Source organism: Streptomyces sp. NPDC058469 (assembly GCF_042721125.1).
Classification (GTDB): Bacteria; Actinomycetota; Actinomycetes; order Streptomycetales; family Streptomycetaceae; genus Streptomyces.
Window position 1 is genome coordinate 1 of the sequence record NZ_JBHXME010000026.1, and the last position, 54,302, is coordinate 54,302.

The 54,302-nt window shown below is 69.6% G+C and carries 59 protein-coding genes and 1 riboswitch (1 of these 60 running past the window's edge); of the genes, 28 read left to right on the top strand and 31 right to left on the bottom strand.

Annotated elements, in window-relative coordinates; genetic code table 11:
• Positions 1–55: 55 nt before the first annotated feature.
• The 4 genes from ACFWP5_RS14845 to ACFWP5_RS14860 all read right to left on the bottom strand — a co-directional run bounded on the left by ACFWP5_RS14845 (position 56) and on the right by ACFWP5_RS14860 (position 2,175).
• Positions 56–922, bottom strand: a complete 867-nt coding sequence (locus ACFWP5_RS14845; RefSeq protein WP_384155139.1) for a CbtA family protein — start codon at positions 920–922, stop codon at positions 56–58.
• Between the two features lie 36 nt (positions 923–958).
• Positions 959–1,174: a CbtB domain-containing protein gene (locus ACFWP5_RS14850; protein ID WP_384155141.1), complete on the bottom strand. Its 216-nt coding sequence runs from the start codon at positions 1,172–1,174 to the stop codon at positions 959–961.
• Positions 1,175–1,231: 57 nt separating this feature from the next.
• Positions 1,232–1,305, bottom strand: a riboswitch (cobalamin riboswitch).
• 124 nt (positions 1,306–1,429) lie between these two features.
• The gene (locus tag ACFWP5_RS14855; protein WP_384155143.1) at positions 1,430–1,774 is read right to left on the bottom strand and encodes a hypothetical protein; all 345 of its coding nucleotides are present in this window, start codon (positions 1,772–1,774) and stop codon (positions 1,430–1,432) included.
• Between the two features lie 65 nt (positions 1,775–1,839).
• Positions 1,840–2,175 (bottom strand): plasmid stabilization protein, encoded by a 336-nt coding sequence (locus ACFWP5_RS14860; protein ID WP_384155145.1) that lies wholly within the window; start codon positions 2,173–2,175, stop codon positions 1,840–1,842.
• Positions 2,176–2,512: 337 nt separating this feature from the next.
• Here ACFWP5_RS14860 and ACFWP5_RS14865 point away from each other — a divergent pair, with 337 nt between their 5' ends.
• Positions 2,513–3,673 carry a hypothetical protein gene (locus ACFWP5_RS14865; RefSeq protein WP_384155147.1) on the top strand — a complete coding sequence of 387 codons (1,161 nt, stop codon included), beginning with the start codon at positions 2,513–2,515 and terminating at the stop codon, positions 3,671–3,673.
• An 11-nt stretch (positions 3,674–3,684) separates the two neighbouring features.
• Here ACFWP5_RS14865 and ACFWP5_RS14870 read toward each other — a convergent pair whose 3' ends face one another.
• Both ACFWP5_RS14870 and ACFWP5_RS14875 read right to left on the bottom strand, forming a co-directional pair.
• Positions 3,685–4,506 (bottom strand): hypothetical protein, encoded by an 822-nt coding sequence (locus ACFWP5_RS14870; protein WP_384155149.1) that lies wholly within the window; start codon positions 4,504–4,506, stop codon positions 3,685–3,687.
• Positions 4,507–4,639: 133 nt separating this feature from the next.
• Positions 4,640–5,464, bottom strand: a complete 825-nt coding sequence (locus ACFWP5_RS14875) for a DUF427 domain-containing protein (protein WP_384155150.1) — start codon at positions 5,462–5,464, stop codon at positions 4,640–4,642.
• Between the two features lie 241 nt (positions 5,465–5,705).
• Here ACFWP5_RS14875 and ACFWP5_RS14880 point away from each other — a divergent pair, with 241 nt between their 5' ends.
• The 3 genes from ACFWP5_RS14880 (at position 5,706) to ACFWP5_RS14890 (ending at position 8,183) form a co-directional block, all read left to right on the top strand.
• Positions 5,706–6,194 (top strand): beta-class carbonic anhydrase, encoded by a 489-nt coding sequence (locus tag ACFWP5_RS14880; protein WP_384155152.1) that lies wholly within the window; start codon positions 5,706–5,708, stop codon positions 6,192–6,194.
• 579 nt (positions 6,195–6,773) lie between these two features.
• The gene (locus tag ACFWP5_RS14885; protein ID WP_384155154.1) at positions 6,774–7,211 is read left to right on the top strand and encodes a sigma factor-like helix-turn-helix DNA-binding protein; all 438 of its coding nucleotides are present in this window, start codon (positions 6,774–6,776) and stop codon (positions 7,209–7,211) included.
• A gap of 165 nt (positions 7,212–7,376) precedes the next feature.
• Positions 7,377–8,183 carry an SAM-dependent methyltransferase gene (locus ACFWP5_RS14890; RefSeq protein WP_384155156.1) on the top strand — a complete coding sequence of 269 codons (807 nt, stop codon included), beginning with the start codon at positions 7,377–7,379 and terminating at the stop codon, positions 8,181–8,183.
• 32 nt (positions 8,184–8,215) lie between these two features.
• Here the strand turns inward: ACFWP5_RS14890 and ACFWP5_RS14895 are convergent, their stop codons facing one another.
• Together ACFWP5_RS14895 and ACFWP5_RS14900 are read right to left on the bottom strand one after the other, a co-directional pair.
• Positions 8,216–9,187: a helix-turn-helix domain-containing protein gene (locus ACFWP5_RS14895; RefSeq protein WP_384155158.1), complete on the bottom strand. Its 972-nt coding sequence runs from the start codon at positions 9,185–9,187 to the stop codon at positions 8,216–8,218.
• An 83-nt stretch (positions 9,188–9,270) separates the two neighbouring features.
• On the bottom strand, positions 9,271–9,618 hold the full coding sequence (locus ACFWP5_RS14900; RefSeq protein WP_384155160.1) for a DUF397 domain-containing protein: 348 nt from the start codon (positions 9,616–9,618) through the stop codon (positions 9,271–9,273).
• Positions 9,619–9,854: 236 nt separating this feature from the next.
• On the opposite strand from ACFWP5_RS14900, the gene ACFWP5_RS14905 reads away from it, so the two are divergent.
• Complete coding sequence (locus ACFWP5_RS14905; protein WP_384155162.1) at positions 9,855–10,682, top strand: DUF1684 domain-containing protein; 828 nt, start codon at positions 9,855–9,857, stop codon at positions 10,680–10,682.
• Positions 10,683–10,890: 208 nt separating this feature from the next.
• Positions 10,891–11,871, top strand: a complete 981-nt coding sequence (locus ACFWP5_RS14910; protein WP_384155164.1) for an ArsR/SmtB family transcription factor — start codon at positions 10,891–10,893, stop codon at positions 11,869–11,871.
• 202 nt (positions 11,872–12,073) lie between these two features.
• Here the strand turns inward: ACFWP5_RS14910 and ACFWP5_RS14915 are convergent, their stop codons facing one another.
• Both ACFWP5_RS14915 and ACFWP5_RS14920 read right to left on the bottom strand, forming a co-directional pair.
• Positions 12,074–13,459 carry an NtaA/DmoA family FMN-dependent monooxygenase gene (locus tag ACFWP5_RS14915; protein ID WP_384155166.1) on the bottom strand — a complete coding sequence of 462 codons (1,386 nt, stop codon included), beginning with the start codon at positions 13,457–13,459 and terminating at the stop codon, positions 12,074–12,076.
• Complete coding sequence (locus tag ACFWP5_RS14920) at positions 13,456–14,556, bottom strand: LLM class flavin-dependent oxidoreductase (protein WP_384155168.1); 1,101 nt, start codon at positions 14,554–14,556, stop codon at positions 13,456–13,458. The genes ACFWP5_RS14915 and ACFWP5_RS14920 overlap by 4 nt, the downstream gene beginning before the upstream one ends.
• 456 nt (positions 14,557–15,012) lie before the next feature.
• Here ACFWP5_RS14920 and ACFWP5_RS14925 point away from each other — a divergent pair, with 456 nt between their 5' ends.
• Positions 15,013–15,810 carry an alpha/beta hydrolase gene (locus tag ACFWP5_RS14925; RefSeq protein WP_384155170.1) on the top strand — a complete coding sequence of 266 codons (798 nt, stop codon included), beginning with the start codon at positions 15,013–15,015 and terminating at the stop codon, positions 15,808–15,810.
• A 12-nt stretch (positions 15,811–15,822) separates the two neighbouring features.
• On the opposite strand, the gene ACFWP5_RS14930 is transcribed toward ACFWP5_RS14925, so the two are convergent.
• Positions 15,823–17,058: a 4-hydroxybenzoate 3-monooxygenase gene (locus ACFWP5_RS14930; protein WP_384155172.1), complete on the bottom strand. Its 1,236-nt coding sequence runs from the start codon at positions 17,056–17,058 to the stop codon at positions 15,823–15,825.
• Positions 17,059–17,115: 57 nt separating this feature from the next.
• Complete coding sequence (locus tag ACFWP5_RS14935; protein ID WP_384155174.1) at positions 17,116–17,550, bottom strand: hypothetical protein; 435 nt, start codon at positions 17,548–17,550, stop codon at positions 17,116–17,118.
• A 341-nt stretch (positions 17,551–17,891) separates the two neighbouring features.
• Here ACFWP5_RS14935 and ACFWP5_RS14940 point away from each other — a divergent pair, with 341 nt between their 5' ends.
• From ACFWP5_RS14940 to ACFWP5_RS14955, 4 genes are all read left to right on the top strand, one after another.
• Positions 17,892–20,087 (top strand): MMPL family transporter, encoded by a 2,196-nt coding sequence (locus ACFWP5_RS14940; protein ID WP_384155176.1) that lies wholly within the window; start codon positions 17,892–17,894, stop codon positions 20,085–20,087.
• Positions 20,088–20,317: 230 nt separating this feature from the next.
• A complete protein-coding gene (locus ACFWP5_RS14945) occupies positions 20,318–20,854 on the top strand; it encodes a CocE/NonD family hydrolase C-terminal non-catalytic domain-containing protein (RefSeq protein ID WP_384155178.1) in 537 nt (178 codons plus the stop codon).
• A 300-nt stretch (positions 20,855–21,154) separates the two neighbouring features.
• A complete protein-coding gene (locus ACFWP5_RS14950; protein ID WP_384155180.1) occupies positions 21,155–21,424 on the top strand; it encodes a DUF5133 domain-containing protein in 270 nt (89 codons plus the stop codon).
• On the top strand, positions 21,421–21,843 hold the full coding sequence (locus ACFWP5_RS14955) for an SsgA family sporulation/cell division regulator (RefSeq protein ID WP_384155183.1): 423 nt from the start codon (positions 21,421–21,423) through the stop codon (positions 21,841–21,843). The genes ACFWP5_RS14950 and ACFWP5_RS14955 overlap by 4 nt, the downstream gene beginning before the upstream one ends.
• 23 nt (positions 21,844–21,866) lie before the next feature.
• Here ACFWP5_RS14955 and ACFWP5_RS14960 read toward each other — a convergent pair whose 3' ends face one another.
• Both ACFWP5_RS14960 and ACFWP5_RS14965 read right to left on the bottom strand, forming a co-directional pair.
• Positions 21,867–22,661, bottom strand: coding sequence for a maleylpyruvate isomerase family mycothiol-dependent enzyme (locus ACFWP5_RS14960; RefSeq protein ID WP_384155185.1), 795 nt, complete (start codon positions 22,659–22,661; stop codon positions 21,867–21,869).
• Positions 22,662–22,739: 78 nt separating this feature from the next.
• Entirely contained in the window at positions 22,740–23,102 is a 363-nt protein-coding gene (locus ACFWP5_RS14965) for an STAS domain-containing protein (protein WP_384155188.1), read from the bottom strand.
• A gap of 184 nt (positions 23,103–23,286) precedes the next feature.
• Between ACFWP5_RS14965 and ACFWP5_RS14970 the strand changes: the two genes are divergently transcribed.
• The gene (locus ACFWP5_RS14970; protein ID WP_384155191.1) at positions 23,287–23,778 is read left to right on the top strand and encodes an ATP-binding protein; all 492 of its coding nucleotides are present in this window, start codon (positions 23,287–23,289) and stop codon (positions 23,776–23,778) included.
• Between the two features lie 60 nt (positions 23,779–23,838).
• On the opposite strand, the gene ACFWP5_RS14975 is transcribed toward ACFWP5_RS14970, so the two are convergent.
• The 3 genes from ACFWP5_RS14975 to ACFWP5_RS14985 form a co-directional block, all read right to left on the bottom strand.
• Positions 23,839–24,582, bottom strand: a complete 744-nt coding sequence (locus ACFWP5_RS14975) for a class I SAM-dependent methyltransferase (protein ID WP_384155194.1) — start codon at positions 24,580–24,582, stop codon at positions 23,839–23,841.
• A 378-nt stretch (positions 24,583–24,960) separates the two neighbouring features.
• On the bottom strand, positions 24,961–26,436 hold the full coding sequence (locus tag ACFWP5_RS14980) for a sensor histidine kinase (RefSeq protein WP_384155197.1): 1,476 nt from the start codon (positions 26,434–26,436) through the stop codon (positions 24,961–24,963).
• Positions 26,423–27,103: a response regulator transcription factor gene (locus tag ACFWP5_RS14985; RefSeq protein WP_384155200.1), complete on the bottom strand. Its 681-nt coding sequence runs from the start codon at positions 27,101–27,103 to the stop codon at positions 26,423–26,425. The genes ACFWP5_RS14980 and ACFWP5_RS14985 overlap by 14 nt, the downstream gene beginning before the upstream one ends.
• 226 nt (positions 27,104–27,329) lie before the next feature.
• On the opposite strand from ACFWP5_RS14985, the gene ACFWP5_RS14990 reads away from it, so the two are divergent.
• Both ACFWP5_RS14990 and ACFWP5_RS14995 read left to right on the top strand, forming a co-directional pair.
• Positions 27,330–28,739: a hypothetical protein gene (locus ACFWP5_RS14990; RefSeq protein ID WP_384155203.1), complete on the top strand. Its 1,410-nt coding sequence runs from the start codon at positions 27,330–27,332 to the stop codon at positions 28,737–28,739.
• Between the two features lie 51 nt (positions 28,740–28,790).
• On the top strand, positions 28,791–29,918 hold the full coding sequence (locus tag ACFWP5_RS14995; protein WP_384155206.1) for a hypothetical protein: 1,128 nt from the start codon (positions 28,791–28,793) through the stop codon (positions 29,916–29,918).
• Here ACFWP5_RS14995 and ACFWP5_RS15000 read toward each other — a convergent pair.
• The gene (locus ACFWP5_RS15000) at positions 29,878–30,774 is read right to left on the bottom strand and encodes an alpha/beta fold hydrolase (RefSeq protein ID WP_384155209.1); all 897 of its coding nucleotides are present in this window, start codon (positions 30,772–30,774) and stop codon (positions 29,878–29,880) included. The two genes, ACFWP5_RS14995 and ACFWP5_RS15000, sit on opposite strands and share 41 nt — an antisense overlap.
• 241 nt (positions 30,775–31,015) lie before the next feature.
• On the opposite strand from ACFWP5_RS15000, the gene ACFWP5_RS15005 reads away from it, so the two are divergent.
• The 4 genes from ACFWP5_RS15005 to ACFWP5_RS15020 all read left to right on the top strand — a co-directional run bounded on the left by ACFWP5_RS15005 (position 31,016) and on the right by ACFWP5_RS15020 (position 34,744).
• Positions 31,016–31,843, top strand: coding sequence for an alpha/beta fold hydrolase (locus ACFWP5_RS15005; RefSeq protein WP_384155212.1), 828 nt, complete (start codon positions 31,016–31,018; stop codon positions 31,841–31,843).
• A gap of 119 nt (positions 31,844–31,962) precedes the next feature.
• Complete coding sequence (locus ACFWP5_RS15010; protein ID WP_384155214.1) at positions 31,963–32,142, top strand: hypothetical protein; 180 nt, start codon at positions 31,963–31,965, stop codon at positions 32,140–32,142.
• Between the two features lie 129 nt (positions 32,143–32,271).
• The gene (locus ACFWP5_RS15015) at positions 32,272–34,074 is read left to right on the top strand and encodes a thiamine pyrophosphate-requiring protein (RefSeq protein WP_384155217.1); all 1,803 of its coding nucleotides are present in this window, start codon (positions 32,272–32,274) and stop codon (positions 34,072–34,074) included.
• Positions 34,075–34,171: 97 nt separating this feature from the next.
• A complete protein-coding gene (locus ACFWP5_RS15020) occupies positions 34,172–34,744 on the top strand; it encodes a Dps family protein (RefSeq protein ID WP_384155220.1) in 573 nt (190 codons plus the stop codon).
• 220 nt (positions 34,745–34,964) lie between these two features.
• Here ACFWP5_RS15020 and ACFWP5_RS15025 read toward each other — a convergent pair whose 3' ends face one another.
• Entirely contained in the window at positions 34,965–35,450 is a 486-nt protein-coding gene (locus ACFWP5_RS15025) for a MarR family transcriptional regulator (protein ID WP_033280983.1), read from the bottom strand.
• A gap of 160 nt (positions 35,451–35,610) precedes the next feature.
• Between ACFWP5_RS15025 and ACFWP5_RS15030 the strand changes: the two genes are divergently transcribed.
• Together ACFWP5_RS15030 and ACFWP5_RS15035 are read left to right on the top strand one after the other, a co-directional pair.
• A complete protein-coding gene (locus tag ACFWP5_RS15030; RefSeq protein ID WP_384155340.1) occupies positions 35,611–36,762 on the top strand; it encodes a PP2C family protein-serine/threonine phosphatase in 1,152 nt (383 codons plus the stop codon).
• A gap of 66 nt (positions 36,763–36,828) precedes the next feature.
• Positions 36,829–38,022, top strand: a complete 1,194-nt coding sequence (locus ACFWP5_RS15035; protein ID WP_384155224.1) for a PP2C family protein-serine/threonine phosphatase — start codon at positions 36,829–36,831, stop codon at positions 38,020–38,022.
• Between the two features lie 9 nt (positions 38,023–38,031).
• Here the strand turns inward: ACFWP5_RS15035 and ACFWP5_RS15040 are convergent, their stop codons facing one another.
• The 6 genes from ACFWP5_RS15040 to ACFWP5_RS15065 form a co-directional block, all read right to left on the bottom strand.
• The gene (locus tag ACFWP5_RS15040; protein ID WP_384155227.1) at positions 38,032–38,520 is read right to left on the bottom strand and encodes a MarR family winged helix-turn-helix transcriptional regulator; all 489 of its coding nucleotides are present in this window, start codon (positions 38,518–38,520) and stop codon (positions 38,032–38,034) included.
• Between the two features lie 112 nt (positions 38,521–38,632).
• Positions 38,633–39,259, bottom strand: a complete 627-nt coding sequence (locus ACFWP5_RS15045) for a PAS and ANTAR domain-containing protein (protein WP_384155230.1) — start codon at positions 39,257–39,259, stop codon at positions 38,633–38,635.
• Positions 39,260–39,315: 56 nt separating this feature from the next.
• A complete protein-coding gene (locus tag ACFWP5_RS15050) occupies positions 39,316–39,765 on the bottom strand; it encodes a response regulator (protein WP_384155233.1) in 450 nt (149 codons plus the stop codon).
• Positions 39,762–41,441, bottom strand: a complete 1,680-nt coding sequence (locus ACFWP5_RS15055; RefSeq protein ID WP_384155236.1) for an ATP-binding protein — start codon at positions 41,439–41,441, stop codon at positions 39,762–39,764. Before ACFWP5_RS15055 ends, ACFWP5_RS15050 begins: the two co-directional genes overlap by 4 nt.
• Positions 41,442–41,526: 85 nt before the next feature.
• Positions 41,527–42,753: a PP2C family protein-serine/threonine phosphatase gene (locus tag ACFWP5_RS15060; RefSeq protein WP_384155239.1), complete on the bottom strand. Its 1,227-nt coding sequence runs from the start codon at positions 42,751–42,753 to the stop codon at positions 41,527–41,529.
• A gap of 426 nt (positions 42,754–43,179) precedes the next feature.
• Entirely contained in the window at positions 43,180–43,971 is a 792-nt protein-coding gene (locus ACFWP5_RS15065) for a SigB/SigF/SigG family RNA polymerase sigma factor (protein ID WP_384155242.1), read from the bottom strand.
• A 306-nt stretch (positions 43,972–44,277) separates the two neighbouring features.
• On the opposite strand from ACFWP5_RS15065, the gene ACFWP5_RS15070 reads away from it, so the two are divergent.
• Positions 44,278–44,676 (top strand): DUF2795 domain-containing protein, encoded by a 399-nt coding sequence (locus ACFWP5_RS15070; RefSeq protein WP_384155245.1) that lies wholly within the window; start codon positions 44,278–44,280, stop codon positions 44,674–44,676.
• A gap of 214 nt (positions 44,677–44,890) precedes the next feature.
• Here the strand turns inward: ACFWP5_RS15070 and ACFWP5_RS15075 are convergent, their stop codons facing one another.
• Positions 44,891–45,238 (bottom strand): helix-turn-helix transcriptional regulator, encoded by a 348-nt coding sequence (locus tag ACFWP5_RS15075; RefSeq protein ID WP_384155248.1) that lies wholly within the window; start codon positions 45,236–45,238, stop codon positions 44,891–44,893.
• A 191-nt stretch (positions 45,239–45,429) separates the two neighbouring features.
• Between ACFWP5_RS15075 and ACFWP5_RS15080 the strand changes: the two genes are divergently transcribed.
• Positions 45,430–46,140 carry an ANTAR domain-containing protein gene (locus ACFWP5_RS15080; RefSeq protein ID WP_384155251.1) on the top strand — a complete coding sequence of 237 codons (711 nt, stop codon included), beginning with the start codon at positions 45,430–45,432 and terminating at the stop codon, positions 46,138–46,140.
• Positions 46,141–46,162: 22 nt separating this feature from the next.
• On the opposite strand, the gene ACFWP5_RS15085 is transcribed toward ACFWP5_RS15080, so the two are convergent.
• The 3 genes from ACFWP5_RS15085 to ACFWP5_RS15095 all read right to left on the bottom strand — a co-directional run bounded on the left by ACFWP5_RS15085 (position 46,163) and on the right by ACFWP5_RS15095 (position 48,553).
• Complete coding sequence (locus ACFWP5_RS15085; RefSeq protein ID WP_384155254.1) at positions 46,163–47,194, bottom strand: Ppx/GppA family phosphatase; 1,032 nt, start codon at positions 47,192–47,194, stop codon at positions 46,163–46,165.
• A 70-nt stretch (positions 47,195–47,264) separates the two neighbouring features.
• Entirely contained in the window at positions 47,265–48,206 is a 942-nt protein-coding gene (gene ligD, locus ACFWP5_RS15090) for a non-homologous end-joining DNA ligase (protein WP_384155256.1), read from the bottom strand.
• Positions 48,206–48,553, bottom strand: a complete 348-nt coding sequence (locus ACFWP5_RS15095; RefSeq protein WP_384155259.1) for a DUF6479 family protein — start codon at positions 48,551–48,553, stop codon at positions 48,206–48,208. The genes ligD and ACFWP5_RS15095 overlap by 1 nt, the downstream gene beginning before the upstream one ends.
• A 135-nt stretch (positions 48,554–48,688) precedes the next feature.
• Between ACFWP5_RS15095 and ACFWP5_RS15100 the strand changes: the two genes are divergently transcribed.
• From ACFWP5_RS15100 to ACFWP5_RS15125, 6 genes are all read left to right on the top strand, one after another.
• On the top strand, positions 48,689–49,276 hold the full coding sequence (locus tag ACFWP5_RS15100; protein ID WP_384155262.1) for a carboxymuconolactone decarboxylase family protein: 588 nt from the start codon (positions 48,689–48,691) through the stop codon (positions 49,274–49,276).
• Positions 49,273–50,139 carry an RNA polymerase sigma-70 factor gene (locus ACFWP5_RS15105; protein ID WP_384155264.1) on the top strand — a complete coding sequence of 289 codons (867 nt, stop codon included), beginning with the start codon at positions 49,273–49,275 and terminating at the stop codon, positions 50,137–50,139. Before ACFWP5_RS15100 ends, ACFWP5_RS15105 begins: the two co-directional genes overlap by 4 nt.
• A gap of 84 nt (positions 50,140–50,223) precedes the next feature.
• The gene (locus tag ACFWP5_RS15110; RefSeq protein ID WP_384155267.1) at positions 50,224–50,910 is read left to right on the top strand and encodes a hypothetical protein; all 687 of its coding nucleotides are present in this window, start codon (positions 50,224–50,226) and stop codon (positions 50,908–50,910) included.
• A gap of 172 nt (positions 50,911–51,082) precedes the next feature.
• Positions 51,083–51,370 (top strand): hypothetical protein, encoded by a 288-nt coding sequence (locus ACFWP5_RS15115; protein ID WP_384155270.1) that lies wholly within the window; start codon positions 51,083–51,085, stop codon positions 51,368–51,370.
• Positions 51,367–51,861, top strand: coding sequence for an ABC transporter substrate-binding protein (locus ACFWP5_RS15120; protein WP_384155273.1), 495 nt, complete (start codon positions 51,367–51,369; stop codon positions 51,859–51,861). The genes ACFWP5_RS15115 and ACFWP5_RS15120 overlap by 4 nt, the downstream gene beginning before the upstream one ends.
• Positions 51,862–51,879: 18 nt before the next feature.
• Complete coding sequence (locus ACFWP5_RS15125; RefSeq protein ID WP_384155276.1) at positions 51,880–52,890, top strand: MerR family transcriptional regulator; 1,011 nt, start codon at positions 51,880–51,882, stop codon at positions 52,888–52,890.
• A gap of 88 nt (positions 52,891–52,978) precedes the next feature.
• Here the strand turns inward: ACFWP5_RS15125 and ACFWP5_RS15130 are convergent, their stop codons facing one another.
• Complete coding sequence (locus ACFWP5_RS15130) at positions 52,979–53,986, bottom strand: ABC transporter substrate-binding protein (protein ID WP_384155279.1); 1,008 nt, start codon at positions 53,984–53,986, stop codon at positions 52,979–52,981.
• 14 nt (positions 53,987–54,000) lie between these two features.
• Positions 54,001–54,302 carry the final stretch of an ABC transporter ATP-binding protein gene (locus tag ACFWP5_RS15135; protein WP_384155282.1) on the bottom strand. It continues 475 nt past the right edge of the window, so 302 of the gene's 777 nt are visible here — the last part of the coding sequence; its start codon lies off the right edge, out of view; it ends in the stop codon at positions 54,001–54,003.

Sequence of the window (54,302 nt, forward strand, 5' to 3'; positions counted from 1 at the left end):
ACCCCATCGATCCCCGCCCTCGCCGTAGAAGAGGTGGAAAAGACAGAAGAGCCGGCTACGCCGGGACGGGGTCCGGCTCCTGCGACGGCGTGGTGGCGTCCGGGTGCGCGGGGTTGAGGAGGCGTTCGGCGAGGGGGGCGAAGATCAGGCCGAGGGCCGTCCAGAGGATGAGCTGCGCGGCGACCGAGTAGAAGCGGAAGTTGAACAGCACGTCTGCGGGGAAGCCCGGGTAGACGATGGTGCCCTTGGAGTCCTTCAGCGGCAGTGGTGTCTCGGTGGCCTGGTTGCCGAAGTTGGCCTTGTTGTACGAGAGATGACCCAGCTGCGGCAGGAGCAGCATGACGATCCCGATCGCGACGACGAACGCGGCGCCGGCCAGCAGGGTCGCGTTCCAGTTGCCGAAGCGCGCCTGGAGGTGCTTGCCGAGATAGACGGCTCCCGCGAGGAAGGCGACGGAGCACACGACCATGATCAGGTACAGGGCGCCGCGCTGCTGGATGGTCTCTTCGTGACCGATCGCGGGCGGGTTGGCCGGGTACTTCAGGAACGGCACCAGGTACATGCCGAGGAACCCGCCACCGGCGACGAGGAGCGCCAGGTTGCGCGCCCGCAGCCCGCCGGTGCGGCCCAGGCAGACGGCGTAGGCGACGGCGAACAGGGCGCCCATCGCCATCCCGAAGAAGACCATGCCGACGCCGATGCCCAGGTTGGCCTGGACGGTCCGGCTGAACAGGTCGTGCCCCGCTGCTTCGACGGGCAGGCCGGCCGCCTTGTCCAGGGCGTTCTGGGCGGCGTCACGGCCGCTCTCGTAGTCGATGGCCTTGGCGATCTGTGGCTCGGCGAATATGCGCGCGAACACGAACGCGAGCAGGCCCGCGACTGCGCCGGCGAGGATGCCGCGCAGTATGAGCTTCTTTTCCATGTCGAGTTGTCCGTACGTCCAGGTGCCGGCGGAGGGTCAGTGGCAGGGGAAGCCCAGGAAGTGGCGGGCGTCGTGGACGAACTCGTGGACGTGCATGTCGTTGCCGAACACCGACACGGCGCCCTGGTCGACACCGACGAAGTAATAGATGGCCAGCGCGATCAGCGCGGTGCCGACCAGCCAGACGATCGCCTTGGAGACCGGCAGGACAACCGGCGTGGACACCGGACGGGATGTGGAAATGCTGCTCAAGGTGAGCCCTCCTTCGGGATCGTGCGTCCCTTGCGTGTACGGGCGAGTGAGGGTTCAGTGTCTGACTCGCCTGCCACCTTCCGGCGGCGGGCTCACAGTGGCGCGACCGTGCTGGAATTCCACCAGCTTCCTTATGCCATCACTACAGGGGGAGAGTACGGCGCGTCTCTCCAGGCCGTCAATCAGGCCCGTTCCCCGTACGGCTCCTGACAGAACCGTCTGCGTACCGGGAGTTGCAGGGCGGCGCCCCTCTCGTCACCGCTTCGTCGTGAGCCTCAGGTCGACCTCCTGTTCCTGGTCTCCCGACGCCGTGCCCTGCTCGTCCACGGCGAACGCGACGCTGAGTGCCTCACGAAGCTGGTCCACGGCGACGTAGCCGCCCTGGAGCGTGGCGGAGACCGAGCCCTCCAGAGGGATGGGATCGGTCGGGATCCACTCCTGCGTCGGCTCGAACTCCGCGGTCCATACGGCGGCGCGGTCGCCCGCCAGCTCCTGGGGTACGTCGTCGGAGAGCCGGTCGGTGGGGAACGCCGTCCGTAGGACGCCGAAGACGGTGGCGGCGTCCTCCTTGGACGCTCCGGTGAGGGACACGGTGGCCATCGGGGTCACTCTCCTTGAGTTCCTTGGGTTGCTGAGTTCCTTGGGTTTCTTGGGTACGGCGGCGGTCAGGCGGACCGGTGGCCGAGAGCCCGGGCCAGTTGCTGCTTGTTCATCGACGAACGGCCGTCGATACCGCGCTTCTTCGCCTCCGCGTACAGCTGGTCCTTCGTCGGTCCCTGCGCCCCGCTGTGGGAACGCTCACCGCCGCGCTGCGGGGCGGACTTCCGGTCCTTGGTGGATGTCTTGCTGGCGGTCTCGGACTCACCGGCGCGGGCGCGCTCCTTGTTCACGGTGCGCGCGGCGATCTCCTTCGCCCGGCGCTCGGAGGTACCGCGTTTCTCGGCGCCTTCCTTGATGTGCTCGTACTGACGCTCACGCTTCGCGCTGGAACCTCGCGGCATGGCGCTCACCTTCCCTTTCCCTACCGGTGCGGCCCGGCTCGGCCGTACCCGATCCGTTTTCCGACGATTTCCCAGGTACCCGGCGTCCGCCGCTTCTCACACGGCCCCCCGGAACGCGCTGATCCCATCTCATGCACGGCCCGCGCCCTGTGCGAGCAGACAGCCACCGAACGGATGAGCGCGCGGGCCCCGCGAAGGCCCGGGCGGCGGGCCGGGGTCACACGGGTGGCGTATTCGCGTGGCGGGGTGGCGGGTGGCCGCCTAGTAATGGACGGGATCAGCTTGTTCATCGCGCTTCGGGGGGCGATAGCAGCAACACCTCTTCATGGAGCCGAGCATGACCACCCGCTCTTTCTCGCCCAGCCCGGACCAACCCGCCATACCTCACGGCACCGCGGCCCATCCGCTCGTGCCCTCCGGCGGAGGGCCGGCCGACGGATCGCCGCCGACGTCACGTCCGTCGCAAGACGGTCCCGCCCAGACGGGCCCCGAGGACGAGAACGTCGACCCGATGCACCGCCTGGTGCACGCAGCCGTCGCCGACCGGCCGCTCGAGGAGGTCCTCCAGCTCATCACCTTGCTGGAGCAGTCACCGAAGTACGCGCAAGCCACCGTCGACGCACTGCGGGCGGTCGGTGTGGACCGGTCCGTGGAGGACGTCACGCGTCTTGTGACCCTGCTGACCCAGCCGCCGCGCAACCCCGACTCCGCCGACGAGGCGATCCGAGCGGCCGCCGAACGCCGGCCCGTGGAGGAGGTCACCCGGCTGATGGCCCTGTTGCAGCGGGCTCCTCTGGAGCCGCACTGCGGCGAGGAGGCGGTACGGGCCGCGGCCGGCAGGCCCGTCGAGGAACTCGTCCAGTTGATCGGCCGCCTGACCGAGGAACAGGACGCGTCCGCCCGGGCGCCGGGACCGGCGGCGGAGATGGCCATGGCTCCGCTGTACGAGACGCACGGACGTACCCCGGCGGACAGCCACTATCCAGAACGCGCGGGCGACCGTCCGGCTGCTCGTCAGCGCCGTCCACGGCGTCCGCGTACGACGACACGGCGCACCGCTCCCCCGGTCTGGCCGAGGCTGATCGCGGCGGCGGCACTCGTGCTGTGCGGGCTGTCGTACTTCCCGCTGCACCGTGACGGAGCCTCCGGCACCGCCTACGGGTTCGCGCTCGGTGTCTCGGTCCTATGCGTCCTGCTGGCACCGGCGCTGATCCTCCACGGCGGTCTGTTCGTGCTCGGCGTGTCCATGGTGGTGCCGGCCGCGCTGGCCGCCCTCCAGCTGTTCGACGGGCGGTTCCACTCCTCGCGCCTCTCCCAGGCGCTGCGGATCACTGCCGCGCCGACCTGGTTCGCGGGGTTGATGGCCGTACTCGCCGCGCTGGCGGCGCTGACGGCACTGCTCGCGCTGCTCGCCTCGCGGCGGTTCGGCCGGCAGCTGGACCTGCCCGGCCATCCCGATCACCGGGCGCTGGCCGACGCGAACCAGACGCCTCAGTAGGGTCGGCCCGCTCAACGAGCGGTGGCGCCGGAGCTGTTCACGGCGTCACCGCTCGCGGACGGCACGGCCGATGCCGAGGCCTCGGGGCTGGAGGCGGCGCTGTGGCTGGGTTCGGCACCGGAGCCGGCGCTGGTCTCCGGCTCCGCGCTCGCGGACGGCGAGGCGGTCCCGTCCGAATGTGACCCCGCGCTGCTGGACGTCAGCGGCGTGGGTGTCGGGCTCTGTGCGGGAGCGTGCGGTCCGGCCGAACCGCCGCCCATCGAAGTCCCCTTGCCCGATTCGTTTCTGACCACGGCCGCTATCGGCTTGCCCATGATGAGTTCGCCCGCGGTCAACGTGACCATCGCCAGGGCGAACACCAGGCCTGTCGCCAGGGCGTACTTCTTCCAGCCGATGGACCTCCAGAAGGAGCCGGCCCGATAGGTAGTCACCGACTCGTCGTCGGCGGGGGCATCGGAGTCGGCATCGGAGTCGGCATCGGACGGTGGCGCAGCACCGCCCGAGGTGCCGTCCCGTAACGCGAACGCCGCCCGGGCGTCCGCGCGTTGGACCGCCCGCTCCTCACTCGGCGTCAGCGCCATCGCCACCGACGGCACCCTTCTGCGGATCCCCTCGCCCGTCCGTCGGAAGGCGTGCTGGAAGACCGCCGCGCCGGTGGTGGCGCTGGTACTGACCACGGCGGCGCCGATGATCGTCCCGGTCACCCCCAGCAGGGACGCGAGCACCGCGCCCACCACGGTGGCAAGCGCACTCGCCACCACCTGCACAGCGGTCAGATCGAGCACCTTGCGCTTCGGCGCCTGCTTCTTCTCATCCTTTTGGTGACTCTCCATCAATGTCCTTCAACATCCTTTGACAGTTCCGGAGCACGACAGCCATCGAAGAGGCATGTGCAAGGTGTCGACTGCCCGGTTGGCGGTGTTTCACCTCAACTCACATCAACAGGGCTGGACTTCACCGGTACCGTCACGTCGACGACTGCTCCGAGAGGGCCTTTGTGAACGGAGTGACAGGGCGCTCCACGATCTCGCCGTCCACAAAGATGTCGACCGCTTCGTTGTAGAAGGCGAGGAGATCCTTCACGGCGCCGACCGCGGGCAGCGGCTCCGGATAACTCCAGACGATGTTCGGCGGCACACCGGGAACGCCGGCCTCGCCCTGCCACGACCAGTACGTGGCGGTGCCCTTGTAGGGGCATCCTGTGCTGTGGTCGGTCGGTTCGAACAGGTCCAGGCGGACGTCTTCGCGCGGGATGTAGTACCGGGTCGGCAGGCCGGTCTCGAAGAGCAGCACCGGGCGGTGGGTGTCGGCGACGACCGTGCCGTTGATCTCGACCTTGACGTGACGGCTGCTGGGGAGGGCGTCGACTCGTTTGTGCGGGTCACGGGGGTGGATGAAGATCTCTTCCTCCTCCTCGTACCAGTGGTCCAGGCCCCGGCCGACCCGCCGGAACCACTCGAAGGCGATGTGCCCGGCCAGGTCGTCGGCGGGGTAGGTCCAGGCCGCGTTCTCCACCGACTCGCCGCCGATGTCGAGGTCGTAGAAGACGCGTGATCCGGTGTGCGTGCCGGTCGGGGGGTTCTTCGCCGGGCGGAGCAGGTCTTGGCGGACCTCGTCGTGCGGGAAGGCGTACGTCGGTACCGGTACGCCCGGCTCCCATACGAGGACGGGGTGCCTGCTGTCCACGACGGTGGTGTCGCCCTTGCGTCCGCGTACCCAGCGTGGGCTCGGCTCCCACAGGAGTCCTTCGGGGGTGGTCCTGACGTCTCGTGCGGTCGGGAAGGTGCTCATGACCGTTGCTCCGTGATTCGTAGGTTGTGCGGCGGCCCGGGAGGCCGCTGCGGCTGACCGTTGCTTGCCAGTGTCCGGTGGTGGAGGGTTCACTGGTCGGGTGCAGACCTTCGCCACCACGCTGACGGGCTTCTGGCCCTCGCGTCGTGTCCACGTCTTCGACGTGTTCTGTTGCCGTGCGCCGTCCCCGACGCCCGCACAGCGCCTTTGAGAACACACGAGACGAGAACCGAGGTCCACCATGTCCGTGACCGATGAACTGCTCGCCAACAACGCCCGCTACGCCGCGACCTTCGACGGCCCGCTCCCTCTTCCGCCCGCCAAGCACCTCGCCGTCGTGGCCTGCATGGACGCCCGCCTCAACGTGTACGCGGCCCTCGGCCTGAACGAGGGCGAGGCCCACGTCATCCGCAACGCGGGCGGTGTCGTCACCCAGGACGAGATCCGCTCGCTCGCCATCAGCCAACGGCTCCTGGGCACCGAGGAGATCATCCTCATCCACCACACGGACTGCGGCATGCTGACCTTCACGGACGACGGCTTCAAGGCCGCGGTCGAGGAGGACACCGGTATCCGCCCGTCCTGGGCGGCGGAGGCCTTCACCGATCCGGACGCCGACGTACGGCAGTCGATCGCCCGCATCAAGGCCGACCCCTTCATCGTGCACAAGGACCGGATCAGGGGCTTCGTCTTCGACGTGGCCACCGGGAAGCTCAACGAGGTCGGCTGAGGACCACCCGGCCAGGCTGATCAAAAATGATCGAAGGGGAGACAAGGCGCCCCTTTCATCGTGGAATCAGATCGGACCGCGTCGGAATTCGACCCCGACTGACCGCGATGTTAAGTGCGCAAAAATGACTTTGCATGGAGGGCGGGGACGGCTCAACCGCCCTCCTCTGCGCGGTAGTTTCCTTTCGGGCCCATTCAGAGGCCCGCCCGGGAAAGTGCTCAATCACATCCCCGGGGACGAAGCAGATCGACAAGGAAACAAACAAATGCACGAGCCGATTCGTCGAGGGCGCCTACAGCTGCCCTCCGGGCAATTTCACGGTACCAGTATCAATATCGTTCCCGTGGGGCCTCAGGACGACCCGGAAAGCCACGCAGCAGGGTAACCGGGTCAAGCATTCCGGGTCTTATGGCCTCGCGCTCCCGCCCAGCGTGAGGCCCCTTCCCCTGCCGCGCCCGAACTCGCGGCATTGAGCACAGGGACCAGCGCACCGGTCCCGCTCCCCGAGGAGCCCCTCATTTCTCCGTACCACCGAGTCACTCCCCCACCGGCCACCCCGCGTCATCGGCGGTTGATCCGGTGATCGCGGACCTCGGTTTCGCGGCCTTCGCTGAACGAAACCGCCCCCGCTACGCGCTCTACGCCAGGGCTCGCCTGTCCGCGGCAGCCCGTTCTACGGCTGTCGTGGAAGCCACGCTGGTGTCCGCCCACGAACGCTGGCAGTGGCTGATGAGTCAGCCCTGCCCCGCGGCCGAGGTCTGGGAAGAACTCCGCCGTCAGGTCGAGCGGCGGGGCGAGCGTGCCGCATCGCAGGACCCGGTCCTGGCCATGCTCTACCAGCGGCTCCCCAACGCGTGCGCGGACAGTGTGGTGTTGTGCCGTCGGCTGGGATTCCCCGTCGCCGAGGCGGCCGAGTTGATGGGCGTCGAACCGTCCGCGGTCGAAGCGGCTCTCGCCGCCGCGCGCCGAACCTTCCCGCAACTCATCGATGCCCAGGCGCCCTTGAGGCACCGCTGACCCCTCCTGCGTACGCGGTCTCCTTGCCGACGTTCAGATCCGCCACCTTTCGCCAACCTGCGCCACGGTTCACCCGAACCAGCGGTGGTGCGGCCGCGTGCTGCCCTCCTAGGATGGGCAACTCCACTTCGGATGGGGCGGATTCGGCGAGGGGACGGGCCGTTGGTGGACCAAAATCATGTCGATCTGTCGTTGCCCAGCGCGGCGCGGATGTACGACTGGCTGCTGGGCGGCAGCAACAACTTCGAAGCAGACCGGAATGCCTGCGAGTTGTTGCTGGAGGTGGCACCCACCTCGCGGGAGATCGCGCTGAACAACCGGTGGTTCCTCCAGCGCGTGGTCCGGGTGCTGGCCGAGCGGCACGGGATAAGGCAGTTCATCGACTTCGGCTCGGGCCTTCCGACGCAGCGCAACGTGCACCAGATCGCGCAGGAGGTCGACCCCGACTCCCACGTCGTCTATATCGACAACGATCCCGTCGTCCTGTCGCTGGGCCAGTCCCTGCTCGACGAGAACGACAACACCGCGATCCTGTCGGTCGACATGACGGACACCGACACCATCTTCGGCCACCCGGACTTCACGCGGCTGATCGACTTCACCAAGCCGGCGGCGGCCCTGTTCATCTCCGTGCTGCACTGTCTGCCGGACAGCGCCGGCCCAAAGGCCCTTGTGGAGCGGGTCGTTGAGAACCTCGTCCCGGGCAGCTTCGTCGTCGTGTGCCAGCTCGTGAGCGACGATGCCAAGGTCCGCGACGACGTCACCGAACTCATGCGGGTCCAGACCGGGGGCAATTGGGGCAGGGTCCGGGAGAAGGCGGACGTGGAGGAGATCTTCGACAGGCTCGTCGTGGAGGAGCCGGGGCTCGTCGATGTGACCGACTGGCGGCCCGACTCCGAACTCCAGCAGCGCCAACGCAGCATCGAGTGGACGGAGTACGGCGGGCTGGGGAGAGTGCCACCCCGGCAATAGGCCCGGCTCAGCGACAGCGACAGCGACAGCGACTAGGAGTACCGCTCGACGGCCTCGTCCAGCATGCGCCGGCTTTCCATGGGTGAGGCACACGCCTCACCCTGGATCCGCAGCAGGAGCTGGAGGTGCCGCTCGAAGTCGTTCTCCTTCGTCGGCCAGGGTTTCGCCCGCTCCTCGGCGCTCAGGGCGGGCTTGTTGTAGTAGTCGGCCTTGCGGTAGCCCTCGACGTAGACGAGGTCGGGAAGGCCGCCGCGGCCGAACTGGAGGTGGGCCATGCCGCCCGCCATCGATGCCTCGTTGCCCGCGATCATCCGGTCGAGGAGCACGAACCGGATGGTGATGTGCGGGAGTTGGGCCATCTCCGCGAGGTGGAGCATCTGATCGCGCATCACCTGGTCCGAGCCGGCCCGCCGCAGCAGGACGGACTCGTCCATCAGGAACACGCAGCGCGGCGGCTCGGCCTGGCCGAACACCCGCTCCTGACGCTCGCGGCGCATGGCGACCCGTAACGCCATCTCGGGGCTGTCCCACTCCGTGAGGTGCAGGCCTGTGCGGAGGATGCAGCTCGCGTACTCCGGAGTCTGCAACAGGCCCGACACCAGGCGTACGTCATACGTGGTGAGCCCGATGGCGACGGATTCCAGACCGAGGAGGCGCCGCAGGTAGTCGGGGGTGCAGTCGTCGAACCTGTTCTGGAACCATTCCGGTTCCTGGGCGCGGGAGAACAACATCGTCAACGTGTTCCGCGCCGGCCCGTCGAGTTTCAGATACGCCATCACCGCTTCGACCGTGCGCCCCTCGGGCGTGGAATCGGCATTCTCCAGGCGGCTGATTGTCGAGTTCGAAACGTGGGTGGCCTTCGCCAGCTCTTTCTGCGTGAGACCGGCCTCGTCGCGCACATCCTTGACGGCAAGACCAAGCATGATGTTGGCCGCTGTCTTTGTTGTGTCCGGCCCGGCACAACGCCGGGCCAGACGATTGATCGGAATCGGATCCGGGGACACGCCTTCTCCTTCAGGGGGCAGTCACCTTCACATGATGACACGCCCGGGCCGGAGGCGGTGCCCGAACTTATGTACTCCGACGCCTAGTTGGGAGTACCAAGGGCGTCGAACTCTCCCCTCTTCGCACCGTCGAGGAAAGCGCCCATCTCCTCAGCGGTAAAGATCAGTGCGGGTCCGCCGGGGTCGGTCGAGTTTCGTACGGCCACGCCGCCTCGGGGCAGTGCGGCCAGCTCGACGCACATGCCGTTCGCTTCGGACATACGGCTCTTCACCCACATTCCCGGGATGAGGTTGGCAGCCATTCCGTTCGTGAAATCCTGCATCAGATACGAACCCTCTCCGTTCGACAAGCCAAATTTTCCGACCTTTTCCGTCGCGGCCTCGAAACCGCGCAGGTGGAAGCCCCATGAAATCCCGTCATGCAATTTCATGGGTCGACACGGAGGAAATGCTAGCGGCTCGAAATCGAACAATGCCGTCCCACGTACGGGTGGATGGTGTCCCGCCGGGTGGTGCGGGAAGCGGAGGAGCGCGCGATGGGCTGCTCCTGGTCCGACCTGACATGAAGCTGTCACACACGGACCGGAATCCCTCGCCGGGCGGCCGGGGTTGGAACCCATACGACCCCGCTTCGAGGCCGGCCTCGCACGACGAAGGAGCGACGACCATGACCGTTGACCTGACTACGACCGACCTCCAGGCTTTCACCCAGGACTGGCTGGAGTGGTATCGCGGGCAGGAGGAACGGCTCGCCGCTCCGCACGGATTCCTGGCGATCACCGGGCTGCACTGGCTCGACGACCGGCCGCAGCGGTTCCCGGACGCGCCGGGCGCCTGGTGGACCGACGACGACGGGGTCGCCGTAGCCCTCGACGACGGTGAGGAACTCGTCGTGGACGGAACGCCGGTGCAGGGTGAGCACCGCTTCGGCGTGCTGCCCGAGCGGGGCGGGATCGACGCGGTCTGGGGCGATGCCGTGATCGAGGTGGCCAAGCGCGGCGGGAACGACATCGTGCGCCCCCGGCACCCGGACGCGCCGCTGCGCACCGACTTCGCCGGCACGCCCGCCTACGCGCCGAATCCCCGCTGGGTGGTGCGGGGACGCTACACGGCCTTCGACACACCGCGTCCGACGACCGTGGGCGCGGCGGTCGAGGGGCTGGAGCACGTGTACGACGCGCCGGGCCGGGTCGAGTTCGAGCTGGACGGGCAGTCGCTGGCCCTGACCGTGTTCCCCGGGCGTGGGCCGGGCGGACTGCTGGTGCTCTTCACCGACGCCACCTCCGGGGTGACCACCTACGCCGCGAACCGGGCCCTCGCGCTCGCCCCGCCGGCCGCCGACGGCACGGTCGTCCTGGACTTCAACCGCGCGACGAACCTGCCGTGCGCCTACACCGACCTGGCCACCTGCCCGCTGCCGCCGGCGGAGAACCGGCTGCCGGTGTCCATCGAGGCCGGGCAGAAGACACCCCGTGAGCGGGGAGGTCCGGCCTGATCGTGGCCCCGGCTGCGCCCGCGAAACCACCGGGCCGCAGCCGGGTCCGGTGAACCCGGTTGCCCGCCGAGATGCGGTACGGCCATCCGTCTCCTCCCTCGACAACCATGCGCACCCCTCAGTCGTCCCCCTTAGTGGCGCGCCGTTTTTCGCGCGGCCGTACCCCCCACCGATACTGCGCACGGACGACGCGCAGGAAAGAGGCCGCATGCTCCGTATCCACTTCACCTCGCAGGACCTGCAGAGCGTCCGGGTGGCCCGCCGGCCCCATGCTCTCTGGGAACTCGTGTGCGGTGTCTGCCGGTTGGACGCACGGCAAGGGGCGCTGGAGTTCGGGCACTGGCGCCGATCGGTGCGCGAGGGATTGACCAAGGATCCGCGGGCCCGGCGGGCCCTGTCGCCCTTGCAGACGCTGATTCCTCCTGTGGGCTACATCCCCGACTTCCTCACGCCGTCGGTCACGGGCGGCGGTCTGGCCGTCGGCCTCGACAAGGTGCGGGGCACCTCCCACACCCGGCTGACCCGTGAGCTGACCCGGCTCGCCGAGTCGCGTCCGCTGCCGTCCTGGGTGTCCACCCTCAACAGGCCGGGCGCCAGAGCCCTGGAGACATTGACGCGAGCCCTGGAGCTGTCCTGCAAGACGCTGCTCGAACCGTACTGGCCCCGCATCCAGACAGCCGTCGGCAACGACGTCGAGCTGCGGTCACGCGCGCTCCTCGACGGCGGCACCTCCGCGCTGCTCAACGCGCTGCGCCCGCACGCCCGTTGGAACGCTCCTGTTCTTGAGGTGGACTATCCCGTCGACCGCGAGCTGCACCTGGAGGGGCGCGGCCTGCTGCTCATCCCGTCGTACTTCTGCTGGCGCAGGCCCACCGCACTCGCCGACCCCACGCTCGGGCCGGTGCTCGTCTACCCGGTCGCCAAGCAGCCCCTGGAGATCGTCCGGGCGAGCAAGGGCGGCCTGGAGCGGCTGCTGGGCCGTACCCGGACGGTCGTCCTGGCGGATCTGGCCAGCCATGGCGCGCGTACGACGTCCGAAGTGGCCACGGCGGCCAACATCGCGCTGCCCAGCGCCAGTTACCAACTCGGCGTGCTGCGCGACGGAGGTCTGATCGCCAGCCACCGGGAGGGCCAGTTCGTACGGCACTCGGCAACGCAGCTGGGCCTGCGCTTACTCGACGAGCGGTGACCACGCAAACCTCGACCGGAGTCAGTTAGAACGGCTTCGAATTCATTGCCCGCGTGTGATCCCCACGGCCATGGTTTGTGGCGTTCGCACACGAACACCGGAGAGGTCGATGCGGAGTGCTGACGCCGGGGACGTGAGACTCGGACGCGGTAGCCACCGTGCACAGGGGGACGGTGGCCACCGCGTCCGCGATGTCGGTGGGTCAGCTCGTCGTGGTGCGGCGGGTGAGGGGTTCGCGCAGGGCCAGGTGCTCGCGGAGCGTCGTACCGGTGTAGTCGGTGCGGTAGACGCCGCGTTCCTGGAGTGCGGGGACGAGGAGGTCGACGATGTCGTCCAGGCCGTCCGGGATCAGGTACGGCGTGACGTTGAAGCCGTCCACGGCGCCGTGCCGGACGAAGTGGGCGAACTTGTCCGCCAGGCCCGCCGGGGTGCCGACGTGGCCGCGCTGGGGGCCCAGCGCGATGACGGTCTCGCGCAGGGACCAACGGTTCGCGTCGGCCTTCTCCCGCCATTCGGCGACCACTTGGCGGGGGTCGGCGATCCGCCGTGCGCCGAAGGAGCCGTCGTTCTCGGCGACGACCGGGTCCTCCTTGGGCAACGGCCCGTCGGCGTCGCGGCCGGAGAGGTCGAAACCCCACAGGAGTCCGGCGATGCCCAACGCGGTCGCGGGAGTGACCTGTTGGAGGCGGATCCAGCGCTTCTTCTCCAGGGCCTCCTCCTCCGTGGCGCCGATGATGATCTCGGTGCCCGGGAGGATGCGCAGGTCGTCGTCGGGGCGGCCGCCGGCCCGCAGTCGGCGCCGCAGGTCGTCGGCGAAGGCGAGCGCGTCGTCGAAGTCGTTGCCGTGCGCGGAGAAGATGACGTCGGCGTTGCGCGCCGCGAAGTCCCGGCCCTCGCCGGAGTCGCCGGCCTGGAAGATCACCGGGTGCCCCTGGGCGCTGCGCGGCAGGGTGGGCGCGAGGTCGACGTCGAACTGCGGTCCCTGGTGGCGGACTTGGCGTACGGCGCCGGGTGCGGCCCAGGACGGGGCGCCGGCCGCGCCGGACACGGCCGCGTCCTCCCAGCTGTCCCAGAGCGCACGGGCGACGGTGAGGAACTCCTCGGCGCGCCGGTAGCGGTCGGCGTGGTCGAGGTAGCCGCCGCGGCGGAAGTTGGCGCCGGTCCAGGCGTTGTCGGTGGTGACCACGTTCCAGCCGGCCCGGCCCTCGGAGAGCAGGTCGAGGCCGGACAGGCGGCGGGCGAGGTCGGTGGGTTCGTTGAAGGTGGTGTTGGACGTGCTGACCAGGCCGATGCGGTCCGTTACGGCGGCCAGCGCGGCGAGTTGGGTGATGGCGTCCGGCCGTCCGGCGACGTCGAGGTCGTGGATCTGGCCGTCGACCTCGCGCAGCCGCAGCCCCTCCCCCAGGAAGAACGCGTCGAACAGGCCCCGTTCGGCGGTCTGGGCGACGTGCCGGAAGTTGGCGGGGTCGATCTGGGAACCGCTGGCCGGGTCGGACCAGACGGTCCAGTGGTTGACGCCCTGGAAGAAGACGCCGAAGTGGAGTTGGGCGTCGGGGCGGGGGACGTCGAGAGGGTCGGTGCGGGTCATCGGACGTCCTCCTGGGTGGCCGCGGCGGCGTAGCGGTTGGCGGGCCGGTCGAGGCCCAGGTGGGTACGCAAGGACGCGCCGGGCAACGGACGTACGGCGTGCCGTCGTTCGATGAGATGGGGCAGGACGAGCCGGGACAGCTCCGGAAGGTCCTCGTCCAACACGAGTGGGTACAGGCGCACTCCGTCCACGACGCCCCTCAACTCCCCCAGCAACGCGGCGAGTCCGGCGGCGGAACCGATGTGGCGCAGGCGTCCCCGGTCGCGCCAGGGCGCATGCCGCTCAAGGTCGGCGACGCGTTCCTCGGCCGTGGCGTCCGCCGTGTCGAGGGCGACCTCGACCTCGGCGAAGGTGCGCGGCGTTCCGGCGGCGGACGCGCTCGCGGTGACGGCGGCGAGGTCGCGGCCGTCGACGAGGGCGACGTCGAGTTGATCGCCGGGCACCCGGTCGGGGCTGCCGAGCACGACGAGTTGGCCCTGCGGCGGACGCGGCACGATCGCCGGGCCCTTCACCGTGTAGGTGTCGCCGGTGAAGTCGACGTAGTGCAGCCGGTCGCGGTCGAGGTAGCGGCTGGTGGCGACGGAACGGATGACCGCGTCGTCCTCCCAGGAGTCCCACAGGGCGCGGACGACCTCGACGCCGTCACGGGACTCGCGGGCGCGGGCCGCGGCCCCGTCGACGAGCGGGCGCCCCCAGACGGAGGCCGCCTCGGGCCGTGCCTCCTCGCTCACCACCCACCCGGCGCGCCCGACCGAGATGTGGTCCAGGGACGCCAACTGGCTTGATACGTGGAAGGGTTCGGCGTACGTGAGCGGCACGACCGGCGCGATACCGACGACGCTCGTCGACGCTGCGATGAACGCGGCCCGCTCCACCGCGCCGATACGGCCGACCACGTCGGGCGCGGCGCCGGGCGGGAGTGCGCCGTCGTCCAGGGTGAGCAGGGTGAACCCGGCGTTCTCCGCATCGGCGGCGACGCGGGCCACCCGGCGCGGGCTCAGCAGCTGATCGGGCGAGTGGGCGGCGCGGCGCCAGGCCGCGGGATGGGCGCCGTCGCCGTCGATTTCGAGGGCGAGCCGCAGGGCGGGGCCGGACATGGGGTTCCTTCCGAGAACACGTCGAGACGGCCGGCCCGAGGGGCCGACGTGGGTCAGGGGCGTGCGGAAGGACAGACGGCGGAGGCGGTACGGCAGTAGTCGACGTGCCGACGGATGATCAGCCGCGCGCCGGGGCCGGCACCGTGGGGTGCGGCGTCGCGTACGCGCATCGGGGCCTCCACCTGTCCGGGAGCGGTCGCCTCAACCTACGTCGTCCGCCCTGGAAGGTGTCAAGAACATTAGATGTACGCGCATGCAGCAGTGCCGCAGCGAAAAAGCGTTGGCCGCGCTGACGACCGGGCTGCTAACTTGCCGTGTGCCGTGACACCACGCGAGGAGGTGAGACCCATGAACGCAGTATCCAGGTGGGTGCTCCCCCTCTTTTCCACGGTTGGGCCAGCGGCATAGGTGTCGCCGGGAGCGCCTCACACCAAGGCGATCCCGAAGGGCAACACCATGGAACTCTCACAACCTTCCGTGCGCTTCACCACGCAGACGACCGCTGAGGCACCGTCGAACGGTGTTCTCGTCCGCGACTTCACCGTCGGCGAGGTCACCGGCGCGCTCTGGTCGCCCGCAGCCGCCGCCTCCGAACGCGCTCCCCTGGTCCTGATGGGCCACGGCGGCGGCACCCACAGCAAGGCACCGGCCATGGCGGGCCGTGCCGAGCGCCTCGTGAACGGCGGCGGCTTCCACGTCGCCACCATCGACGCACCCGGCCACGGCGACCGGCCCCGCACACCCCTCGACGAGCGCGAGATCGCCTTGATGCAACAGACGATGGCGGCAGGCGAACCGGTCGGCGAGATCGTCGTCCGCTACAACGCCCACCTCGCGGAGCGTGCCGTACCGGAGTGGCTGGCGACCCTGGACGCCCTCCAGGACCTCCCGGAGATCGGCGCCGAAGGACCCGTGGGCTACTACGGCCTCAACATGGGCACCGCGATCGGGGTACCGCTGACGGCCGCCGAACCCCGCATCACCGCCGCGGTGTTGGGCCTCTTCTGGTACGACGTCTCCCTCGCCGAGACGGCGCGGCGGATCACCGTTCCGATCGAGTTCGCGCTCCAGTGGGACGACGAGCACATCCCGCGCTCGTCCGGTCTCGCGCTGTTCGACGCCTTCGCCTCGAAGGAGAAGTCGTTGCACGTCAACTCGGGCTCACACAAGGAACTGCCCAGGTTCGAGGCGGACAGCGCGGTGCGGTTCTTCGCCCGCCACTTGAGCCGGGACGGTGTTCCATCGGCGGCCTGAGGGCCTGAGCCCTCAACGCGGCCGCGGCCCGGCGTCCTCTCCGAAATCCATCCCCGTCATGAGTTCGGAGAAGGCGCCGGCCGCGCCGGCGGACGTGAAGAGCCGGTCGAGTCGCGCGCGGGCCAGACTGCGGTGAAAAGGACCGGAGTTGGTGGCGTCACCGGCGTCATGGAGCATGCGGGTCATCCAGTGCGAGAACTCCTGGTCGCTCCAGACGCGGCGCAGGCACCGCTGTGAGTAGGTGCGCAGGGCCGTGTCGTCGTGGTCGTGCACGGAGTCCCGTACGGCTCGGGCGAAGAGATCGGCGTCATAGAGAGCGAGGTTCATCCCCTTGCCGCCCATCGGCGAGACGATGTGGGCCGCGTCGCCGACGAGGAAGAGGCGGCCGTACTGCATCGGGTCGTGGACCAGGCTGCGGAGCCGGAAGATCTCGCGGTCGGTGATCGGGCCGGAGACGAGGGCCGGGTCGCCGAGCCGGGTGCGCAGCGCGTCCCAGACGCGGGCGTCCGGCCAGGCGTCGGGGTGGTCGTCGGGCGGGCACTGGAGGTAGTAGCGGCTGGTGTACGGGCCGCGCGGGAAGTGGGCGGCGAAGCCCTGCGGGCTGACGGCCAGGAGCGGGTGGGCCGGCGGCGGGGCGTCGGCCATGACCGTCAGCCATCCGATGCCGTGATCGAAGGCGTACGGCGTGAGGGCCCCGTCGGGGACGGCGCTACGGCTGATGCCGTGGTCGCCGTCGCAGCCCGCGACGAAGGAGCAGGTGATCGTACGGAGGCCACCGTCCGCGGTGCGGTAGCGGACGGTGGGGTGATCGCCGCTCAGGTCGTGCGGGGAGACGTCCGCGGCCTCGAAACGCAGGTCACCGCCGTCCTCCAGATACGCGGCGGTGAGCTTCTGGACCAGCATCTGCTGGGGGCAGAGGCGGGCCGTGGGGCCCTCGGAGCCGTCGTAGTCGTTCACCAGATGCGTCTCGCCATCGACCCGGAGCTCCAGGATGCCGTCGTGCGGGACCCCTCCCAGCACGCGGTCGGCCAGCCCCCAGGAGTCGAACATGCGCACGGCGCGGGTCTCGACGATGCCGGCCCGCTGGCGCTGTGCCACATACTCCTGGGTCTGCCGTTCCAGGACGACACAGTCGATCCCGCTGCGCCGCAACAGGTTCGCGACGGTCAGCCCGGCCGGGCCCGCGCCGATCACCACCACGGTCGTGGATTCCGTCGACCCGCTCAACTCCCGCACAGTGTCAGCCACTTGACCACCTCCGGAAGCACCCTACCGACGCCGAGGGCCTGGCCGACCGGCAGCCGGTCACTTCACCTCGATCGTCACCTTCCAGGTCCCGACGATCAGGGGGCAGAGGCTGCCGGGGTCGGGGACGCAGCGGCGTTGTGCGCTGATGGTGGCGACACCGCCGGACGCGGCGTGGAAGACCGCCGTGGCGTCTCCGGCCGGGTTCGTGGCGTCGGACCTATGTCCGAGCACCGCGGAGTCACCGGATTCCGGAGCGGTCCAGGTGTAGGTGAATCCGCGCTCGCGGGAGTGGGTGAGCCGGATCTCGACATCGCCACCGGAGCTCGCGGCCACCGTCCGGCCGTTGTCCATGTTGGTGAGGACGACGCGCCCCGCCAGGCGTACGTGTGATGCCTGGCCTTGGGCGACCGCCGGCGCCGCGGCAGTTGCCGTCACGGCGGCGAGGGCCAACCCCGCGGCCCCCAGCGCCGTAGACCACTTCGTTGCTTCCATGATGCGCGCTCCTCGCACTAGCCGGGCCGGTGATTCCCGAAGGTGGCAGCGGACGTGCTGCCCAGCGGCTCAACGTGCTGGTGGAGGGCAGGTCACAGGCAACCACCCGTACGAGGACCGACCCGCTCCGGGCGCTCGTCATCCGGTTCGCGCCACCCGGCGCGTAAAACTCCCCCTCGGACGCGACAATGCGTGTGTTATGAATCTTCACGCGTGACCGATATGACAAGACCACAGACAACCGTTCGACCGGCCCCACGGGTGAGGACCGGTCGGGGTCGCCGATGCCGGGGTCCGCTCCCCGGGCTGCGGTGATCTTCCTTCCCAGGAGGACCTCCCGCATGTTTCGACGTATTGGCAATGGCGTCGTCAGACATCCCGTCTGGACGATCGTCGCTTGGCTGATCGCGGCGGTGGCGATTGTCGCCACTGCCCCCGGCCTGCCTTCCAACAGTGACGAGAGCAGTTTCCTGCCCAAGAGTTACGAATCCATCAAAGCGGCGGACCTGCAGGTGAAGGCGTTCCCCAGCGCCTTCACGCCGTCCGCGATCGCGCTGTACCAGCGCACCGACGGCGGCAAGCTGACCGCCGCCGACACACAGGATGTCGCCCGGATCACGACCGAACTGGGCAAGAAGCACATCGACCAGGTGCAGAAGGTGGTCCCCGGCCAGCCGTCCAAGGACGGCAGGTACACCATGACCCTGGTCCAGATGGACAGCAAGAACGCCGGTCAGCCGGCGCAGGCGGATGCCGCGAAGGTGTTGCGCGACGACGTCAAACAACTGGCCAAGGGCACTGACCTCGACGTGAAGCTCGGCGGTTCCGCCGCGCAGGCCCTCGACCAGCAGGACTCCTCGAAGCGCGGCCAGGCGCTGATCGGCATCGGCACCTTCCTCATCATCCTGGTGACCCTGCTGATCATCTTCCGCGCGCCGATCCTCGCTTTCCTGCCCCTGCTCCTGATCGGTGTGGTGGCGTCCATCGCCAACGGGCTGATCGCGTACGCCACCAAGCTGTTCGGGCTCCAGGCCAACAGTTCCGTCTCGTCGATCCTGATCGTCGTTCTGTTTGGCGTGGGCACGGACTACTTCCTGTTCCTGATGTTCCGTTACCGGGAACGCCTGCGGGCGGGTGACGAGCCGAAGCAGGCCATGGTCAACGCGGTCGCCCGGGTCGGTGAGGCCATCGCCTCGGCCGCCGGCGCGGTCATCATCGCGTTCCTCGCGCTGGTGCTGTCCACGCTGGGCTTCCTCAAGCAGATGGGTCCGGCGCTGGCCATCTCGGTCACCGTCACCCTGATCGCGGGCCTGACCCTGATCCCGGCCGTGGTGTCGCTGATCGGGCCGAAGGTCTTCTGGCCGTCCAAGTCCTGGCAACGCGAGCCGGAGAACGCCCGGTTCGCCGCTCTCGGCCGCGGTGTGCAGCGCCGGCCCGCGCTGACCGCCGCGCTCTCCGGGCTCGTCCTCGTCGCGCTGTCGCTGGGCACCCTCGGCTACAAGGCCACCTTCGACCTGGCCTCGGGTTCCATGCCCAAGACCAAGGAGTCGATGGTCGTCCAGGACGAGATGCAGAAGGCGTACTCGGCGGGTGCCGCGGCCCCGACCGACGTCTACCTCTCCAGCACCGACGGCAGGCCGCTCGACAAGGCCGGCTTCACCGCCTACGCGGAGAAGCTCGGGGCCGTCGACGGTGTCGCGAGCGCCCGCATGAGCCAGGTCAACCAGGACGGCACGACGGCGGACTTCACCGTCACCCTGAAGTACGAGGCGTCCACGGAGAAGGCGATCGACGCCGTGGGCCGGGTACGCGACGTCGCGCACTCCGCCGCGCCCGACGGCACCGAGGCCCTGGTCGGCGGTATGTCCTCGATCTACAAGGACATCAACGCCGCGGTGAACCACGACTACCGGACCGTCTTCCCCGTCGCCGCCCTGCTGATCATGCTGATCCTGGGGCTGCTCCTGCGCAGTGTGGTCGCACCGTGGTACCTCATCGCCTCGGTGGGTCTCGGCTTCGGTGCCACCCTCGGCACGACCGTCTGGATCTTCCAGGACGCTCAGGGACACCCGGGGCTGATGTTCATGCTCCCGGTGATCATGTATCTCTTCGTGGTCGCCATCGGCACGGACTACAACATCCTCATGATCGCCCGGCTTCGTGAGGAGGCCCGCGAGGGCCGCGATCCGCGCGAGGCGGCAAGCATGGCGCTGCGGCACGCGGGGCCGACCGTGGCCGCGGCCGGTTTCATCCTCGCGGCGACCTTCGCCACGATGATGCTGGCCGGCAACGCCCTGCTCACGGAGATGGGTTTCGCCGTCTCCTTCGGCATCGCCGTCGCCGCCTTCGTGATGGCGATGTTCTTCACGCCGAGCCTCACCGCCCTCATCGGCCACGCCGCCTGGTGGCCCGGCCACGCCGACCGCACCCCGGAGACCACGGGCGGCACGGGCACCGGTTCCGACACCTCGGGGCCGGCCTCCGGCACCGGGGACCAGGACTCGGTCACCCAGGATCCGGCGGGCCGTCGCGGGTAGCGCCCGCGGGTAGCGCCCGCGGGTAGCGCCCGCGGGTAGCGACACTGCGGGGCCTGTTCACCGATCCGTACGACCGGCGGACAGGCCCCGCAGCGCTGCTCCCGGTGGCACCCGACGCGGGACACATCGGACTCGCCGAGTTCGTTCGCGGCCCTGGGCGAGGGGTTGACCCTCACCACCGAACCGTTCACCGAGCCGACCGAGATCACCGCCCGGCAGCAGCACGGCTCGTGGTCGCGTCCAGCACCACCGACGCCGACCTCTTCCTCACCGTGCGCGTCCTCGACCCGGAGGGCCGCGACATCCGCTTCGTCAGCGCGCTGGACCCGGCCGGTGTCGTCGCGCACGGCTGGCTGCGCGCCTCGCACCGGGCCCTCGACGCCGAGCGGAGTCTGCCGTACCGCCCCTGGCACCCGCACGACCGCCTCGACCCGCTGACCCCGGGGGAAGCCGCCCCACTGGACATCGAGATCTGGCCGACCTCGGTGGTCGTCCCGGCGGGCTACCGCCTCGCGGTGACTCTCCAGGGCCACGACTTCGAGCTTCCCGGGGACGGCCCCTGGCCCCGGGCGTACGGCGCGGAGATGAAAGGGCACGCCGTCTTCCTGCACAACGATCCCGACGACCGTCCGGCCGACCTCTCCGCAGGCGTGACGACCCTGGTCTCCGGCAGCGACGAGTCCTCCTATCTGCTCCTTCCGGTGATCCCGCGGAGCCCGGAACGCATCGAAGGCGTGCGCCGCGGCCCGGTCCCCGAACGGGCCTGACCTTCTGGAGGGGGACGACCACGAGCAACTGGGCCAGTTCAGCCGCGAGTTCCACACAACTACCGGAGCGGATCCGCCTGTCTCTCTGAACAGCCGTGCGTAGAGGGCGACTTGGCCAAGGCGCGTCGCCCGCGAGCGGGATCCGTTTCGGACCGAAGGGACGGGGCACAAGCGAGCGCAGTCCAGTGCTTCGGCAAGCAGGCACGCTTTCTTCCCGTGCGAGGAGTGTCATCGTGCCCCTTCCCTCTCATCGCTGTGTATCGACGAGTCCGGGTTCCGCCGAGAACGTGGAGGTCTGACGTGATCGTGCCGAACCCGGCAGTGCTGCAACAGGCGGTCGACCGTTATCTGGCGCTCGCGGCCGACGGGGACATGGCCGTCACCGCCCCCCTGCAGAACGCCGCCTACACCCTGTGCGTGCTGAGCGGCACCCGCACCGTGGAGGAGGCCATGGCCGCCGTACGCCTGATGCACTCCCCCAGCACGGCACCCAGCCCCACCAGCCGGCGACAGACGTTCACCGTCTCCTCGGGCGAAACCTCGCCCGACGAACGGGAGTTGGTGTCGTGACGGAGCGCTCGGGCGGCGCTCCGCTGAAGGTCGGCACGACCGGATTCGTGGTGCTGGCGGACGACGAAGGAGCCGTCGTCGCAGCGGAGTTGGTGTACCGGCCGGACGACTGCCTGGCGGTACGCCTGGTGTTGCTCGGGCCCGACGGGATGGAAGTCACCTGGACCTTCGCCTGGGAACTGCTCGCGCTGGGCCTGATGTTCCCGGCCGGCGACGGAGACATCACCGTACGACCCGCGCCGGGCCCGATCGAGGGCGTCGAAGTGGCCCTCGTCTCACCGTCCGTCGCACGCGTGTGGGTACCCGCGGAGAACGCCGCGGACTTTGTGCGGAAGGTCCGGAAAAGAGTCGGCCGCGATGTTCGCGGTATCGCCCCGGCACTCGACCAAGAACTCGCGGCGATCACCAGCGGGGCGTAGGAGGCAGCCCGCGTCGGCACGTCCTACGCGCTCGGGTCCCAGGCCAGGAGCCGGTCGAAGAGGCGTGGGTCGCCGTCCACCTTCAGGGAGTTCACCGGGATACGGGCGTACAGAGCGAGGACCAGCTCACCGGCCGTGCCCCGGAGGGTGGCGCCGGCCGCGTCCGGGGCCTCGCCGACGCCGGTGGCGGGCGCGGGGAGTTCGGTGACCCGTGCGCCGTCGGCGGAGAGCGAGAGGCGCCAGGAACGGCCCTCGGTGGCCTGGTAGTCGACAACAGCGGGCTCATGCGGCCAGGGGTCAGTCCCGGCGCAGCAGGTGGACAGGAACTCGTCGACACCGTCGAGCGCCGCCTCGTCCGGCAGCGGCCGCGGGGCACCGAGGGTGGTCTGGGCGTCGTAGGTGTGCACCGAGGCCTCCTGGACCTGGTGCCGGGCCACGGCACCGGAGGTCTGCGGAGACTGCGACCCGCTCCACCACGTCCAGCAGCCACGGTCCGGGCCGACCTCCCGCAGTGCGCCCAGGAGTTGCTCCGTGGACTCGGCCGACCAGGCCAGCAGGGCCGCGCGCTCCCGCGGCGCTTCCGAGCCGACCTGTGCAGCGGTCCCGGCCGGGCCGGTGTCGGTGGGCCCCGCGGTGACGATTCCGGCCCAACGGCGCTGCACGCCGCCCAGGTGCTGCACCAGATCCCGCAGCGTCCACTCCGGGCAGGTCGGCACCTGTACGTCGAGGCTCGGCGCGGAGGCGACCGCGGCCCGGAACGCGACCGACCGTTCGTCGATCAGCCGCAGCAGGGCGGGGAACTCCAAGATCTCTGTCACGCGGAGTGTCTATCACCGTGCTCCGACCACCCGCCAACGAGTTTCACGACCGGCCCGACAGTCAGATCTCCCCAACGGTCAGCTTTCGAGGGCTTGTTGGACCGACGGGTGGCAGTCGATGAATCCGTCGATACCGACGAGTTGGATGACGCGCAGCACGGGTGGGGCGGCCCCGGCCAGGCGCAGCCAACCGCCCGCCTCCGCGAGCCGGGTGTGCACGGCGATGAGAATGTTGATGCCGCTGGAGTCCATGAAGGTGACGTGGCGCAGGTCGATGACGACGCGCGGTGCGACGTCCTCCGGTAGCTCCAGCACCTCCCTCAGTGAGCCTCCTGTCTCCTGGTCGATCTCTCCGGCGACAGCTACGACCAAGGTGCCGTCGACGACATCGGTCCTGACCGACAACCGCCCCGGCTGTCCCGCGTGTTCGGTGTCCACCATCAGTCCTCATACACAAGTCGGCGAGCGCTACGGATCAGGATTTTCATCCGAAGTGCTGCCCCGCATCGTACGGTTGATGCTTGTGTCCGGTGGAGCCGTCCGGTGGAACCGACAGACATTGACGGAGTGCGCGTTGCTTCACGGGGTATGCGCGGGGAACGCGGAAGGCGGTGAAACGATCCGGATGGAACCAGATTCCTCGGAGGACGACGACGCAGCGCCGCAGGCCCGGGCCCTACGGTCCACCGTGGCGTTGGACGGGGACGGCTCATGCATCGCCGAGGCCCGCCGGCTGGCCGCGACGTTCCTTGCCCGGGCGCAGGTCGAGTACGGGTTGCCGGTGTCGGCCCGTGCCATGGATCTCACACAGCTGGTCGTCAGCGAGTTGGTCACCAACGCCCGTAAGTACGCGCCCGGCCCGGTGCTGATGGATCTACGGATCGTCGATGCCCTCGTCGAGGTGGAGGTGTGGGACTCCGACCCGGTGCTGCCGGTAGCCCGTGCCGCTGACGCCCAACGGGTGGGGCAGCACGGCCTGGAGATCGTGCGGGCCGTAGCGCGAGGCTTCGAAGCGCAGCGCGAACCCGTCGGCAAACGCATCACCGCCCGCATCCCTTTGACGGACGCCCCGGACGACGCCGGCACCGGCACGGGTGACAGCGCGCCGCAGGCGTGAGCCCTCCGGGTAGCCGACGGCGAGACACAAGTACCGCATGGCACCGCCTAGTTGAGGCGACTACGGCGTCGGCGGCACTCGATAGACGGAGACATGAGAACGCGATTCGGCGGTGAAGTCGCCGCCGGACCAGTCCTCGTGCCTGCTCTCCAGCTCGAACCCGGCCAGCTGGGCCATGAGATCGAGTTCGGCCGGCCAGATGTAGCGGTGCGGGCTACGGTGCAGCTGGGCCTGTTCGGTCTCGTCGAACCGGAAGTGGTGCGACACGATGTGCTGGCGCAGGACGTCATAGGTGTCCAGGCCGATGTAGTCGGCGTCGGTCTGCCAGACAGCGGCCGTCTGCCCCGGCGGGAGTCTGCGCAAGTCGGGCACCCCGAGTTCGATCACGAACCGCCCACCCGGCGTGAGATGGCGGGCGGCATTTCGGAAACACTCGACCTGCTCGGCCTGGGTGAGCAGGTTCGAGATCGTGTTGTAGACGAGATAGACCAGGCTGTACGTCCCGGGGGCGACGGTGGTCGCCATGTCACCGATGATCACGGGGATCGTCGCCTCGTCGGCCTTGGTTCGCAGTTGCTCCACCATCGGCACCGACAACTCGATACCGGTGACAGAGACGCCGCGCTCGGCGAGAGGCACGGCGACCCGGCCGGTCCCGACGGCGAACTCAAGCGCCGCCCCGTCCCCCGCGAGATGCACGAGGCGGTCCACGGCCGGCCCCAGAGTGCCGGGCGCGAACATACCGGTGCCGGGCGTGTCGTACCGCTGGGCAACGTCAGCGCCCCAGATCGTCTCCTGTCGCATTCCGCCAACGCTCGCTGGCGGACGATGTGTTGTCCAACGAATTTCCCACTGCGGGCTCGGGTTCTTGGGTGGGTTTCGTTCCTGTCCGGAAGGCCGAGGGTCTCTTCCCGGGTGACAAGGTCGCGCGTCGGTCGTCTGCCGACTACCGGCGCCTTCGGCACACCTTGCGGCTCCAGCGTGCGTCGTCGGGGCCGGGAGACCGGGTCGTGCTGGTCGACGACTGAATCGAGAGACCGGAAACCAGGCGGCGGCTGTCCGGAGCCACCTGGGCGGGCTGCAGCGTCATCGTCGCAGGCTCTGGGCTCCGTGCGGCGACTCTCGACCGCAGGGCATCTCCCGTCGCGCGACTCCTGAACCAGGTCACCCGTGGAAGAACCCTCACTCCTCCCCGCCAAGGTCCGACACCCGGGGCAGCCGCAGCACAAAACTCGCGCCGGGCGCCCGGCCCGTGAGGCTGAGCGTCCCCTGGTGACACCGAGCGAGGTCGCGGGCGATGGCGAGCCCCAGGCCACTCCCACCGGCATCGCGTGAACGGGCGTCGTCGAGCCGCGTGAAGCGTTCGAAGATGCGCTCGGCGTCCTCGGCGGGCACGCCCGGACCGTCGTCGTGCACCGTCATCACCACCCAACTACCCTCATCCCGAACGGTGATCACAACACGGTCCGCGGCATGACGGAGGGCGTTGTCGACGAGGTTGCGCAACAACCGCTCCAGCTCGTTCCGGTCGCCGTGGACGAGAGCGGAACCGGTGCTGTCACAGTCAAGGGTCAACTGCCCCTCGGCGAGCTGGTATTGCTCGGTCAGTCGCGTGGCGAGAGCTGCGGGGTCGACCGTGGCAGGCCTGGTTGCCGGGACCCGGGCGTCCAACCGGGCCAGCAGGAGGAGGTCCTCGGCGAGAGCCTGCAGGCGGCGGGTCTGTCGTACGGCGGTGGTGGTCGCGGCAGGCCAGTCGGTGTGGTCGGGATAGGCGAGCGCGACCTCCAGGCTGGCCAGCAACGTGGTGAGGGGACTGCGGAGTTCGTGGGCGGCGTCGGCGACGAAGCGGCGTTGCCGGGCGGCGGCGTCGTCGAGGCGCTGAAGGGTGGCGTTGATGGTGGTGGCCAGGGCGGCGATCTCGTCGCCCGTGTCGGGGACGTCGACGCGTTCGCGGGGGTCGGTCGCGGTCACCGACGCGGTACGGGCGCGGATGGCCTCGACGGGCCGTAGGGCGAGCCTGGTTGCGGTGTAAGCCACGGCGGCGATCAGGAGCAGACCGGCGATCCCGGCGCGCAGCAGCAGGCCGTCGGCGGTCGTCACGACCGCCTCGGCTGCGTGCGGGGTGAGGACGACGTAGACCCGCAGCTTGGCGTCGTCGGCGATGCCCAAGGCCGCGGCCTTGGTGTGGTCGAGTTCGCTCGCCTTGACGTCGGCGGTCATCGCCCGGAAGGTCCGGCCGGCCAAGTCGGCGCTGCCGTACGTGTCGTCGTGCCGGGCGGGCATGCGGACGGTGCGGATGTTCCACGCCTCGAACGGCCCGGACGTCGGCGGCGCGGGCAGTACATGCCGGGTGTCGGAGTCGAAGCCGTCCATCGTGGAGTCGTGGGCGACAGCGGAGCGTCGGCCGGTGGCGACGATCTCGTAGGGCAGGGCGCTTCTGTCGCCGGGGGCGATGCCCTGGTGCAACTGACCGACGAGGGACCAGAGTTGTTCCTGCGCCTGCGCTTCGGTGGTGTCCATGCTCTGGCGGTACACGTCACGGTGGAGCCACCAGCCGATGGCCACTAGGACGACTGCGGCAGCCGAGGCGGCGGCCAGGGCGGCGCGGGCCCGTACCGAACGCGGTCGCCAACGGCGCCGCGATTCAGGCGCGTTCACGGTCGTCCACCAACCGGTAGCCGATACCCCGCACGGTCTGCAGCGACCGCCGCTCGAACGCGGCGTCCACCTTCTTGCGCAGCGAACTGACACGTGCCTCCACCAGGTTGGGATCCCATGCCTCGTCGGGCCACGCGTGATGCAACAGGTCGGCCTTCGAGACCGGCTGCCCCGCCCGGCGGGCCAGCAGTTCCAGTACGGCGAACTCGCGGGGCGTGAGGTCCACCCGGGTTCCGGCCCGCCGGCAGACGCGGGCCGCGACATCCACCGAGAGGTCGCCCACGGCGAGGACGGGCGGCGCGGTCGTCGGGGCACGTCGCGCAAGGGCCCGTAGCCGCGCGACGAGCACCACGTAGGAGAAGGGCTTGGCCAGATAGTCGTCGGCCCCGGTGTCGAGGGCCTCGGCCTGATCCCACTCTCCGTCCTTCGCCGTGAGCACCAGAATCGGAGTCGTGACGCCCTCACGGCGCAACTCGGCGCACACCTTGTAACCGTTGAGTCCGGGCAGCATCAAGTCCAGTACGACGAGAGCGTATTCGCCGGTCCGGGCCATCCACAGCCCCTGTCGGCCATCGTGCGCGAGATCGACGCTGTAGCCCTCGGCGGTGAGACCGGTGTGCAGGGTACGAGCGAGATCGATCTCGTCCTCGATCACCAAGATGCGCATGACGTGCAGCGTCGCACAGTCCCCGAACCACTTCCTGATCCCGCGATCAGGTTCGATCAGCCTCCGGTCAGCGGAGGCCGGGCACTCTGACGGCTCTTTCGTTTCCCCTGAGAGGCCGTTCGAGATCAGTACCGTCCGTCAACAAGCATCGCACTCGCCAAAATCCGCTCAGCTCTTCAGCACCCGTTCCCCATTCCACACCAAGGCCTTTGTGGCCGTGGTGCCGATGGCAGTGACATTCGCTCTCGGGCTTTGGGGAATCCGCCGGCAGAACAGCATGTGGGGCGACGAGTCCGTCACCTTTCAGCTGGCACACCGCGACCTGACCCAGATGTGGCGCACCACCCAACACGTAGATCTCGTCCACGCCTTCTACTACGCCGTCATGCACGAGATCTACGGCCTCGCCGGCGGCGGCCTGCTGACCCTGCGACTGCCGTCGGTGACAGCGATGTCCATGGCAGCGGCCGGAGTCGGACTTCTCGGACTACGCCTCACAGGACCGCGTGCCGGACTACTGGCGGGCACGCTGTTCCCCCTCATTCCGCAAATCCAGCAGTACACACAAGAAGGCCGCTCCTACGCCATGGTGTGCGCCCTGGTCACTGGGGCGACCTACGCCCTCGTCGCCTGCGTCGCACGTCCCACCTGGTGGCGATGGATGGCCTACGGCTCCACCCTGCTCCTCGCCTGCCTGCTCCACGAGTTCGCCGTCCTCGCCCTGCCCGCGCACGGCGCCACCTTGCTCGTCTCCGGTTCCCCACGTCCCGTACGCAGGGCGTGGAGCATGACGGCCGCATGCGTCGCGACCGGACTGCTGCCGCTGGCCATCCGCAGCTCGGGACAGTCCGCACAGGTCTCCTGGATCACCTGGCCCGACCCCGTGCAGTTTCTGGGATTCGCGGCGATGGCAATCGTGGGCGTGACATGCGCCCGAATTCCCACGAATGCCCGAAGCCGCCTTCCCTCGAATATCCAAGGCTCGATACAACTTCCCGCCCTGGCCGTCCCCATTCTCGTACTCCCCGGCCTGCTACTTCTCCTCCTTTCACCACTCAAGCCCCTTTTCGTCGACCGATACGTTCTCTACGGAACTGTCGGCTTCGCATTGCTGCTGGGCGCCGGCATCGATCATCTCCACAGGCGGCGATCGCACTCCCTGACTTCATGGATCGCGGCCCTCGCGGTACTCGCCGCACTCCTCCCCGCCACCCTCTATCTGAGAACACCCCAAAGCCGGCACGACGACGTGATCGCCATCGGCAACGCCGTACGGCACGCAGGTCGTCCGGGCGACGGACTTCTCTACCTGCCGGGCCGGCACCGGGTCTGGACGGAAGCCACCCCGGAAGACATCCGATCCCTCACGGATCTCGCCCTGGCACAGCCCCCGATCGCCTCGAACACCCTCGCCGGAATCGAGGTTCCCGCCCGCGACATACCGGCACGCATTCTGCGATTCAGCCGGATCGTCGCGGTCCGTGATGCGGAGGGCGCGCACTCCGACACGAACGCCCAAGAGGAGGCGAAGACAAGGACCTTGAAGCGTTGTTTCCGTGAGGGCGGAACAACTCGTGCGACCGGGGCCCGCGTCACGGTCTACGTCCGCAACTACCGTGCCTGTCCGGCCAGTTGAAGGGAGACCCGGTCGGCGAACGTGGTAGTACCCCCTTGCATACTGACGCCCATGCAGACAACGGAGCACACACTCAAACGCGTGTGGCACACCATAGCGGCGGGCTCCGGCCTGCTCGACGACGCCATGTTCCCGCCCACAGGCACATCGCGGGACCAGTACACGCAGCGTGTGAGCGACCCCGGTGGCCTCTTCCTCGTCCTGGACGAGGACGGCACCGTGCGCGGATACCGCGATCCCCACTGGGAGTTCTTCGCCACCCAGGACCACGATCAGGTCCTGTACTTCGTCGCGGAGCAAGCGGTGCATGATCTCGCCGACCACATCGTGGCCCACTCCCCCGACCACGGGCCCGCCGTCAATCTGGTCAGCGGGCAGGCCGAGTTGCTCGACCGGATCAACCCCGCGTGGGGAAGCAGATTCCGCGACGGCGGCACGAGCGACATGGACGGTACGCGGCCGGCGCGGCCGTGTGGACGTGACCCGCTGGAGCGCTTCGCCTGGATCGCCCACGGATGGCGCGACCAGGACCCCTACACCACCCTCGCCTTCTTCCGCGGCGAGGACGTCAGTGCCGAGCAGATCGCTCTGCTCCACGGAGCCGACCCGGAACAAGTCGCCACCGGGACACGCCTGTTGGATCTGCGCGACAAGGACGACCCCGGCCGCCAACACTGGGAGATCGACTGGCAGACCTGCTGCTTCGGGGATGCGGGCGGTTGGGCGTTTCTGATGTACCACGACACACCAGCCGGCATCCGGGCCGACAGCGCCGCTCTCGCCCGACTCGGAGTCACGCAGACCGTGCGGCTGACCGCCACCTCCGCGAAGGCCATCTACACCTTCGACTACGTACGCGACAGCCGTCGCGTCGACGACGACCGGGGCGTGCTGGAGTTGATCTGGTACAAGCGGGGCCGAGCCCCCTACTACCGGGGCGGCCAACTCGACTTCCTCAACCGGGCTTTGCGCCACGCCGAACTGGACCACCCCGATCTGTTCCACGACTTCGAGCTGTACTTCCACGCTCTGGAGGTCTCACTCGGCCTTCAACTCCCCCAGCAGGACATCAAGGAGGGAACTGTCCGGGCCGCGCAGTGGGCACGTGGCGACGTGGACCGGGGTCAGGGCCCGTCGGTCACACTCTCACCCTCTCGACGTGGTGGACGAACTCGCTGATGTGGTTGGCGAGTTCGGGCCACAGTTCCTGCGGAAGGCTGTGGCCCATTCCCCCCAGGATCACCAGGTCGGCGTCCGGGACGGCGGCGGCCGTGGCGCGACCGCCGCTGACGTCGCACACGATGTCGTCGGCGCCGTGCACGACCAGTGTGGGCACCCGCAGTGACCGCAGCCGTTCGGTACGGTCGCCCGTGGCCATCACCGCGAGGCCCTGACGCTGGATGCCGAGGGCGTCGTAGCCCCGGTCGAAGACGCGTCCGGCCCGCTCCGCCGCCGCGGTCGCGTCGAACGCGAAGCCCGGTGACGCGGCGAGCCGCAGGGCGCGCACCTGCCACCCGACGAAGGCCTCCCGGTCCTGCCGTGGTGCTCCCAGTTCGGCGAACACGGAGAAGTCGGCCTCCCCGACGCCGCGCTCGCCGGTCGTGGACATCATCGAGGTGAGCGAGCGGGCCCGCTCCGGGTACTCGATCGCGATCATCTGGGCGACCATCCCGCCCATCGAGGAGCCGACGAGGTGGACGCCGGTGAGGCCGAGCGCGTCGAGCAGACCTACGGTGTCGGCCGCCAGGTCGGAGAGTGTGTAGGACGCCGTGGAGAGGTCGCCGGCCAGGGCCGCCGGAAGGTCCGGCACGGGCGCGTCGCGGAAGTGGGTCGAGCGGCCGGCGTCGCGGCTGTCGAAGCGGATCACGTGCAGACCCCGGTCGACCAGCATCTGGCAGAACTCCTCCGGCCAGTTGATCATCTGGGCGCCCGCTCCCATGATCAGGAGGACCGGCGGAGCCTCGGGGTCACCGAAACGTTCGTAGGCGATCTCGATTCCGAAGGGGCCGACGTTCCGTGCTGTCAGTTCTGGCATGACCGAAACGGTAGCCATCGCACGGGCGAGAGAGATCGAACCACGGTCTGACGCTTTTCGCCCGACCCCCGGGTTACGGTGGAAGCGGCCGGGAATTCGCTCGACACGCGGAAGTTCCTGGCCTCGCCTAGAGTGTTGTGGTCGACGTGCTCATTCCGGTCGCCTCTCGCCGCTGACCCTTTGCCGTCGATTCTCCGTGTGACGTACTCAAACAGTTCGATCATTTCGGGAGGAAAAAGCCATGCCCTTCGCCACGACCACGGACGACACGCAGATCTTCTACAAGGACTGGGGATCGGGGCAGCCCGTCGTCTTCTCCCACGGCTGGCCGCTGACCGCCGACGCGTGGGATCCCCAACTGAAGTTGATGGCCGACAAAGGCTTCCGGGCCGTAGCTCATGACCGGCGCGGGGGCGGTCGTTCCGGTCAGCCCTGGGACGGCAACGACCTCGACACGTACGCCGACGACCTGGCGTCGGTCATCGAAGCCCTGGATCTCCGCGACGTGATCCTGGTCGGGCACTCGACCGGCGGTGGTGAGGTCACCCGTTACATCGGCCGGCACGGTTCCGGCCGAGTCGCCAAGGCCGTTCTGCTCGGGGCGATCCCACCGCTCATGCTCAAGACGGACGCGAACCCGGAAGGGCTGCCGATCGAGGTCTTCGACGAGATCCGTAGTGGCGTGGAGACGGACCGTTCGCAGTTCTACAAAGATCTCAGCGCCGCGTTCTTCGGCGCCAACCGGGACGACTCGACCGTCACCCAGGGAACCCGTGACGAGTTCTGGCTCTGGAGCATGACCGTGGGAATCAAGGGCGCTTATGACTGCGTCAAGGCATTCTCCGAGACCGACCTCACCGAGGACCTCAAGAAGATCGACGTCCCCACCTTGATCGTGCACGGCGACGACGACCAGATCGTTCCCATCGTGGCCTCTGGCGACAAATCGTCGAAGCTCGTCAAGGACGCGATCTACAAGGTCTACCCAGGCGCTCCGCACGGCTTGGCGATGGTGCCCAAATTCGCCGAGCGGTTCAACGCCGATCTCCTCGACTTCGCCCGGAGTTGATCGCCACGGTCCTCGCGCCGAGTCCGCCCGACGGCGTTTGATTCCGTGCCCAAAGGGGACCCGAACGGACAGCTCAAGGGACCGTACATTTCTGACGCAGAGAGAGAAGTTGAAGCGCTGTGACCGCGCGCACCGTCAAGAAGGAAGACCTGCATCTGCCGCCCGAGACGGGCTGGGCGAAGGCCCGTCACGGCGGCGGGAAGGCCGTACGCACCTGTATCCCACCCGTCGATGACAACAGCGTGACACCGCCCCCGCAGACACTCACCGAGGGCAACATCGTCAGGGGAGACGACTGACGAGTCGGAGGAACAGGGGCCGGAGAACGGGCCAGAAGTCGACTTCCGGGGTACCCGTAGGTCCGTACCGATCGGGGGCACCCGTAGGCCCGTACCGGACGGACACCCCCCACCGGAAGGACTCCGCCCATGTCCACCAAGGTCTCCGACTACGTTCTCCAGCGATTGCGCGAGTGGGACGTCACGCACGTCTTCGCCTACCCGGGCGACGGCATCAACGGTCTGCTCGCCGCCTGGGGCCGCGCGGACGACACCCCCCGCTTCGTCCAGTCGCGGCACGAGGAGATGTCCGCGTTCGAGGCCGTCGGCTACGCCAAGTTCTCCGGCAAGGTCGGCGTGTGCGCCGCCACTTCGGGCCCCGGCGCCATTCATCTCCTCAACGGCCTCTACGACGCGAAGCTCGACCACGTTCCGGTCGTCGCGATCGTCGGACAGACCAACCGCAGTGCCATGGGCGGCAGTTACCAGCAGGAGGTCGACCTGCTGAGCCTCTACAAGGACGTCGCCTCCGACTTCTGCGAGATGGTCACGGTCCCCGAGCAGTTGCCGAACGTCCTCGACCGGGCGCTGCGCACCGCCATGGCGCGCCGCTCGGTGACCGCGGTGATCATCCCGTTGGACGTCCAGGAACTCGACTACTCGCCGCCGGAGCACGCCTTCAAGATGGTGCCGTCCAGTCTGGGCATGCCGCACTACACGGCGGTGCCGGACGACGACGATCTGCGGCGGGCCGCCGATGTGCTCAACTCCGGTGGAAAGACGGCCATCTTGATCGGGCAGGGGGCGCGGGGTGCCCGTGCGGAGGTGAAGGCGGTGGCCGACCGGCTCGGTGCCGGGGTCGCCAAAGCGCTGCTCGGGAAGGACGCGTTGGACGACGACCTGCCCTATGTCACCGGTGCGATCGGGCTGTTGGGGACCCGGCCGTCGTACGAAATGATGCGTGAGTGCGACTCGTTGCTGGTGATCGGCTCGTCGTTCCCCTACTCGCAGTTCCTGCCGAAGTTCGGCAAGGCACGGGGCGTGCAGATCGACATCGATCCGCACATGGTGGGGCTGCGTTATCCCTTCGAGGTGAATCTCGTCGGTGACGCCGCCGCGACGCTGCGTCGGCTGCTGCCGCTGCTGGAGCAGCTGGAGGACCCGGCATGGCGGGTCAAGATCGAGGCCAATGTGGCCCGTTGGTGGGAGGTCATGGAGCGGCGGGCCGCCGTCGAGGCCGATCCGGTCAACCCCGAGCACGTCGTGCACGCGCTGAGCGGTCTGCTCCCGGACGATGTGATCCTGTCCGCCGACTCCGGTTCGGCCGCCAACTGGTATGCCCGGCACCTGAAGTTGGGCGGTGCGATGCGCGGCTCGCTGTCGGGCACGCTCGCCACGATGGGTGCGGGTGTGCCGTATGCCATCGGTGCGAAGTTCGCGCACGGTGACCGGCCGGCCATCGCGCTGGTCGGGGACGGGGCGATGCAGATGAACGGCATGGCCGAGCTGATCACCGTGGCCAAGTACTGGCAGGAGTGGGCTGATCCGCGGCTGATCGTCGCCGTCCTCAACAACCGGGATCTGAACCAGGTGACGTGGGAGATGCGTGCCATGGAGGGCGCCCCGCAGTTCCTGCCCTCGCAGTCGATCCCGGACGTGGCCTACGCCGACTTCGCCCGTTCCCTGGGCCTGACCGGTATCCGTGTGGAGAGGCCGGAGGAGGTGACCGGCGCCTGGGAGAGCGCGCTGGCGGCCGACCGGCCGTGCGTGCTGGACTTCGTGACCGACCCCGCCGTACCGCCCATTCCGCCGCACTCCACCCTGGAGCAGATCGAGGCCACGGCGTCCTCCGTCCTCAAGGGCGACAGTGATCGCGCTGCCGTGGTGAGGCAGGGGTTCAAGGCGAAGATCCAGGATCTCCTGCCGGGCGGAGGGCACGCGGGTCATTCGTGACGTACCACGCAGGGACGGGATGTCTGACCGTGTCAGACGTGGGCACCCGTGAGCAGGTAAGGAACCGCACGCCCTACCGAGTGACCTGAGGTGAACCATGACCAAGGAGATCAAGGACCTGACCCCGAAGTACACCGTTCCCGGTATCCGGCGCGAGGCCGCCGGCCGACTGATCGGCATGCTGCGACTGCGGCTCCACTCGCTGAACGATCTCCACCTGACGTTGAAGCACGTGCACTGGAACGTCGTCGGGCCGCACTTCATCGCCGTACACGAAATGATCGACCCGCAGGTCGACCGGGTGCGCGAGATGGCCGACGACGTGGCCGAGCGCATCGCCGCGCTCGGCGGGGTCGCGCCGGGCACGCCGGGCGCGCTGGTGGCCGAGCGCACCTGGGACGACTACTCCATCGGCCGGGCCGACGCCATCGCCCACCTCGGCGCGCTCAACCTCGTCTACACGGGGCTGATCGAGGACGTCCGGGCCGGGATCAAGGAGGCGGGCGAGATCGACCCCGCCACCGAGGACCTGCTGATCGAGCAGCTGCGCGACCTGGAGCAGTTCCAGTGGTTCGTGCGGGCGCACCTGGAGAGCGCGGGCGGCACGCTCGCCACCGGTGACGCGCACTCCGAGTCCGAGGCGGCCGCGAAGGGCGCCGAACTCGGCTGACCGGCCCGGAGCCTCCACCGAACTTCCCCTGCTCGACCGCGTGTCGGCACAGGCACCCGCGAAACTTGCCGTTTGACAACTATGGCCATGAGGCAAGAAAGTAGCGGGTGTCGTCGCAGCAGGGGGAAGGATCTGGGATGTCCCGGTCGGCGGGGGCCACTCCGTGCGCCGGCCACGAACAGCAGACAGCCGCCGAGTCGGCGGCTGTCGGACGGCTCGGTCAGGCGGTACGGCTGCCGGAGGAGTCGTCGTGGTCGTGTATCTGCGCCGCGGCCACCGCACAGAACGCCTCCAGGCCGGTGAGGAGCGCGCTGCGCCCGGCGGCCGGCATCTGCTCCAGCACCGCCCCCAGCGCCTCCTCGCGCCGGGCCCGCAGGTCCGACAGGAAGGACCGCCCCAGGCTGCTGAGGTACAGGCGCACCTCGCGCCGGTCCGTGGGGCTCACCTCGCGGTCGACGAAGCCGGCGGCCTGCAGACGGTCGCACAGTCGGCTGGTCGACGGCGGTGTCGAGGCGAGATGGTCGGCGAGGGTGCGCAGATTGATGCCCTCATGGTGTTCCAGGATGAACAGCACACGCAGCTGCGAGGCGGACGCGGGCGCCGTCGAGGCGCGCCCCCACAGGACTTCCAGCAGTTCCGCGGCCGTAGAGGTGACGCGCGCGACCTCGTCGGGTTCGGGGCGGGGGTGGAAGGACGTCACGGTCACACTCTCGCAGGCACAGGGACGGACCCCAGCCTACTAGGCACGCGCGACGGACACGGATGGACGAGACGACACGCGGCTCCGGGGCCGTACGGCCCACCGCAGGGCGGACGACGCGTGCCTCGGGTGAGAGATTGGCATACCTACGATCGTGAACAGATTCATGGCTGTCGAGCGGGCGCTGCGCACGGCGGCTCCCCACGAACTGCCCGACGTCGTCGGCCGGGAGCTGGGCCGGCGGTACGCGGCGGACTCCGTGGACCTGCTCATGGCCGACTACGGCCTGACCGTGCTGCAGCCCGTGACCGACCTGCCGCACACCCTGCCGCCGGTCTCCCTCCACAACACCCCGGCGGGCCGGGCCTTCGGCGCCCAGGAACCCTTCGTGGAGGGCAACTTGGGCGACGGCAGTGTGCGCGTGCACCTGCCGATCAGTGTGCGCGGGGACCGTCTCGGCGTGCTTTCGGTGACGCTGCCCGGCGGCGACCACGCGCGCGAGTGCCTTCCCGAACTGACCGAGCTGGCCGAGGTGTTGGGGCACGAGGTGCTGGTCGCCGAGCGCGACACGGACCTGTATCTGCGGGCCAGGCGCAAGGACCGGCTCACACTGGCGGCGGAGATGCAGTGGCAGCTGCTGCCCGGCCGCTCGTGTTCGCGCTCCGAGTTCGACCTGGGCGCACAGTTGGAGCCCGCGTACGCGATCCACGGGGACAACTTCGACTGGTCAGCCACGGCCGACCACCTCACGCTGTACGTCTCGAACGGCATGGGCGAGGGCATAGAGGCGTCGCTCCTGACGAACCTGGCGGTCAACGCCCTGCGCAACGCGCGCCGGGCGGGCATCCCTCTCGCCGATCAGGCGGCCCTCGCGGACCAGGCCGTGTACGCGCACTACCGGGGCCGAAGCCACATGTCCGTGTTGATGTTCGACTTCGAACTCACCACCGGGCGGGCCCGGGTGGTGGACGCCGGATCGCCGCAGACGATGCGTCTGCGTGACGGAGTGGTGGAGCGGATCGCCTTCGACGCGCAGTTGCCGCTGGGCATGTTCGAGGAGACCGACTACGTCGAGCAGGACTTCCGGGTTGAGCCCGGGGACCGGCTCCTCTTCGTCAGTGACGGGGTGTACGCGGTCGCCTCGCCCAAGGGTGAGGCGTACGGGGACGCGGCGCTCGCGCGGGCGATCCAGCACACGCGGCTGCTGCCCGCCGCCGAGGTGCCGCGGGCCGTGCTGCGGGAGCTGACCGGCCATCGCGGCACGCCGACTCCGGACGACGACGCCTTGGTGGTGTGCCTGGACTGGCGGGGGCGGTGAGGTGCGCCCCCGCCGTACCCCGCACCCACCGGCGTGGCGCTAGTGTGAAGACACTGAGCCGGAAGGGTGAACGCCGTGAGCACCTCTGAGTCGCTCCCCTCTGTGGAGAGCGAGTTGCGGTCGGCCCCGCCCAACGCTCTGGTGGAGACGGCCCGCCGCCTGCTCGGCGCCCGTGCCGACGCGCGGGAGGTCACCCTCCTCCTCGCCGACTACGGCCTGCGCGTGCTGCGGCCGGTCGCCCCACTGCCCGGCACCGGCGAACCCTTGTCCGCCTACGACGGCCCGGCGGGACGGGCGTTCACCGTCCAGACGCCCGTCGTCACACCCGCGGAGGACGGGACGGCCACCGTGCACGTACCCGTCACCGTGCGCGGCGACCGGCTCGGCGTCCTCTCCGCCCGTCTGCCCACCGCCGGCGCCGACAGCGCCGGGGTCCGTGGGCTCGCCGAGTTCGCCACCGCGCTGGGCCACGAGATCGCCACGGCGGAGCGCGACACCGACCTGTACCTCCTGGCCCGCCGCACCCGACGGCTCACGCTGGCCGCCGAGATGCAGTGGCAGCTTCTGCCGGGGCGCGGCTGCGGTCGCCCGGAGTTCGTGATCGGCGCCCATCTGGAGCCCGCGTACACCGTCGGCGGCGACAATTTCGACTGGAGCACCGACGGCAGCCGGCTGACCGTGACGGTCACCGACGGCATGGGCCGCGGCATCGACGCCTCCCTGCTCACCAGCGTCACGGTGGGCGCCCTGCGCAACGCCCGCCGCGCCGGCCTCGGCCTCGCCGACCAGGCCCGCCTGGCCGACCAGGCCGTCTACGCCCAGTTCGGCGGCAAGGTGTACGCCTCGACCCTGCTGCTCCGCTTCGACCTCGCGAACGGCGCCGTCCACGCCGTCGACGCGGGCTCCCCCCGGCTCTACCGCCGGCGCGGTGACACGGTGAAGCAGATCGAACTGGAGGCACAGCTCCCGCTGGGCATGTTCGAGGAGACCCCCTACGAGGAGCAGATCTTCACCGTACGGCCCGGAGACCGGCTCGTGGCGGTGAGCACCGGCGTCCACGGTGCCCGTTCGCCGGAGGGCACCCTGTTCGGCGAGGAGGCGCTGCACCGGGCTCTCGACGCGGCGCCGACGCAGACTCCGCAGGAGGTCGCGCGCTCGGTGGTGGCGAGCCTGGTCGAGCACTTCGGCAGCACGGACCTGACCGCCGACGCCGCCGTGGTCTGCCTGGACTGGAACGGGCGCGGCGCCGACGCACCGTGAGGCGCGGGTTCACCCGTGCTCACCAGTCGGCGGCTCCCCGAGCCTCGCGACGAACGCCCGCAGGCCGCGCTCCAGGGCCGCGCGGTCGTCAGGTTCCATGCCGCGTACGACCTCGGTCAGCGCCCGGGACCTGAGCTCAGCCACCTCCGCGAGCACGTCCCTGCCGTGCGTGGTCAGGCGCAGTTGTACTTCCCTGCGGTTGTGCGGTGCGGCCTCCCTGAGCAGCAGCCCGGCCGCCTCCAGCCGGTCGCACAGTCTGCTCACCGTGGGCAGCCCGGCGTCGAGCCGGTCCGCCAGCATGGTCAGGTTCGCGCCCGGTGTGGCCTCCAGGGCGTGCAGGGCGCGCAGTTGATGCGGAGAGAGTCGTACGGACGCCTCGGCCGCCGCCGTGGTCCACAGCTCGGCCAGGCCGTCCACGGCATCGGCGATCCGGCCCGCGACGGCGCCCGTGCCGTCCGCCTGCGTCCGTTTCCGGTCCGCCTCCCCGCGCGCTGCCACGAGTTCGACACCTCAAAGAAGTCGGCAGTGTGGTGATTCGCCGCTCATGGGGTTGGCCTACCCGGGATTCCCACCCCCAAGCTGCCCAGTCTCCGGGAGCTTGGGCACCCGCTCACTCGCGGTCTGGGTACAGCACGGCCGAGATCCGCTGGTGCAGGTCGTGCTGGGGTCGGCCGGGTGCCGTGGGCGCGGCCTCGCGCACGGTCTGGGCCAGTGTGCGGAGTTTGATGTTGGCGTACTGGGAGTGGCGGCGCAGGACGCGCATCGCGATGTCCGCGTCGATGCCGTAGAGGGCCATGAGCACGCCGCGCGCGAGGTCGATGTCCTCCTGCGAGACGCGGGCCCGGTCGATGTCGGAGTCGGCGGTGCGCCGTGCCTCCCGCCGTACCGACTTCGTCACGTCGACGGCGAACCCGCGCAGCACCACCACCTCGCCGTCGTCTCCGGTACGGCCGTCGCCGACCAGGACGACGCTGCGTTCCGCGTCCGGTGTGCCGACCACACGGAGATAGCAGCTGAAGGGGAGGCCGGTGGACCTGCCGTGTTCCAGGGCGCTGTCGAGCCGGGTCTGGTCCTCGCCGTGGACGTGGCCTCGCAGCAGTTTGGCGGTGGGCGTGACGGCGTCGGGTTCGTGGCCGAGCAGCCGGAACATCTCGTCCGACCACCACCAGGTGTCCTCCGGCAGCCGGTGCAGGAACACCCCGGTGATCTCGTCGGCACGGTCGTCCTGCGGCTCCATGGCCCTCACCAACTCGACGCCCGTTTCGTCACTCCGTACCAGAGACCCTAGCCCCCTCAGCCGAAGCGGTGGGGCAGCCGGACGACCTGCACGAAGAAGTCGTCGATCTGCCGGACCGCGGCGATGAACTGGTCGAGGTCGACCGGCTTGGTGACATAGGCGTTGGCGTGCAGTTTGTAGCTGCGCAGGATGTCCTCCTCGGCCGACGAGGTGGTCAGGACGACCACGGGGATGTGCGCCAGCTCCGGGTCGGACTTGATCTTCTCCAGGACCTGACGGCCGTCGTACTTCGGCAGGTTGAGGTCGAGGAGGATGAGGTCGGGCTGCGGGGCGTCGGTGTGCTCGCCGCGCTTGTAGAGGAAGTCGAGGGCCTCCTCGCCGTCCCGGACGACGTGCAGGGTGTTGCCGATCCTGTTGTCCTCGAAGGCTTCCCGGGTCATCAGTTCGTCACCAGGATCGTCCTCCACGAGGAGGACGTCGATCGGGGTCGCGCCAGGGAGGGTCATGTCAGGGCCTTCTCGTCTGTGGAGGTGCCGGTCCCGTCGCCGGGTTCGGCGGTCTCGGTGGCTTCGCTCGTATCGGTGGCTTCGATGGCATGGGTCGCGTCAGTGGCTTCCTCGGCGGACGGGAGCGTGAAGCAGAAGCGGGTGCCCTCGCCGACCCGGGAGTCGATCCAGATCCGGCCGCCATGGTGTTCGACGATCTTCTTGCACAGGGCGAGTCCGATGCCGGTGCCGCCGTAGGCGTCGCGGCTGTGCAGCCGCTGGAAGATGACGAAGACCTTGTCCGTGAACTCCTCGGGGATGCCGATGCCGTTGTCGGCGACGCACAGACGCCACCTGCCGGGGTTCTCGGGGTCGGGGTCGCAGGTGACGGTCACATGCGGGGCGCGGTCCGGGTGGCGGAACTTCAGGGCGTTGCCCACGAGGTTCTGCCAGAGCATCGTCAGCAGCGTCGCGTCACCGACGATCTCGGGCAGGGTCTCGGGCCGGTCGATCCGCGCCTCCGACTCCTCCACGGCCGCGGCGAGGTTCCGCAGCGCCTTGTCCAGCGCCGGGCCGAGACCGACCCGCTCCCGGGTGTCGTCGAGGCGCCCGACACGGGAGAAGGTGAGCAGGTCGTTGATGAGCACCTGCATGCGTTTGGCGCCGTCGACGGCGAAGTCGATGTACTGCAGGCCGCGGGCGTCCAGCTGGTCGCCGTAGCGTTTCTCCAGGAGCTGGCAGAACGAGGCGACCTTGCGCAGCGGCTCCTGCAGATCGTGCGAGGCGACGTAGGCGAACTGCTCCAACTCGGCGTTGGACCGGCGCAGTTCGACGGCCTGGGCGTCCAGCTCCGCGGCCTGTCGGCTCAGTGCCTCCTGCTGGTCCCGGGAGGCGTCGAGTTCGGCCACGATGCGTCTGCGCATGCCCTCGACGGCTCCGGCCACCGCGGTGAGGTCGGCCGGGCCGCCGTCGCCGGTGATGCGGTGCGCGAAGTCGCCCGCCGCGACCTGTTCCGACGCTTTGCTCAGCGACTCAAGGGGCCGGGTCACCAGCAGTCGTACGAGTACGGCGAGGGCGACGCCGGTGAGCAGGAAGGCGGCGACCATGGCGCTGAGGACGGTGTTGCGTACCGTCCGCTGGTGGGCGAGGTGGGCCCGGCCCTCCTTCACGGCTTTCGCGAGGTCGGCGTTCTGCTTGGCCCAGAGGGTGCGCAGGTGGTCGAACTCGTGCTTGCCGCTGTCCACGGTGGCCTGGTCGACGGCGTGCGGGCGGCCGGGGGTGACGGCGGCGGCGAGGGGCTCGGCGTAGTCCTGCCGCCAGGCGGCCGCTCCGCGCTCCACCGCCCGTAGATCAGCGAGCAGTTCGGGCCGGTCACCGAGCAGTCCGCGCAGCCGTGCGGCCGAGCGGTCCTCCTCCTGCTTGCCGCTGGTGTACGGGGCGAGGAACTGCTTGTCGGCGGCGATCGCGTAGCCGCGGATGCCGGTCTCCTGGTTGACCAGGGCGGTCTGAAGTCGGTACGCCTCGGTCTGGGAGGGCTGGACCCGCAGCAGCAGATCGTCGGTGACCCGGGCCGTCTGGCTGAGGAGGCTGGCGCCGATCGCGGTGCCGATCACCACGAGCAGCACCATGAGCGACAGCGCGAGGAAGAACCATCCCTGCACCGTCAGCCGACGCCCGATCCCTGTTCCGCCCGCCATGTCCCTCACCGTTCGTCTCGTCCCGACACCCTCTCGTCCCACCTGCTCATTCCCGGCGCGGTGAATCACGTCCGGGGCAGGCGCCTCATGTCCAGTGCAGGTGCATCACGGCCACGTCGTCCGCCAGGCCGCCCTGTGCCTCGGCCAGGCTCTCCGCGGAGGCGATCAGTTCGTCGACGAACGGCTCCGGTGCCAGTGCGGCCCGTTCCCGTGCGAGCCGTAGCAGGCCGTCCTCCCCGAGCCGCTCCGAGCCTCGACCGACATGCCCCTCGAAGAGGCCGTCGGTGAACAGCACCACGGCGGCGTCCGTCGGTACGGCCAGTTCCTCGACCGGCCAGTCCGCGTGACCGGGGACCACGCCCAGCGCCGGGCCACCGGGCATCTCGACCCACTCCACGCGACCGCCGTCCCGCATCAGCAGCCCGTGGTGGCCGGCCCGCACCACTCGGGCCGTACGTTCGCCGGGCGCGGCGGCGAGGCTGACGAGGGTGGCGAAGACCTCGCTGCGGATGCGCTCGGCGACCAGGAGTTCCTCCAGGCGGGCCACCTGTTCGGCGCCGGTGACACCGCTGAGCACCAGCGTGCGCCAGGCGATCCGCAGGGCCACACCGAGGGCGGCCTCGTCGGGCCCGTGTCCGGAGACGTCACCGACCACCGCGTGGACGGTGCCGTCGACGCTCTGCACGATGTCGTAGAAGTCGCCGCCCAGCAGCGCCTGCGCGCGGCCGGGACGGTAGCGGGCCACCGCTTCGACGCCCTCGCCGCGCAGCAGGGGTCGGGGCAGCAGTCCCCGTTCCAGGCGGGCGTTCTCCTGGGCCTGCATGCTGCTGGCCTGCAGCGCGACGGCCGCCCGCTCGGCCTGCTTGCGCTGGATCGCGTAGCGCACGGCCCGTCCGAACAGTCCCGGCTCGACCCGGCCCTTTACCAGGTAGTCCTGTGCTCCGGCGGCGACGGCGGCCAGTCCGGTCTCCTCCTCGGCGAGGCCGGTGAGGACCACGACAGCGGCCCGCTCGGCGCCAGCCCGGACCCGGGAGAGCGCCTCAAGTCCTTGGGCGTCCGGCAGGTGCAGGTCGAGCAGGACACAGTCCGGCACGTCGGCCGCGAGCACCTCGGCGGCCTCGGCCATCGACCGCACCCACTGCAGACGTATCTTCAGCGCGCTGTCGGCGACCAGTTCCTCCACCAGCAGCGCGTCCCCGGCATCGTCCTCGACCAGCAGGACGGCGGGCTGCCAGGCCACCCAGGCTTCCGGGCCGGCCCCTTCACCACCCACCGCCAGCAGGTCGTCGGCCCGAGGCTGTGGCACCACCATGGCCCTGCCCTCCCCACCGAGCGGTCTCCCGCGACCATAGTTGCCGTCAGACAACAGTCGAGAGCATACCGGTACGCCGGGACGTCCCGTACGGACTCGGTACGACCGTAAGCGGAACTGCCCAACATGCCCTGCCTTGCGCGTTGTTGAGGGTACGACGGGCAACTGGGAGTCGGCGAGGAACCCCCTTCCGCACGGGCCTGTAACCGGACATGCACAACATGCGGGCGGCGACGAGTCGTCCGGCCGAGGTTCCGCGCGACTGTCCGCCCAGTGGGCCGGTTGTTGTTTGAACCGGCCCCAGCCCGGTAGTCCGAAGAGGGCGGCAGGCTGTCCAACCGCTCCCGGGAGGGTTCGGCAGTGAGCCCGCCACCGGCCGCCCCGGGAACACTCCCGCAGGGCGGCCGGCCACGTGTCCCGGACGCGTCAGGCGGCGTCGGCCAGGACGCGTTCGCGCACGGTGGCGCAGGAGTTGCTGATCAGCCGGGAGACGTGCATCTGGGAGACGCCGAGCCGCTCCGCTATGCAGCTCTGGGTCATGCCCCGGAAGAAGCGGAGGTAGAGGATGGTGCGTTCGCGTTCGGGCAGTGTCTGCAGGGCGGGTTTGACCGCCTCGCGGTCGACGACCAGGTCGAATCCGGCGTCGCACTCCCCCAGCAGGCCGACGAGCGTCATACCGGCGTCCTCACCGGGTGTCTCGGCGTCCAGCGAGAGCGCGGTGAAGCTGTCCAGCGCTTCCAGACCGGCCTGTACGTCCTCCTCGCTCAGCTGCGCGTACGCGGCGATCTCCGCGATGCCGGGGCGCCGGTCCGAACCCGTTGCGGACAGGTCGCGAAGGGCGATACGCACCCTGTTGCGGAGTTCTTGGATGCGCCGGGGCACGTGCAGAGCCCACATGTGGTCACGGAAGTGGCGCTTGATCTCGCCGGTGACGGTGGGAACGGCGTAGCTCTCGAAGGCGTGGCCGCGGTCGGGGTCGTAGCCGTCGACGGCCTTGACCAGGCCCAGTGCCGCGACCTGGCGCAGATCCTCGTAGGGCTCACCCTTTCCCCGATAGCGGCCGGCGATACGTTCGGCCATGGGGAGCCAGACCCGGACGAGTTCGTCGCGCAGGGCGACCCGTTCGGGCCCGTCGGGCAGGTGCGAGAGGCGCGCGAAGGCGGCGGCGGTGCGGGGGGCGTCGTCGTGCGGATGGCGCTTGCGATTGACTGTGGCCATGGTGGTGCTCACAACTCCCTCTAGGGGTTGTCGACTGGACGGTCCCCATGGGAGTGAGCACGCGCTGACCAGGCGGAACACACCCGCGATCCGGCGTACGCCGACTCCCACGGACGTGCCTCCTGTCCGAAGCACTCCTATGCCGCCTTCCCGCCCGGAGAGCCTCGAAACGCATGTGCGAAGACGATGACTCCCAGCCCTCAGAACATGACGAATGGTGATGAATCAGGCGGGCGGACGAGTGGACGTGTTGGCCCCATGGCCCCGGGTAGGCGCCGGACTCCCCCGAGAGAAATGGAGCGACTCATGGAACGCGGAAGCGACCGACTGAGCGTCCACCGTGACGAGGAGATGAAGCACGAACTGCAGGGGCTGCTGCGTTCCGGGCGTTCGACCCGCACCGAGGAGTGGAACGACCCGGAACCGACCGCCGACGACGACCCGGTGATCGCGGGCGGCCCCGTGGCACCGAGCGGCACGTCCGTGCCTCTGGAGACGGTCCGGCTGGAACTGGCGAAGATCCTGGGCCGCACCTCGTTCCCCGCGGGACCCCGTGAACTGGGCGGCGTACTGCGCGAGAAGTACGCACCGGACAGCCTGGTGGAACCGGTGGAACGGCTGCCGCACGACGCGCGCTACGCCTCGGCGCGGGAACTGGCGGAGGCCGTGGTGGAAGACGGGTCGGCCGGCCGGAGCGACGCATAGACAGACAGGCGGCGTACGGTCCGGCGGGCTACCGTCCCTGTCGCGTCACGGCAGTTGAGGTACCCGATCGAGCGAGGACGGCAATCGGGCGCGGCCCGGTCGCCTCTCCGCACCCAACACCCTTGTGATCCAAGGTGGTTGACGGATCGTCACCGGTTCGTCGACCACCGGCGACCGCGGTCCCCCGCCGTAACTCGGCGCGTCACTCCGCGAGTTAGGAGTCCCGCTCGCCGGTCGGCGCCCCAGTCGAGCGCTCCCGCTGCGCGTCGTGCTGCGCGAGGGCGGACAGCAGCGCCTCGACGGTCATCCCGGCCTCCGCCGGATGCCGCAGGATCGTCCCCGGCTCGATCTGATACGCGTTGGTCCGCCCCTCCCGCGTGTGGGTGAGATAGCCGTCCTCTTCCAGATCGGAAATGATCTTCTGGACAGCCCTTTCAGTGAGCCTGCACCGCACGGCGATGTCACGGATGCGGGTGCGTTGGTCCTCAGCGATCGCGGCCAGCACTCGGGCATGGCTGGTGAGGAACGTCCATCCTGTGTGCGTCTCAGGTACTCCGTCCATGCCCCCAGCATAGGGCCCGGCTTTCACGTATCCCCAGACGCGAAAAAGATTTCGTGTATATCTTGACGCGCTAAATGCGACGGGCGAGACTTGAACGGGCAGAGAACAGGGCGGATGCCTCGGGAGCGGCTGCCATGCGAGAACACGAATGTTGCGCTCCTGCCAGGAGCGGGGTCCGGACGATATGCGCGGTGTCCCCCGTCGTTGCGGTGGATCCCCCGTCGGTTTCCGCCTCCCTGAAGATCGTGACGCGGCCGGGCGGTACCCGGACCGTCGTCGTGGTCTCCGGGGAGATCGACATCGACACGGAACAAGCGGTGCGGCGCGCTCTGCGCCTGGCACTCGCCCGGTCGCACGGAGGTGTGGACCTCGATCTGGCCGGAGTCGGTTTCTGCGACTGCGCCGGGCTCAACGTCCTGCTGTCCGTCCGCCGGCTGGCCCTCACGGACGGCAAGACACTCGACGTCCGGGCCGTCAGCGCCGGGGTCGAGAGGCTGTTCGCGCTCACCGACACGTCGACGCTGTTGCGTCACGCGCCGGAGCCCGCGGCCATCGACGGGGTGGTCAACGCCTGGCACGAGCATTCCCCCACGACGCACGACCTGATGGAGGAGAACGGCGTGTCCGACGAGGCCGAGGAGCTGCGCGTCGAGCTCGAGCAGCTCAAGCGCGCGATGCTGACCCGGCCGGTCATCGACCTGGCCCGCGGAGTCCTGATGGCCTCCTTCGCCCTCAGCCCCGAGGACGCCTGGAGCGTCCTGGTCGATGTCTCCCAGCACACGAACACCAAACTCCACCAACTGGCCGAGGAACTCGTCGACTCGGTCAACGGAACGCCACTGCCCGAGCATCTGCAACAGCGGATCTCGACGGCGGTCGCCGAGATCTCACACCCGGCGTAGGTCGGCGCGGCGCGGACATTCGCTACCTGACGACGGGCGCCGACTGCTTCGGCACCGGCGCGATGCGCAGGGCGACCGCCCCCGCGGTTTCGGCGTCGTCGCTGCGCCGCGTCATCTCCGTCCACCAGGCTCCGCCGTCCTCGATGTACCGCAACAGCACTCCTTCGCGGATGCCCCAGGGGCAGACGGTGACGGTTTTGATGCCGGTGAGCTTCATGACCGTGTGCCCGACCACGGCTCCGGCCAGGCTCTGCGCGGCCCGCGGTGCCGAGACACCGGGCAGCAGGGCCCGGTCGGAGGCCGCGAGGGCGGCCAGCCGGTCGAGGCCCACGCGCAGTTCCGCCCGCGCCAACCGCCTTTCCACAAAGGGACCTTGGCGTCCGGGAGCGGCGCCGCAGAGCCGGGCCAGCTGCTGAAAGGTGCGGGACGTCACGACGGTGGTCCGGGGCCCTTCCCATCGGATCCGTGCGGCCACGTCCCGCAGTTGGTGCCGTACCTCGCGGCGCAGCGCCTTCACCGCGCGCTCGGGCGGCGGGTCCTGGCCGTAGAGGAAGTCCCGGGTCAGCCGACCCGCGCCGAGCGGCAGGGACGCGACGAAGTCGGGCAACCGGCCACGCCCGAAGGCGACTTCGAAGGATCCGCCACCGATGTCGAAGAGCGCGAGCGGCCCGGCGCGCCAGCCCATCCAGCGCCGGGCGCCGAGGAAGGTCAGCTCGCCCTCGACCTCTCCCGGCAGCGTGCACAGCCGTACGCCGGTCTCGGTGCGCACCGCGCGGAGCACGTCGAGCCGGTTCGGCGCGCCCCGAACCACCGCCGTGGCAAAGGCGAGTGGCCCCGCCGCGCCCCAGCATCGGGCGGTCTCCGCAGCGGCCGCCACCGCCTTCACGAGGTGACGCACGGAGTCCTCGGGGATCTCCCCGTACGGCTGCCCGACGCGCTCGGAGAGCCGTAGCTTCCACTTGGCCGTGTGCACGGGCAGGGGTACGCCGTCCTCCAGGTCCGCCACCACAAGCCGAACCGTGTTCGACCCCACGTCCACCACACTCATTCGCATGAACCGGTGAGTACCCAGCGTGAGAGCCGTCAGTCGTCCAGATCGATCTTCAGTTCGACGAACAGGTGAATCAGCCGCGCAGGTCGTCCAGTCGTCGCCCGGCCGGGGCCAGGGAACGTCCCCGACTCGCCAGTCCCGCCCAGGGGTTGGTGCGGGCCTGGTCCACGGCGTCGGTGAGGGTCCAGCGGCGGGCGTCGAGGTCCGGATCGTCGAGTTGGTCCCAGCTGACGGGGACGGCGACCGGGGCCCCGGGCTTCGCGCGGACCGCGTAGGGGGCGACGGCGGTCTGCGCGTAGCCGTTGCGCTGCACGTCGAGGTAGAGGCGCTCCCCGCGGTCCTTCTTGCGCGCGGCCGTGGTGAGCCGGTCGGGGTGTGCCTCGGCGAGGTGGTCGGCGACGTCCTTGGCGAAGGCGCGTACCGCGTCGAAATCCTGCCGTCCGTCGAGGGGCACGACCAGGTGCAGACCGCGCGAGCCGGTGGTCATCGGTGCGGACGGCAGCCGTAGTTCGTCGAGCAACTCGCGCAGGAGCAGGGCGGCTTGGCGTACGGCGGCGAAGTCGTCCCCGGTCGGCGGGTCGAGGTCGAAGACCAGGCGGTCGGGCCGGTGGAGCCTGTCGACCCGGGACAGCCAGCGGTGCGGGGTGAGACAGGCCTGGTCGGCGAGGTACACGAGCGTGGCGGCGTCGTCGCAGACGAGGTGCGTGACCGTGCCGCCCTCCTTGGACACCTCGACGCGTTTGATCCAGTCCGGGTAGTGCTCCGGGACGTTCTTCTGCATGAACCGGGGGCCGTCGATCCCGTCCGGGTGCCGTTCGAGCATCAACGGCCGCCCGCGCAGGTGCGGCAGCATGAAGGGGGCGACGGCCCGGTAGTACGCGGCGAGGTCGCCCTTCGTGTACTCCTTGCCGTTCCCGTCGGCGGGGAACAGCACCTTGTCGGGCCGGTGGATGTCGAGGCTGCGGCGGCCCGCCCGCACGGTCCGGGTGCCGGCCGTGGTCCGGGTGCCGGCCATCAGGAACCGCCAGGCCCCTCATCCCAGCGCGGACGCTCCTGGCTCTCGCTGCGCCTGCTTCCGGAGTGGCGGAGGTTGTGCGGGAGGAGTCGCTCACCGTCGGGGGTTCGCGGCACCTCGTCCGGCTCCCGCTGCTCCCGGATCTCCCGCACCGCACCGGATTCCGGCAGCCGGGGCTGCTCGTCCGGACGCGGCGGCGCCAGTTCCCGCTGCCGCACATTGATACCCAGCCGGACGGCCCACACGAGCAGCGCGACGACGACGAGACCGCCGGCGAAGGCCGCCACCATGCCCATGGCGGCGCCGGACGCGGCGATGTCCACATGTTCATTCTGGGCGATCATCATGACGCCCGAGTACCCCCGCGCGGAGTGACCAACCAGGGTGGCCGACCGGACTGCCCGATCCGGGTGTCACATCCGCGAGCCGGCCGGTGTCTTCATGTCGAACCGCCAGACAGGCACACGTACCAGGAGGACACCGTGACGCTTCGCGTTCCGAAGGCCGAGCTTCCCGTCGAGCTCCGCGAGAACATGGTCAAGCAGCTCGGGGCCGTGCCCGAGCCCGTCGAAGTACTGTGGAACAACCCCGAACTCGCCCGGGCCAACCAGGAGTTCGCGGCCAGGGTGGGCACATGGGACGCGGCCGACGCGAGCCTCAAGACGTTCGCGCACATGGCCGTCGCGGCCCAGATCGGCTGCAGCTGGTGCCTCGACGTCAACTACTTCCAGGCCCTCAACCAGAACCTGGACCTGGCCAAGGCCAGCCAGGTGCCGCGCTGGCGGCAGTCGGAGGTGTTCACGCCGCTGGAGCGGGACGTGCTCGCGTACGCGGAGGCCATGACCACCACTCCGCCGACCGTCACCGACGAACTGTCGAAGAGCCTGCTGGAGCGCCTCGGCCCGGCCGCACTGGTCGAACTGACCGTGTTCATCGGCTTCGCCAACATGGCGGCCCGGTGCAACACCGCACACGGGATCACCTCGCAGGGCTACTCGGACTCGTGCGAGATCCCGTTGGCCTCCCGGACGGGGAACACCGGCGCCTACGACGTAGCGTCGACGGCATGACCCAGGACCCCTTCGTCACCCACCGCAGCCTCCTGTTCACGGTCGCCTACGAGATGCTCGGGTCGGCGGCCGACGCGGAGGACGTGCTGCAGGAGTCCTGGCTGCGGTGGGCCGACGTCGACCGGTCACAGGTGCGGGACCCGCGGTCGTACCTCGTCCGGCTTGTCACCCGGCAGGCGCTCAACCGGCTGCGCACGGTGTCGCGCCGCCGCGAGGAGTACGTGGGCGAGTGGCTGCCGGAACCGCTGCTGACCAGCCCTGATGTGGCCGAGGACGTCGAGCTCGCGGAGAGCGTCTCGATCGCGATGCTGACCGTGCTGGAGACGCTCGGGCCCACCGAGCGGGCGGTGTTCGTGCTGCGCGAGGTCTTCGAGCTGCCGTACGGCGAGATCGCCGAGGTGATCGGGAAGTCCGCGGCAGCGGTCCGGCAGGTCGCGCGGCGGGCGCGGGAGCATGTGGCGGCCCGGCGACCGCGGGTGCGGGTGAGCCGGTCGGAGCAACAGGCCGTCGTGGAGCGGTTCCTGCGCGCCTTGCGGACCGGGCAGTTGCAGGAGCTGATGGAGGTGATGGCGCCGGACGTGGTGCTGGTCACCGACGGTGGCGGGGTGGTCGCCGCCGCCCTCGCCCCGATCCACGGGGTCGAGCTGGTGGCGCCGATCCTCGCCCGCGCGCACGAGTTGGTGGCCGCGTTCGACACCACGCCCGTGTGGCTCAACGGCGAACCGGCGGGCCGGATCGAGATCGACGGCGAACCGTCCACGGTGAGCCTCGTGGTGGAGGACGGCCGGGTCACCCGCATCTATGTGGTGCGCAACCCACGGAAGCTGACGCAACTGGACGAGCCTGCGGAGCTGTCCAGGTGAGTCCGCCGCCGTCCTGGCTCTTGCCTGAGCGCATCGCTATGGGCATGGGGTGGCCACACGGCAGGCCGTAGAGGGGGCGACGTCGTGGCGTATGCGAGAGCACTGCGCGTCAGCGGGGTGGTGGTGGCCTGCGAGGTCCTGGTGCTGGGGTGCACAGGGGGTGATGGCGGTTCCGCGTCGCCGCCGACGTCGTCGTCCGGGACGGCTCGGAGCGCTACGGCCGACTCGCCGCCGTCGCCGTCGGCGACGCCCGGGATGGACCCGGGCAGGGAACCGCAGACGTCGGCGCAGGCTCGGGCGCTGGTCGAACAGGTCATCTCCGGCCCGGAGTTGTTCGGGACCGGGGTGGTGCGGGCGACGCCGTACGAGAGTGATCCCGGGCAGTGGGCGGTATTGGGTGACGACTGTCTGTGGCGGCTGCGCCCGTTGCCCGAGGACGCGTTGGCCACGCTGACCCGGCACTTCGAGGTGCCCGCGTCCGGCGCGAAGGGAGCCGTGCGGCTGTCGGCCACGGTCACCGTGCATCGCACGGCGTTGGACGCGTCGCGGGAACAGGCCAGGATGCTGGAGGAGGACCTCGACTGCACGGAGCAGACCCAGCGGCCGGGTGAACGCCTCACGGGGCTGCAGTCGTTGTCGTTCGCCCGCGGCGAGGGCGGCAACACCAGCGGCGACGATATCTGCTGCTGGAGACGGGGCAGTGCGTCAGCGACACGCGTGGGGGCCCGTACCCGTGCTGGTGGCAACAGGCCGTGCTGGGCTCGGTGGTGAGCGGTACGTTCGTGTGCGGCGGGCGCGGCCGTAGCGAGCAAGAGCTCAACTCCCTTGTGGCGGAGGTGCTTCCGAGGATGCTGCTGCGGGTGCAGCAGGAGATCGGACACACCGGCGGGTCGGAGGCCAGCGGGGCGACCGCTTCCGCATCCGGTACGAAGGGTGGGTCGTGATGGAGCGGCTGCTTCCCTCCGATCCGTCACGGCTCGGCGGATACCGGCTGTTGGGGCGTCTGGGCGCGGGCGGCATGGCCGTCGACATCAACCGGATCCTGGTCGAGACACCGCCCAGCGGCGGCACCGTCCACCAAGTGGCCGCCGCCGCACGCGACTTCGGGCCAGCCGTCTCCCGGGCGCTGGCCACACATCCGCAGGCGGTGGTCTACGGCGCCACGTCACCGCGCCGGGCGGCGGCCTGTGCCCGTGCTCTGGCCACGGCGCGCGGTTCACGGGGCCGGTGACCGGCTTCGAGCCCGTCATGCGGGCCGACTTCCTCACCGCGGCGGGGCAGGCGGCCGAGGGGTGGGTCTTCGAAGCGCCGTACACAGAACCGCAGTCGGCCACCACGCCGGCCGCGAAGGCGTTCACCGCGGCCTGTCGGGCGCGTTACGGCGAGCCGCCCGGCCTGTGGTCCGCCGAGGCGTACGACGCCGTCGGTCTGATCACCCGAGCCCTGGACGCGCTTGGGACCACCACCGCGATCGAGCCCGCGCAGGTCGCCGAACGCCTCTTCCACACCGTGTACGACGCGGTGGCCAAGCCGATCCGCTTCGTCCAGGGCACCACCCACGCGCTGGACCCGGAGAACACCGGCTTCCTGTACCAGGTCAGGGACGGCAGCGTTCCGCTTCCTGGGCCGCTACGACCAAGTGCCCGCGGTTCAGCTTCAGGACGCGAGATGACCTCCCAGGGCCTTGCCATGGCCAACCCCCTTGACTCTCAGGTCACTTGAGATCCCATAGTGACGGGTGTGAACGAACTGAAGCTCTACTCCATAGGGGACGTCGCCCGCCGCACGGGCCTGAGCGTGAGCGCGATCAGGTTCTACGCAGACGAGGGCGTCGTCACGCCCACCGGCCTCACCGAGGGCGGCTTCCGGCAGTACGACGTGCACGCCATCGCCCGGCTCGAACTCGTGCGCACGCTGCGCGACTTGGGTGCCGGTCTGGACGACATCCGCCGGGTGCTGGCCGCGGAGACCAGCCTGCACGACCTTGCCGTCACGCATCTGCGGCTGGTCGAGGACCAGTTACGGCAGTTCCGGGCGCGCCGCGCCGTACTCCGGACCATCACGCGGCAGCACACCACAGCGGAACAGGTGAGCCTGATGAACAAGCTCGTGTCGATGTCCGACGACGACCGCGACCAACTCATCGACCAGTTCTGGGACTTCGTGACCGACGGCCTGGACGTCCATCCCAGCTATGTGGAGCGACTCCGCCGCCTGCGGCCGCACCTGCCCGAGGAGCCGTCCACCGAGCAGTTGGAGGCCTGGATCGAACTCGCCGAGATCGTGCGGGACGAGGAGTTCCGCACTGCGCTGCGGGACTTCCTCCACCGCACTTTCGGCACCGAGCAGGGCAAGTTGATGGCTACACCGGAGATGACAGCCCGCGTCGAGAGGCATCGGAGGCTCCTCCTGGAGGCTCGGGCCTCCCAACAGGCCGGAGTGACCGCGGATTCGCCGCAGGCCCGGGACCTCGCCGAGCGAGTGGCCGCCGACTCGGCCGAGTTGATCGCCACCATGACAGGGGAAAACGACGCCGACGTCGACAAGGCCCGGCGCAACCTCGTCGAGTTCGACCGAAACGGCAAGGGAGCACAGCGTCCGGCCAAGGCGCCCGGCCTCAAGCTGCTGACCAGGTACCACTCCCTGGTGGCGACGATCAACGGCACGCCCGGGCCGGACCCGGACCCGGACGCCGACCGGGCGGCGACAGTCCGGGAGTGGATGGCCACCGCCCTGCGCCAGGCGCCTTGAGCCACGGGGTTGTCGACGTGGGTGTCCGCGCGGGCCTGAGCAGGAGACCTCACCCGGACCACCCGCTGAACACCCCCCGATACGCGCCCTAGTTGGACTCCTTCGCCGCGGCCACCGTCCGCAGATACGCCCCGAGCCGGGCGATCGCCGACGGATTGCGGGGACTCTCGACGAGGTCGACGTAGTCGAGGACGAAGATCCGGCGGTGCTTGACGGCGGAGACGTCGCGCAGTGGGGCGTAGGAGAGGAGGAACTTCTTCTTCTGTTCGGCGCTCACGTCGCCGTAGTTGCAGATGACGATGACGTCCGGGTCGCGCTGCACGACGGACTCCCAACCGACCGTGGTCCAGGAGTCGTTGACGTCGTGCATGACGTTGGTGCCGCTGGCCTCGCTGATGATCTGGTCGGGGGCGGCGTAGCGGCCGGAGGTGAACGGGGCGTCCTGGCCGCTGTCGTAGAGGAAGACCTTGGGGCTCTTCGCCGGGGCCTTGCTCTGTACGGCGGTGATCTGCTTCTTGAAGTCGGCGATCAGGGTGGCCGCGCGCTTCTCGACGCCGAAGAGTCTTCCGAGGTTGGTGAGGTCGGCGTAGAGGGCGTCCAGGGGCGGCATGATGCCGCGCGAGGTGTCGGTGCGGCCGTTGCGGCAGGACTCGGTGAGGATGTACGAGGGGATGCCGAGCTTCTTCAGGGCGTCGGGGGTGAAGCCGCTGTCGTCGCGGAAGCCGTAGTTCCAGCCGGCGAAGACGAGGTCGGCGCGGGCGTCGAGGACGTTCTCCTTGGTGAGTTGGTCCTTGGACAGCCACTTCACCTTCTGGTAGCCGTCCTTCCAGGGGACGTCCGTGAGGTCGCCCTTGTCGTCGGGCATGGCGAACCCGGCCATGCGGTTCTCCAGTCCGAGGGCGAACATCAGCTCGGTGATGCCGACGTCGTTGGTGACGACCCGCTTGGGGACCGTCTTGTACGTCACCTGCCGGCCGCAGTTGGTGAGGGTGACGGCGGAGGATATGGCGTTCTGCGGCTGGGGCTCGACCGTGGCGCCGCAACCGGCGGTGGCGGTCGCGGCGAGGCAGAGCGCGGCGGCAAGCAGCTTACGCATGGGGGGTGTTGTCCTTACGCGGTGGTCGTGGTGGGCGGGAGCAGGTCGAACAGGAGCTGGACGACGCCGGTCTCCGGGTGCCGTACGGGATGCGCGCGAACCCCGAACACCTCGGCGAGCAGGGCGGGTTGGAGGACGTCGTGCGGCGGCCCGTTGGCGACGATCCGGCCGTTCGCGATCACGTACAGCAGGTCGCAGTGGGCGGCGGCGAGGTTGAGGTCGTGCAGGGCCGCCAGTACGGTCAGGCCGCTGCCGCGGACCAGTGACAGCACGTCCAACTGGTGGGCGATGTCGAGGTGGTTGGTGGGCTCGTCGA

What these genes read in the sequence shown, in the direction of transcription:
- ACFWP5_RS14965 (WP_384155188.1), bottom strand. Translation starts at nt 23,102, where the DNA reads ATGGTGGACACCGAACACGCGGGACAGCCGGGGCGGTTGTCGGTCAGG.
- ACFWP5_RS15060 (WP_384155239.1), bottom strand. Translation starts at nt 42,753, where the DNA reads ATGGTGGTGCCACAGCCTCGGGCCGACGACCTGCTGGCGGTGGGTGGT.
- ACFWP5_RS14880 (WP_384155152.1), top strand. Translation starts at nt 5,706, where the DNA reads ATGTCCGTGACCGATGAACTGCTCGCCAACAACGCCCGCTACGCCGCG.
- ACFWP5_RS15050 (WP_384155233.1), bottom strand. Translation starts at nt 39,765, where the DNA reads ATGACCCTCCCTGGCGCGACCCCGATCGACGTCCTCCTCGTGGAGGAC.
- ACFWP5_RS14875 (WP_384155150.1), bottom strand. Translation starts at nt 5,464, where the DNA reads ATGAGCACCTTCCCGACCGCACGAGACGTCAGGACCACCCCCGAAGGA.
- ACFWP5_RS15000 (WP_384155209.1), bottom strand. Translation starts at nt 30,774, where the DNA reads ATGCCAGAACTGACAGCACGGAACGTCGGCCCCTTCGGAATCGAGATC.
- ACFWP5_RS15005 (WP_384155212.1), top strand. Translation starts at nt 31,016, where the DNA reads ATGCCCTTCGCCACGACCACGGACGACACGCAGATCTTCTACAAGGAC.
- ACFWP5_RS15020 (WP_384155220.1), top strand. Translation starts at nt 34,172, where the DNA reads ATGACCAAGGAGATCAAGGACCTGACCCCGAAGTACACCGTTCCCGGT.
- ACFWP5_RS14985 (WP_384155200.1), bottom strand. Translation starts at nt 27,103, where the DNA reads ATGCGCATCTTGGTGATCGAGGACGAGATCGATCTCGCTCGTACCCTG.
- ACFWP5_RS14870 (WP_384155149.1), bottom strand. Translation starts at nt 4,506, where the DNA reads ATGGAGAGTCACCAAAAGGATGAGAAGAAGCAGGCGCCGAAGCGCAAG.
- ligD (WP_384155256.1), bottom strand. Translation starts at nt 48,206, where the DNA reads ATGGCCGGCACCCGGACCACGGCCGGCACCCGGACCGTGCGGGCGGGC.
- ACFWP5_RS14935 (WP_384155174.1), bottom strand. Translation starts at nt 17,550, where the DNA reads ATGGAAGCAACGAAGTGGTCTACGGCGCTGGGGGCCGCGGGGTTGGCC.
- ACFWP5_RS14975 (WP_384155194.1), bottom strand. Translation starts at nt 24,582, where the DNA reads ATGCGACAGGAGACGATCTGGGGCGCTGACGTTGCCCAGCGGTACGAC.
- ACFWP5_RS15070 (WP_384155245.1), top strand. Translation starts at nt 44,278, where the DNA reads ATGGAACGCGGAAGCGACCGACTGAGCGTCCACCGTGACGAGGAGATG.
- ACFWP5_RS14905 (WP_384155162.1), top strand. Translation starts at nt 9,855, where the DNA reads ATGACCGTTGACCTGACTACGACCGACCTCCAGGCTTTCACCCAGGAC.
- ACFWP5_RS15105 (WP_384155264.1), top strand. Translation starts at nt 49,273, where the DNA reads ATGACCCAGGACCCCTTCGTCACCCACCGCAGCCTCCTGTTCACGGTC.
- ACFWP5_RS15085 (WP_384155254.1), bottom strand. Translation starts at nt 47,194, where the DNA reads ATGCGAATGAGTGTGGTGGACGTGGGGTCGAACACGGTTCGGCTTGTG.
- ACFWP5_RS14900 (WP_384155160.1), bottom strand. Translation starts at nt 9,618, where the DNA reads ATGAAATTGCATGACGGGATTTCATGGGGCTTCCACCTGCGCGGTTTC.
- ACFWP5_RS15065 (WP_384155242.1), bottom strand. Translation starts at nt 43,971, where the DNA reads ATGGCCACAGTCAATCGCAAGCGCCATCCGCACGACGACGCCCCCCGC.
- ACFWP5_RS14970 (WP_384155191.1), top strand. Translation starts at nt 23,287, where the DNA reads ATGGAACCAGATTCCTCGGAGGACGACGACGCAGCGCCGCAGGCCCGG.
- ACFWP5_RS14845 (WP_384155139.1), bottom strand. Translation starts at nt 922, where the DNA reads ATGGAAAAGAAGCTCATACTGCGCGGCATCCTCGCCGGCGCAGTCGCG.
- ACFWP5_RS14860 (WP_384155145.1), bottom strand. Translation starts at nt 2,175, where the DNA reads ATGCCGCGAGGTTCCAGCGCGAAGCGTGAGCGTCAGTACGAGCACATC.
- ACFWP5_RS14925 (WP_384155170.1), top strand. Translation starts at nt 15,013, where the DNA reads ATGGAACTCTCACAACCTTCCGTGCGCTTCACCACGCAGACGACCGCT.
- ACFWP5_RS14995 (WP_384155206.1), top strand. Translation starts at nt 28,791, where the DNA reads ATGCAGACAACGGAGCACACACTCAAACGCGTGTGGCACACCATAGCG.
- ACFWP5_RS14990 (WP_384155203.1), top strand. Translation starts at nt 27,330, where the DNA reads ATGGCAGTGACATTCGCTCTCGGGCTTTGGGGAATCCGCCGGCAGAAC.
- ACFWP5_RS14920 (WP_384155168.1), bottom strand. Translation starts at nt 14,556, where the DNA reads ATGTCCGGCCCCGCCCTGCGGCTCGCCCTCGAAATCGACGGCGACGGC.
- ACFWP5_RS15030 (WP_384155340.1), top strand. Translation starts at nt 35,611, where the DNA reads ATGGCTGTCGAGCGGGCGCTGCGCACGGCGGCTCCCCACGAACTGCCC.
- ACFWP5_RS15130 (WP_384155279.1), bottom strand. Translation starts at nt 53,986, where the DNA reads ATGCGTAAGCTGCTTGCCGCCGCGCTCTGCCTCGCCGCGACCGCCACC.
- ACFWP5_RS14915 (WP_384155166.1), bottom strand. Translation starts at nt 13,459, where the DNA reads ATGACCCGCACCGACCCTCTCGACGTCCCCCGCCCCGACGCCCAACTC.
- ACFWP5_RS15115 (WP_384155270.1), top strand. Translation starts at nt 51,083, where the DNA reads ATGGAGCGGCTGCTTCCCTCCGATCCGTCACGGCTCGGCGGATACCGG.
- ACFWP5_RS15095 (WP_384155259.1), bottom strand. Translation starts at nt 48,553, where the DNA reads ATGATGATCGCCCAGAATGAACATGTGGACATCGCCGCGTCCGGCGCC.
- ACFWP5_RS15045 (WP_384155230.1), bottom strand. Translation starts at nt 39,259, where the DNA reads ATGGAGCCGCAGGACGACCGTGCCGACGAGATCACCGGGGTGTTCCTG.
- ACFWP5_RS15055 (WP_384155236.1), bottom strand. Translation starts at nt 41,441, where the DNA reads ATGGCGGGCGGAACAGGGATCGGGCGTCGGCTGACGGTGCAGGGATGG.
- ACFWP5_RS14910 (WP_384155164.1), top strand. Translation starts at nt 10,891, where the DNA reads ATGCTCCGTATCCACTTCACCTCGCAGGACCTGCAGAGCGTCCGGGTG.
- ACFWP5_RS14865 (WP_384155147.1), top strand. Translation starts at nt 2,513, where the DNA reads ATGACCACCCGCTCTTTCTCGCCCAGCCCGGACCAACCCGCCATACCT.
- ACFWP5_RS14940 (WP_384155176.1), top strand. Translation starts at nt 17,892, where the DNA reads ATGTTTCGACGTATTGGCAATGGCGTCGTCAGACATCCCGTCTGGACG.
- ACFWP5_RS15015 (WP_384155217.1), top strand. Translation starts at nt 32,272, where the DNA reads ATGTCCACCAAGGTCTCCGACTACGTTCTCCAGCGATTGCGCGAGTGG.
- ACFWP5_RS15075 (WP_384155248.1), bottom strand. Translation starts at nt 45,238, where the DNA reads ATGGACGGAGTACCTGAGACGCACACAGGATGGACGTTCCTCACCAGC.
- ACFWP5_RS14855 (WP_384155143.1), bottom strand. Translation starts at nt 1,774, where the DNA reads ATGGCCACCGTGTCCCTCACCGGAGCGTCCAAGGAGGACGCCGCCACC.